This window comes from Vibrio sp. 10N.247.311.51, from assembly GCF_041467855.1.
GTDB classification, from domain to species: Bacteria; Pseudomonadota; Gammaproteobacteria; order Enterobacterales; family Vibrionaceae; genus Vibrio; species Vibrio coralliirubri.
In genome coordinates, this window is the sequence record NZ_JBFSVK010000017.1 from 57,672 (window position 1) to 115,342 (window position 57,671).

Sequence of the window (57,671 nt, forward strand, 5' to 3'; positions counted from 1 at the left end):
ATACGCAGATCAGTTAACAGTTTGAATGTCGCATTGTGGCTAACAACACGTTCACCCCAACGACCCGCTGTTCGGCTCATTGCCAAACCACGTACACCACCACCTGGTAGCATGTAGTTGAAGGTTTCACGCGCAATCGTAAGGCCAGCAACCGCAGAAGCTGAAATGAACCAACCTGATAGCGTTAACAAGCCGATAGAAGCCGACAGAGTAGCAAAAGCCAATAGCATGCCTAGCGATAGGCCAAACCAATGCTTTTTATAGAGTTTCAGGTAAGGCAGTAAATCACGCATCTAAATTACCCTTATTATCTTGTTGAGCTAAGTTCGCGTTAAGCATCTCTTCGAATAAACCACCCGCAGTCGAAAGCTGAGAGTAATGACCTTGTTCAACAAGACCACCATCGCGCATAACCAGAATGTTATCGACCGATTGAAGCGGGGCAAGTTGGTGCGTCACAAGTAGGGCAGTGCGGCTTTCGATGTTGCTATTAATGCCTTTCATTACCAACTGTTCGCTACGAGTATCTAGGCTGGCTGTGGGTTCATCTAATAACCAGAACTGACCGTCTTGAATCATTGCGCGAGCCAGAGCCAAACGCTGAGATTGACCCACAGACAGACCGCCAGAGCGATCAGAGATCATGTAATCCAAGCCGTGCTCAGTTACGAATTCGTTAGCAAAAGACTGCTCAAGTGCATTCTCGACAACTTGGTCAGTGATATCGTGCTTACCTAGGGTGACGTTGTCACGAATTGTGCCATGCAGTAGCAACGGGTTTTGACCAACCCAACTAATCGTTTTACGCCAAGAGGCTAAGTCTAGGTCACGCAGTTCAATTCCATTGATTTTCAAGCTTCCTTTATAAGGCATGAAACCAAGAATGGCATTAATCAAACTTGTCTTACCCGCACCACTTGGGCCAACTAACGCAGTCGATTGACGAGTGTTCAAGGCGAACGAAATAGGGCCAACCAATTGAACACCTTCAGGGCTCAATACTTTCAGATCTTGAGCTTCAATATTGATGCCTTGAGCCGGATCGAGCTGAGTGTCGCCTGATTTAACCTTAGTGATGTCGGTTTCTAGGAACTCGACAATACTTTCGGCTGCGCCAACCGCTTGTTGTTTCGCATGGTAGAAAGTACCTAAATCACGCAGAGGTTGGTAAAACTCTGGCGCCAAGATAAGGATAAACAAACCTGCGAATAGCGTAATGCCAGCGCCGTAGTGGCCGAAGTTAAGCTCACCAATGTAGGTGAAACCAAAGTAAACCGCTGTCATTGCGATAGAGATCGACGTGAAGAACTCAAGGACAGCAGAAGACAAGAAAGCGATTTTCAACACATCCATGGTACGCGTTCTGAACACTTCAGATGCACCTTTAAGTACCTCTGTTTCAGCGTTAGTGCGATCAAATAGACGGATGGTTGTCATTGACTGCAAACGGTCGTAAAAGTGACCAGAAAGACGTTGCAGTGCTTTGAAGTTTTTACGGTTTGCGTCGGCTGCTTTCATACCCACAAGTGCCATGAACATCGGCACCAGTGGAGCAGTAATCAAGAAGATCAGTCCCGCTGCCCAGTTAACTGGGAACACCACAACCAAAATAATGAATGGAATCATTACCGATAAAGACATCTGAGGTAAGTAACGAGAGAAGAAGTCTTGCATGTCTTCTACTTGTTCTAGTAATAGGGTTGCCCATGTACCCGCAGGTTTGCCTTTGATATAAGCAGGGCCTAACTCACGTAACTTATCAAGGATGAGTTGCCTGATGTAGACACGGATCTGTTCACCACAGCGATAACCTGCGATCTCACGTCCCCATGTACAGCCAGCACGGCCAACGACCGATAATGCCAAGCCTGCGAAATGACCAACCAGTTCAGATTTATCGACATTCTCGATGATCAGCTGGTGAAGAATAGAGGCGAGAAGAGCTGCTTGAGCAATTAAAAACACGCTTGAAAGTACGCCAAGGCTAATCGCAATCATAAGCCAGCGTTTCGCTAACTTACTCTGTTGCTTAAGCCACTTGTTCAAGCTGCGTTGTTTTTTCTTATCCATTATGAAGGCTTAATGATAATTATTATTTGTTGAGGGCGGGTAGTATACAAAAGAAAGCCCAGTGGATATACCGCTGGGCTCTAGGGATTTACAACAAATTGTGATGATGCCCTGCATCTACTGAGGCGAGAGCTCCGATAATCAAATCTGCAATCTCAGATTTACTTATCGTTAAGGCCATCTAGGAAGCGTTCAGCATCCAATGCAGCCATGCAACCTGTGCCTGCAGAAGTAATTGCTTGGCGGTAGTTGTGGTCCATTACATCACCTGCAGCGAATACGCCTGGGATGCTGGTTTGTGTTGCGTTACCTTCAAGACCAGACTGAACGATGATGTAGTCATCTTTCATGTCCACTTGGCCTTTGAAGATTTCAGTGTTTGGTTGGTGACCGATAGCAATGAATGCTCCCATTACTTCGATGTCTTCTGTCTTGTCAGACTGAGTATCTTTAATACGAACGCCAGTTACGCCCATATCGTCGCCCAGAACTTCGTCTAGCGTGCGGTCAGTGTGAAGAACAATGTTGCCGTTCTCTACTTTGTCCATTAAACGCTTCACTAGGATCTTTTCAGCGCGGAACGTGTCACGGCGGTGAACTAGGTGAACTTCAGACGCGATGTTAGACAGGTAAAGTGCTTCTTCAACAGCCGTGTTACCACCACCAACTACCGCCACTTTCTGGTTGCGGTAGAAGAAACCATCACACGTTGCACAAGCAGAAACGCCACGGCCTTTAAATGCTTCTTCAGAATCCAAACCTAAGTACTTAGCCGATGCACCCGTAGAGATGATCAATGCATCACACGTGTACTCGCCTGAATCGCCTTTAAGACGGAAAGGGCGGTTAGATAGGTCGACTTCGTTGATGTGGTCGAACAGGATCTCTGTTTCAAAGCGCTCTGCGTGCTCTTTCATGCGATCCATCAGTGCTGGACCCGTTAAACCTTCAGCATCACCCGGCCAGTTTTCTACTTCTGTTGTGGTTGTAAGCTGACCACCTTGCTGCATACCGGTAACCAGTACTGGGTTTAGGTTTGCACGAGCAGCGTAAACTGCAGCTGTATAGCCAGCAGGGCCAGAACCAAGAATCAATAAATTACAGTGCTTTACGTCGCTCATGAGGACTCCGAAATTGAAATTGTTTTTATTTATAATCGCTTAGGATTGTATGGAAAATATGGAGGCAATAAAAGTGTAAACAAGGGCTGAAGTGTAATTAATCGTTATACGTTAGAACTTAATGGAGACAAACGTTTTCGTGGCTGGAAGATCGCCTAAACCACCGTCTTCTTCAAGAATTGTTGCTGCCGCCTTTTCGATTTCGAACCGCCATATCAAAATACGCTCAAATAACTGTATATAAAAACAGTATTTAACTATAAGATTATAGGCAAAGTTAGAAATATGAGGAACGAGCAATGAACTTACTCCCAACAGGCACACAGCTAGGTAAATTGGAACTACTGGAAGTGTATCAAGACGTCTTAGGGCCGAAGTGTTTCTCGGTTAAGAATGAAAACACCCAAAGGTTCATGGTGTATTGGAGTGGGGATTACGACAACGGCCAATGCATTAAGTGGGCTTACATTCCGGTCACCAAGCCATTGCTAGCCAGCTTGCTAAACAAAGAAATGAGCTTTCACGATGCGTTCCACCGATCTGACAAGCTTTACTTAGCGACTATCTACACAAACGAAGTAGGGAAGCCCGCGAAAGTCGAACTGCTAAACACAACGAACAAGCATTTAGTAAACCTACCGCCCGTTGATTTTGAAATCGACCTTGAAGAAGCTTGTGTGAGTTAAGTTTTCCATTTTTCTCACCTGATGTCACTAAATTGAGTTGGCGTTAGTGGAATTGCAATGTTTATAGGTAAGGCTTATAAACATAGAATGGTTGTTTAATGGGCTGTTAATCTTCCTTTATTAGCTTTCTACGATTTTATCGGTAGAATGCGCCAGTCAGATTATTGTTAGGTTTTGTGGTTTATGAGTGCAATTGATTTATTCGCAGGGGCAGGTGGTTTTAGCTTAGCAGCTCATCAAGCTGGTCTTGATGTGTTAGCGGCTATAGAGCTAGATGCGTCTGCGGCTCATACATACCAAAAAAACATAATTGAAAGACTAGAGCAGAAAACCAAGCTGCTCAATGGTGACATCTTAAAGATAGATCCCTCTGAACTTAGGAAAGAACTTGGCCTTAAAAAGGGCGAGTTACAGCTGATTCTTGGTGGTCCTCCTTGCCAAGGCTTCTCAAGCCACAGAATAAAAGATGCAGGGGTAGATGACCCTCGTAACAAACTCTTATTACGCTACTACGACTTTGTTGAAGAATTTCAGCCTAAGGCGTTTCTTGTTGAAAACGTTGCTGGCTTATTCTGGAAAAAGCATGCCTCTTACCTAGAGAAGTTCAAGCAGCTTGCTGAAGACAATGGCTACGTCATACATTTCTGCGATACGTTAAACGCAAAAGACTACGGGACTCCCCAAAACCGTAAACGTGCGTTTATTCTCGGTGTTCGAGAAAACGTGAAACGTGACGAGTTAACTTTTCCACCGGCACCAGAGTTCTTTAATCCCAATTCTAAAGAAGTGAAAGAGCAAAATCAGAAGCCTTGGAAAACAGCATCTACCGTATTTGAACCACTCACTGCAGAGCTGATAGAACAATATATAGAGAAGCATTTTCGCCCACATACTAAGTTATCGGATGATGAAGCCAGAACATTACTTCGAGGCTTAGAGTCGGATAACCCTGTAGATGAAGATGACCCTTGTAATGTTCATATGAAGCCGACGGAAAAGATGCAAAGGCGTTTTAGATCGACTCGTTTAAATGGTAGCCGAATGGATGCAGATCCAGAGTTTGAACTTAAGTGCCATGCGAATGGCTACGGTGGGCATAAAGATGTATACGGTAGAGTGATAATTCACACACCATCAAACACCATGACGACTGGTTGTAATAATCCATCAAAAGGTCGTTTTGTACACCCTTGGAAGCACCATGGGTTCACATTGCGCCATGCTGCTCGATTTCAAACATTCCCCGATGATTACATTTTTACGGGCAGTACAACTGATCAAGCCAAGCAAATTGGCAACGCAGTTCCCACAATACTCGGTTATAAGCTCATATATGCGATTATAAATGGATTGAAATAGAAAAAGTGCCTACAATGTTAGGCACTTTTTTTTATTCGTAACCATTTGATATGAACCAGAATTCGACCAGAAAATCGGTTTCGTTTAAAGCTCAAGCTCGAACGATTGACCACCTCGGTAAAGGGCAAATTGCTGATGCACCTACAGCCATCAGCGAGCTTTGGAAAAACTCTTACGATGCCTACGCCCGAGACGTAGCTCTTCACCTATTCGATGGTGATGTTAAATGCGGTGCCATTATTGACAATGGTTGCGGCATGACTTTTGACCAACTTAGTAATAGTTGGATAACCATCGGCACAGCTTCAAAAACAAAGAAAGACCTTCTACCTCCGGAAGACCGTTTTGGATTAAAGCCTCGCTATACTCAAGGCGAAAAGGGGATTGGAAGGCTTTCTACAGCTTTTCTCGCTCCCGTTACGTTAATTGTAACTAAAAAGGCTAACTCTCGTTTTTCTGCGGCATTAATCGATTGGCGTTTATTTGAAAATACTTATCTTGGTTTGCATGATATCAAAGTGCCAATGCAAGAGTTTGACGACTTAGAATTGCTTCCCGAGGTTTGTAAAGGCTTCCAAGACGACATGCTGAATAATTTAGCGTTCGAACCACATACTGAAGATGAGAAGATTCTACGTCATATGTGGCAGCGCTTCACTGAAGATGAAAAAGATGCATTTGAATTACGTCACAACCCAAAAGACACCGATGTTTTTGTTTCGACACAAGAAAAGGTACGTTCATTATGCGAGACTTTTGAATTAGACCCGAATAGTGTTAATTCATGGAAAAAGCTGCTGGAAAAAACCGAAAGTAATGGTGAGGGTCAGCATGGAACCGCGCTATTTCTTTTTGACTTAAACCGGGACCTTTCATTACTAACTAATCGCGGGGATATGAGTGGAAAAGCTCAAGAATATATAGCGATTAAAGAGGATGTAGTCGATACGCTAAGAGCCTTTGTCGATCCCTTTCAGGAAAAAGCTTGGGATGAGAATATTGCTAAATATGAATCGAGCTCTCTGGCTACATGTTGGCTTTATGAAGATTTTAATTATTCAATTGTTCCATTCGAACAGGATGGTACGGCTTCAAGTTCCGTTGAAAGCATCATTAGTGGTGATGACGTTTTTGGTCTTGCTGAATTTGAATCTCTAGAGCATCAAGTCGTCGGAAAAGTAGACGAAAAGGGTTGGTTCCGAGGCAATGTCATTGCTTTCGGGAAGGAATATACAGATGTCACGTTTCCTTGCCGTACTCCGGGTATGGACGAATTTACCAAGGCTGGAGGATTCGATATAAGGTTAGGGACGTTTGAACTCGAGCTTGCTAAGACTACACACTCAAAAGAAGAATATGACTTATTGAAGAAGCAAGCAGCTAAGTTCTCTGGCTTTATGGTCTTTCGAGATGGTTTGCGTGTACTGCCTTATGGGCGACCTGATAATGATTTTTTTGAAATTGAAGAAAATCGAAGTAAAAGTGCAGGTCGTTATTATTGGGCATCTCGACGTCTGTTTGGTCATGTTTCACTAGATCAAAAAGCAAATCAGCGTTTAAAAGACAAAGCTGGTCGGGAGGGTTTTGTTAGAAACCAAGCCGCTCGTGAACTCAAAGTAATAGTAAAATCACTGTTGCTTCAGCTTGCTGATAAATTTTTTGGTGGTAAATCTGAAGAACGTAAAATTTTGCTTGAACAACTTTCTAAAGATAAGAAAAAGCAAGTTAAGGCTCGAAACACCTCCGCTCGTATATCAAAAACAACGTTTACAGAGTCGATCGACGCAAATCTACCGAAGCTTAATCAACGTGTTGCATCCGCTCGGAATGTTTATCAGGAACTAAACGACGAAATAAAGTTTTCTCTTCATCATTTTGATGAGTTGGTAACCAAAGTTAATGCTCTAGAGGAGGTTCTTCCAGACCTTAAAACACCAAATAAACCCGCAAAGATGGACGAGTTATTGGAAGAACAGTACCGAGCCTATCGAGATTTATTTGGCGAATTCGGGGAGCTCTTGCAAACATGTAGAGAACGTTTGAACAAGCTAGAAGCGGTTGCTCAACAACGCAGCCCTATAGAAAGCGCGCAGAATAAATATGACGCTAGTGAGGCTTCAATAGCTAGGCAGGTAAACAAATACACCAATGCAATAGAAAAAACGCTTGATCGTGTACAAAATACTTGGCGAAAAGAAGCTAGGAATGACAAAGAGCAGTATGAGGCTCAAGCACTTGTATTATTGGATTCAGTAACCAACTCAAGTGATATCGAATTTGAGTTGAATGCACTAGATAAAATATATCGTGAGCTTTCCGACGATATATCAACTAAATATGAAGGTTTTTTACGAGCTCTTAGCAAGCTAGAACAAGGTGTAGATATTGAATCTGCATTCACTCTAGCGGAAGAAGAACGGGTAAAAGCTGAGCAAGAAATTAACCAAATACGTAGTTTGGCACAATCAGGAATTAGCTTTGAAATACTTGCACATGAGCTAGCATCGCAAGATAAGACCGTAACGCGTTCGCTCAATTCTATGAGTAGCAATGCAAGAGAAGAACTTGGATTTAAAAATGCGATGAAAGCGCATAAACAGTTTACGAACTACCTACGCTTTTTGTCACCACTCAAACTTTCTGGCTATCAACAAAGAGACGATATCTCGGGGATAGAAATAATTAAGAACATAGAGAAGTTTTTTAATCAGCAGTTTGAGAAGCAAAATGTACATTTAGAATTTGGTGACGCATTCAAACGTATGTATGTCACTGATGTACAGTCACGTATTATCCCTGTGTTTATTAACTTATTGAATAATGCCCTTTACTGGGTTGGTTTAGCTGAGAATAAACGTATCGTAAAAGTAGATATCGTTGATAACTTTGTTGTTATTGCTAATAATGGACCAGTTATAGATCCCGATGATATAGGAAACTTATTCCAGTTGTTTTATAGCCGAAGACCAAGTGGTAATGGGGTAGGGTTATATCTTTCAAAGCAGAACTTAGCAGTTGCACGCCATCAAATTTGGTACGCAGAAAAGCCAGAAGAAAAACTGATTCAAGATGGCGCTAACTTTGTAATTAAATTTCGCGGGATGGAAGTAAGATAATGCCAGAGCTATATAAAAATAAAATCGTACAAGCATTTCGTGATAATGCCATTAAATCAGTTTTGTTAATTGATGATGAATACTTGCCATATGAAAAGCTAGCTGAATTTTATGTTGGCGCTTTACATGCTCTCGATGAAAAGTTGCTGGGTGTCTTACACGATGTTCCAAATGAAGTCGATCTTCTGAGAGGGCAGTTGACTGACATTCGCGAAGTTATAGCTGCTGCAGATCAAGATCTTATGTTTTCGGAAGTCGCTAAGAACTTCGTCGAATTTTTTCATGGACGCCAGCTTATTTGCGATGTTGAAAATCAGACGCTAAACCTCGATAGCGACAAAGTCCGTAAAAGTGACTTGATCATACTGGATTATCACCTGAGTAAAATTGGAGATAATCGTGCGGAGAAATCTCTGAGTCTAGTTAGCGAATTGAGCACCAGTAAACATATGAATACTGTGGTCATATATACAGCAGAACCGCTAAAGAAAGTCTGGGATGAGGTCGCGTCAACGCTTCGTGGTAGTGTAAAAGTCGCGCCAGTCGATTTCTTTAATGACCAAGCACTTAAAGTTCAGTGGGATAACAATAGTGAACAATGGTTGTCAGAATGGGCAGGTATAACGAACAGAACAATCCAGGCTAAATTTATTAAAGGTGATTGTAACATTGAATTGTTGACTCAAGAACTGTCAATTATTTGTGAAGGCGAAGGATACAACCTACCTAATAAAAAGCACGTTGAGTGGATGCTTGAGCTTAGTGTACGTGAGCGCAATAGAAATGATTGTGATCTATCGGGTCTTAAGGTTCATGGCAATGATGAGATGTGGTTACAGGCTGGTGAAGTGTTTGTCGTTTTGTGTGAAAAAAAGCGGTTAGATGAACAAAGCGGTGAATACAGAGATGTAACCCCTACGGAAGTTTGGGAGCAGGTTCGAATAGCTCTCGAAAATTGGTACCCTAATTTTTATCGTGTGGTTCTTTCAGAAGTACAGAACCAAATAGAAGATTCTAATTTCTCGATGGCGAAAGTCCTAGGCAAGTCTCAACATGAACAGGTTGCGCTCTTATGGTCTATTTTGAAAGAAAATCCAACCTCTCAATTGAAGATATCGGAAGACTTGTTACGAAGAGTGCTCGAAGATGTTTCTGAAACTTTAATTTGTAGGGAAAATAGAGCTGTTCCTAATTTTATCAAAGAGTTAGCTAATAGCACATTACACGAATCATTAGATTTTGTTGAGCTCACTAACCGTACTCGAAATGAGCATAAAGCATTTATAACGAGTGCGGTTGAAAGAGCTAAACTAAACAACCTAGCTTGCGAAGCGGAGTTCAATAGTGAGTATTGTCAAAATGTTGTCCATGCTCTAAATGAACGTACGACAACGAAAACAGATTTACCTACTTATATAACTACTGGCACAGTTCTAAAATCAAAGAAGCGTGGGAAAGTTCGTTGGTTTATGTGCGTAACTCCAAGTTGCGACACAGTACCGGAGCAAAAAAATGCTGATAATGCAGCTCAATTAGATCCTCATCGTTTACTGACTTTCGCTAAGCTAGAAGAAGTTGATGTTGTAGAGGCATTGAGTAATGCTCATCAATCCTCATATGTGTTTATTTCGGACAATGATGTTCGGATTGCATTAACAGTCATCGACCCTGTGTCGAAACAGCCCGATTTAGTTAAGTTGGTGATTGTTAATCATAATCACCGAGGTTTAAGCTGCGAAGGTATAAAGGCGCTTAAATTAAAAAATCAAAACGAAGGTGTGCAGACTGAAGAGCTGACAATGATCCCAATTTCTCAGCTTGAAAGTAGTTACGCTGCCCGTTATCAAGCTGTGCAAAGTCATCATGAAGGGCGTATCGGTGTTGATTTTGTTACTGCGGATTTTAGAACGGATTAAGATAATGTCTCGTCCTAAAATACGTTGACGATTTTAGTAAGCCAGTAACGCAAGTTGCTGGCTTTTTTCATGCATCTTATTTGGCGTATTCATACCTAGGCTGAGATGTGGCCTCACGCTTTTCTCTCTTATAGACACACTGACGAGATATATAGAGCAATGAACAAGCTTTACTTAAGCTTACTTTCTTCTCTTTTTGAAGGCCTCTTGCTCCTTCGCTATATACTTTTTTCTTAGCGACATCCCGTGCTCAGCATCAAGAATATCAACAACCCTATTGAGAAGAAGACATCTGAGACGTTCATCTTCAAGCTCTTGTTCAAGTCGTTTTATTTTTTGGACCAGCGTTTCATTCGCTCTCGGTGATTTAGGCATCGTGCTCTTCCTTGGATTGTTTGTCCAATCCAATTTCCCATGCTTTCTTAACCAAGTAAGAACGGTCGAACGACCTTGTATGTCGTAAATTGATTGGGCTTGTTTATAGGTCATGTCGCCTGTCTACAACCTGTAATTTAAAGCCTAGTGTGTAATCACGCTGAGTGCGCTTAACGTAGTGTTTATTTGGAATGGTCATCATTAGTCCTCAATGTGTAAACACATTTCAGGACGGGACATAATCAAGATTAAAAGCTACGTAAATACGTGGCTTTTTCTTTTTCAGTAACCTAACCTCTTTGTACTGACTAAACGACTTCGCCGATGATTTTAAAGTCAACAGTGGTCATTTCATTTTTTGTTAGTTCCCATGGCTCGTAGGTTGTATTGTCGTTGACTACGCTTAATCCTGATTTCGTAAATTGCAGGCGCTTCACCATTAGCAGGCCGTCGAAGCGGAACACGTAAATTCCGTCACCTGCAAAATCTTCAATGCGGTTAACCATTATTAGTGCTTGGTTTTTTAGAGTAGGGGTCATGCTGTCGCCACGAACTGGCATTAGGAAGGTGTTGTTTGAGCTAACACCGATTTATTATTACGGAAAATCATTTGAGGGCGGCCGAGTTCCCCCCGAACTCGACCTGTTCCAGACGCGCAAGCAAAGGCGTTTGGTTTCTGGCGTACTCATAAATTAACCAATTTCAGTTTGTTGTGTAAATAATCAATAGCTTGCCAATTGATAGGTAGGTCGTATTTCGCTATGCAAAAGCATAGAAATGAATGATGGCGAGAGTGAGGGCTGAACTCAGGCAAGGAGGCTGGCGTATGAAAGGGAAAGGGCTGACACAATATGAAATTTGGCTTTCTAGTTGATAATATCGTTAAATTTAAATTTTTAGGGATTTATAACTAGCTAGTGGAGTGTGCTAGTTTTAAGAGTTGGTCATCTTTTATTCTGGTGTTATACACTGCTTTTTATTTCTCTATTGGATTTAGTGTCTGAATTATTAAATCTGACGGGATAAATGATTGTTTAATGTTGATTTGGCAAGATCTTCAAGTATCCTTTATGTAAATAAAACGTTAAATATCGAAAGTTAATTAACAATCATTAAGGAGTCGATGATGTTACATGCTCACGAAAATACCCTACATATTACCCACCTCAGTAACCATGCGGTTGAGGAGTTGTCACCATCATTCTCTAAGCTACCAAGCACAGAGCATGCGGATGGCCAGTTCCGATTGAGAAGGTACTCAGTGGTTGAATTCAGTAATGGACAAGTCGTTGAGCTAGACAAACATAACTTTGTTCAGTCTGAAGACATTAATCACTTTCAAGGTGACGTTGTTCGTCAGTTTGAGCCGATTGAAGCACAAATCCTAAGCAGTGAAGGCATGCAAGAGATGTGTGAACTGTTTATTGAAACCAACGGGCTTGAAGACGGACAAGAAATCGAAATCCATCAAATCCGCATTGCCGCTATTTTTGAAGAAACTCAGGTTGCCCCAGAAGGTGTTCACCAAGATGGTTTTGACCACATCGCGATCATTGGTGTTACTCGTCACAACATCGTTGGTGGTGAAGTGATGCTGTATCAAGATAGCCACGAAGCACCATTCTTTAGAAAAGTGTTAGGCGATGGCGAAGTGGCAATGCTTGCTGACAGTAAGCTTTGGCACAATGCACAACCGATTCGTACCATAGACCACGGCGAGATGGGCTACATGGATGTGTTTGTATTAACGGCTAAGGATGCGCGCAATGTCCTTCACTCTTAATGATGTGCGCCAACAGTTTAGCGCGTTAGGCCAATATCATAATGGCAAGCCAGTCACTTTCTTTGATGGTCCGGGTGGATCTCAGGTGCCTGAGAATGTTTTAGCATCAATGACCGAATACCTAGGGCATTTCAATTCAAACCTAGGTGGGCACTATTTTTCTAGCCAAAAGACCACAAGTTTAATGCAGCAAGCGCGAGAAGCGGCGCAAGCACTGCTTAATGCTGAGTCTTCTGGCAACGTTGTGTTCGGTGCGAACATGACTTCGCTGACCTTCCAACTGAGCCGAGCGATCAGCCGCGATTGGAAAGAGGGCGATGAAGTTATTGTCACTGCGTTAGACCATTACTCGAATGTATCAAGCTGGCAGCAAGCCGCAGACGACAAAGGCGCGATTGTTCGTCAAGTTCGTGTAGATGAGTCGGATTGCAGCCTAGACATGGCACACTTTGAGTCTCTGTTAAATGAGAAGACCAAGCTTGTTGCGGTGACGTTTGCTTCGAACACCACAGGTTCGATTGTCGATATGGCGAAAGTTATCGAGCTTGCACATCAGCACGGTGCGCAGGTTTATGTGGATGCTGTGCATTATGCTCCTCATCACTTGATCGATGTTCAACAACTGAATTGCGATTTCTTAGCGTGCTCGGCTTATAAGTTCTTCGGCCCGCATGTGGGCATTGCTTACATTGCGCCTCAATGGCTGCATACGTTAAAGCCATACAAAGTAGAACCTGCCACTAACATTGGCCCAGGCCGTTTTGAGACAGGAACACAAAGCTTCGAAGGCCTAGCGGGTGTGATTGCAGCGGTTGATTACTTGGCACAGTTTGGTGAGCCAACAGATTCACTGCGTTCTCGTTTAGAGCAAAGCTACGCGCTTTATAACAAGCATGAAAGCCAGCTGAGTGAGTACTTCCTAAAACGGTTGGGTGATCTGGAAGGTGCAAAACTCTACGGTAAGACGGAGTTTGACTCGAATTTAAGAACGCCAACGTTTGCGATTACCTTTGAAAACCATTCTCCAGAGTTCATCGCCAAGAAGTTGGGTGAACATAATATCTGTGTGTGGAATGGTCACTTCTACGCATTAGGGCTGGTGAAGCAGTTGGGTATTGAAGAGCAGGGCGTGGTGCGTATTGGTTGTATGCATTACAACTCGATTGAAGAGATCGACTTGTTGTTCAATGTGCTTGAAGGGATCTTGCGAAGTAATTAGCAAGAAGTCACTAGCACTTAATAGCGACAGAATTAGAAAAGAGCATACTTCTCTCATGAATATTGAGGTGTAAGTATGCTCTTTTTGTTTGATTGAGCTTGTTTGTTCAACGGCAGTTATTCTATTAAGCTATTGATTTAAATAAGCGATTCATTTAACTAAGAAAGTTGTTTAACCAGAGATGCACCTACAGCGTGTGCGCTAGTCGGGTTCTGGCCTGTAATCACTCGCTCATCAACAATCACAAGCTCTTGCCAAGGTTGAACCTTGTTGAAACGCGCAGCGCTGCGAGCAAGAGACTCTTCCAGTAGGAACGGAATGTCGTTGATGGTGCCAAAGTCGATTTCTTCTTCGCGAGTAAAGCCAGTCACCGATTTAGAGCTTAGTAGCTTCTCGCCGTTGCTTAAAACAATCGGAAGCAGCGCCGCAGGGCCGTGACATACTGATGCAATCACACCGCCATCTTCATAATGCTTAGCCGCAATAGCAGCGAATTGCTCGTTGGTTGCTAGGTCTGAAAGCAAACCGAAACCACCTGGGTAGAAGATAGCATCGTAGCTTTCTGCATTAATTTGGTTTACAGGAATCGTATTGTTGATGCGGTTCTGGAAATCATCATCAGCCAAGATCTCAGCGTTTACTGAATCCCCTTCAATATCGGTCCCATACAACGGGCCTTTGCCACCCTTGATAGACGCGATGTCGTACTCAAAACCCGCAGCCAAGATCTCTTTCAAAGCATGAGTCAGTTCAGGCGCGTAAGTACCGTTCGCTTGATCTGTGTCGCCTAGTGTTGCGTGGTTAGTTACAGGTATTAGTATTTTTTTCATGATTCGTCCCTTAGAGCACGTTTGTTTGGTTTCAGCGTCGTTGTTTAGTCATCCGCGTTTTTAAGACAGACATCAGTGTTTCTAATAGAGATGCCGCTGTTTCGTTACCTGCAATACTAGTAGTAAACCATTTGAGTGATAATATACGAATAGGCAAAACATTATTGCTATATAGCAATAGTAAGATGTGAATTAGTCGAATGTGAATTCGTTAGACGTTAACAGGTGAAGTATGGATAGCTTTGAAGGGATTAATGAGTTTGTTGCGGTAGCCGAATGTCACGGATTTTCTGCAGCAGCAAAACAACTGGGTTGCAGTACCAGTCATGTAAGCCGCCAAGTTTCAAGGTTAGAAGAGAGAGTGGGTGTGGCACTGCTTGCTCGCTCTACACGAATCGTGAGCCTGACCGAATCGGGTCATACCTATTATCAGCAGTGTAGAGATTTGGTCATTGGGCTTCAGCAAGCGAACGAGCAAGTGACTTCTCAGCAGACTCAGCTTAGCGGTACTTTGCGTGTGAGTGCGGCAGGAGCCTTTGCAGAAAATCATGTCGCAGCGGCGCTGATGGAGTTTGCTAAAGATCATCCTGAGCTCACCATAGAAATGAATTTCAATACCAAGATGGTTAACTTCATCGAAGATGGCATCGATTTCGCGATTCGTTATGGTCGATTGGACGATTCAGGATTGGTGGCAAGAAAGCTCGTCGATCGCCCGATGGCGGCAGCAGCCAGTAAAGACTACATAGAGCAATTTGGTACGCCGACTCATCCAGAGCAGTTAAAAATGCACAGCTGTATTATCGCCAACAGTGATCAGTGGCTATTTGAGAAAGAGGGCAAGCCGTTAAATGCAGTTCGAGTACATGGGCGCTGGCGCAGCAACAATTCGAGTGCAGTACTGAAAGCATGTGAAGAGGGGCTTGGTGTTGTCTACCTACCCAAAAGCAGCTTCAATGGCGGTCTTAGTAATGGAAAACTGGTCCCGGTGCTTGAAGAGTATTGGGGAGCGGGAACCAGCAGTTGGGTCGTCTATCAAAACCGTCGTTTTTTACCCCAGAGAGCAAGATTGGCGATCGACTTCTTAGTCGCTTATTTTTCGGATTGGAATGAGTAACCGACGAGGTCTTAAGCGAACAGCCAACATGCTAGAAGTGAATAATGAACGGAATTGAAAAGAGTCGTGATTAGCGCTAGCTACCTACTTTAAGGTCGAAAACAGAAAAGCTAATTCTTACATAGATATACGTTATCTTTTTTTGTTTTTTGACGCGCGTAATAGGAATGAGAGACTTGTCTACTTTTGATAACTGGTGTTAGCGATTGAATTGTAGAGAAGCCCGCAACAGTACGATATACTAGATACCATATTAATGTCCCTAACGCGTGATAGATTCTGTGGAAGCGTTGGCAGGATGTGTTGTTATGCTCCAGTTTATGAAGTGTAGCTAGAGTGCGGAGTTGGCAATGTCTTCAATAAATTTCGAATCCACGTACAGTGTAATAACTATTCAAGATATGAATGTAGTGAGTGTTGACGCTAACTATGCTCGCATCTATGGATACCCATCGCCCGAAGAACTACTTTCTAATATCGATAGCTTTCTAGATCTAATCTCAGAAGATTATCATGTTCTCGCCTATCAAAATTACCTTGAAACGGTCAGTGGTCAACGCGACCCTCAGGTTCACACCTATACCAATGTTGATCGTAATGGCAGAGAGTTCACCGTGTTTTCTATCGACCATGTGACGGAGTGGCAGGGAAGACCTGCACTGCAAGTCACGGTGATCGATCTTTCCCCTGCGATTCAGCTGCAAAATGCGGTGCGTGAGCAAGATAAGATGTATCACGACATGATCATGCAATCTGGGCAGGGCATCTTGGTTCACCGAGATTTCAAGCCGCTGATGGTTAATCAATCTTGGGTCAACATGCAAGGCGCTGCTTCTATCGAGCAAGTATTAGAGTTGGACTCTATCCTTGAACTGGTACCAAAACAGAATGCCGATGGCATCAGCAAGCACTATCACGCGATCGTGTCGGGTGAGTTGTCAGGCACGAGTACCGTGGTTGAAAACATTGGCTTTGACGGCGTTCATCGGTTCTTCAATATTTACGACAATGCGATTACTTGGAAAGGTCAGCCAGCCGTTCAGGTTGTACTCGAAGATGTGACGCAAAAGGTGATGTTGGAAAAGCAGTTGGTTCACCAAGCGAACTACGATGAAATGACCGACTTACTTAACCGCAGAGCGATTTATGAGTGGTTGAGAGAGCACATGTCATCTAACAACTACCTTGTGTGTATGCTGCTAGATATCGATGATTTTAAGTCGATTAATGACACTTACGGTCATATGGTTGGTGATGAGGTCATTTGTGCTTTGGCTAATATTACCAAGCGCAATGCCGAGAAAGTCGGTGGGGTCGCAGGCCGTTGGGGTGGTGAAGAGTTCATTATATTTATCCCAAATGCGTCTCTTGAAACAGCACACGAGGTGTCAGAAGGGGTTCGCCAACAGTTCCATCAAGTCGAGTTCAAAATCGATGAACAGATTCGATTTAATTCGAGTGTCAGTATCGGAATCAGTGATAGTCGAGCCTGTGAAGACGGTGTCACAATTGATGCACTCGTGAATTTAACCGATCAGTCTCTCTATCGCGCGAAAGCCAAAGGTAAGAATTGTGTAGACGGAGATGTGGTTGCGCTTTAACGCTTATAACCATTATCCAATGGCGAATAGAATCGATAGCGAAAAATGCCCTCAAGTCATCACTTGAGGGCATTTTAGTTTTTGGCTATTCACTAAACGCTTCTCACTATAAGAAACGCCTCTAACTATAAGAAACGTTTAAGTTCTACAAGTTATGCAGACACTTCCACTTCGTAAGAACCAAATTTACGGATGTTAATCACACCAGTATCTAGGATTAGGTATTGGCCTTTAATGCCTTGAAGTACGCCTGTCACTTCAGGGTTCTTATCAAAGTTGTGCGATACAATCTTCACTGGATGTTGATCAACTGGGTAGCTCAGTGAAGTGATGTTTTCGCTCAGAATCTCGATTGCATCGTCACCAAACTTCGCTCTGATCTCTTGGATTTTATCCTCAACCAATGGCAACAGTTCTTTGGCTTTTTCTACCAACTCCATGTCGTCGCCGTCGCCTTTTAGCAGCGTGCGCCAGTTGGTTTTGTCAGCAATGTGCTTTGCTAATTCAACTTCGATCAGGCCAGAAATCTGACGTGTTTTTACCTTCAATATAGGCAAACCTTGAGTCGCGCCTTGGTCAATCCAACGGGTAGGGATTTGAGTATGACGAGTGATACCTACTTTTAGGCTTGATGTGTTCGATAGGTAAACGAAGTGATCAACCATGCAGTTCTCTTCGCCCCATTGAGGCTCACGACAAGTGCCTTCATCGTAATGGCACATCTCTGGTTTCATGATGCACATGTCGCAGCTTGCTAGCTTTTTCATGCACACAAAGCAGTGGCCTTGAGAGTAGCTTTTCTTAGTTTTCTTACCACACGAACAACAAAAAATATTGCCGGTATGGGTGAGGTTGATGGTTTTACCAATCAGAGGGTTTAGCTCTACAAACTCTTCACCTACAGGTAAACGGTAAGTAACCGCACCATCAAGGGAAGCACTCATTTTCTTGAGTGTTCCTTTTGCTAATAAAGACATGACATTACTCGTTGTATTTTGATTATTATTTCGTCCACTCGCTCGCCTTGTGAACAGGCGATACTGTTAACGATGATTTGCGATGAGTATAACAAATAGAGTCTGCATTTATACGCAATATTGCTCGATTATTGCGATGGATAATTGATGAGCAAACACTCGCTCAAAATTATGGTATGACATTTTGTTCAGGCGTGATATAACGTTTTTTAGTAAATTATTGGCATTAAGATCACTAATTTACCTAACTTATTTTCTATCGTGAAATCCCAACTATAGGGACCTTAAGCCGGAAGCTTAGACGTGAAGTGGATCCATAAAATAGTCATCTTTTTAGTTATCACGACGCTGGCGATTGTCCAGTATTACCGTGTGAGCGGAAATCGTGTGATAACGGCAATTACCCCTGATAAATATGAATTTATCGCGACCAGCGATCAAGTTGATAGGGGAGTCAGTACCTCCCAATTATCCTACGAAAATGGGCAGTATATTCTCGAGTGTGAACTTAAAGAGTCGGAATATCCTTGGCCTTATTGCGGCCTATCGATTCGTATCAACCGAGACATTACCGAAGGTCTTGATCTTTCCCAGTACCACACCTTTAGAGTGAACGTTGATTATCATGCGGAAGCTGACTCTAGCGGCCGTTTGAGAACCTATCTACGTAACTACAATCCTGCTTATTCGGTGCCTGATAACGAGTACACACATAAGTACAACGGGATGGAGTTTTCTCCAGGAATCGATGGTGGTGTGATTGAGATTCCGATCAAAAACCTGCAAGTGATGACATGGTGGCTGGCTGATAACGATATTGCGTTAGAGCATTCGGCCCCTGAGTTTTCGAATGTGAATATGGTTGAGTTTGCTACTGCGTCTGGGGCGAAACTCGGTCACCACAGAATCGTCATTCGCAGTATTGAGTTCGAAGGTTCGTATATCACCGCAGAAAGCTTGTTCATGATCCTACTGTTTGTGTGGGTGGGCACGGGCACCGTATTCTTGCTGTCAGAGTTAAACCGCTCAAGAAAACGTATGGTGATCGCAGAGAAAAGACATCACCACTTAAAGAACGTCAATCGCGCACTGAGAGAACAGAATTTTGAATTTTCAGAGATGGCCCATCGTGATGAGTTAACCGGAATACTAAACCGACACGCGATTCGTGATTGGTTGAAAATGCAGTCACAACACGTGAAGCAAGGACATGGCAAGCTGGGTATGTTGTATCTCGATATCGACTACTTCAAGAGCGTGAATGACAAGTACGGGCACCAAATGGGTGACCATATTCTACGTGAGTTCAGCATGGTGGTGGGCAGCTCGATCAGCGCTACCGACAAGTTGGTGAGATGGGGTGGTGAAGAGTTCATTGTTTTTTGCCCTGAGACTGATCTTGGCGAAGCACAAAGAAAGGCCGAGAAAATTCGACTTTTAGTCAGCCAGCACCTTTGGGTTCATGGCGATCCACTCACATGCAGTATTGGTGTTGCCGAGATGAAGCAAGAGCGAGTGACAGAGACTATTGCTCGCGCTGATGAAGCTTTATATCAAGCAAAGCATTCAGGTCGAAATCAGGTGATCTTGAGTCACTAATCTGAAAATTGTCTTGATTAGTTTATAAGCCACACGTGCATATGTGACGTGTGGCGTTTTTATGGCAGCTCGATGAGTTTACCCTCTAGAGCCTTTGTTGGTTTGCTTGGATAACGTATAAAAAATGATCTCACTGTTCTTTAAATGTCTGCTGGGTGCCGCGGCGGTTTTGTTGATTGCACTATTGTCGAAGAGTAAGAGTTTTTACATCTCTGGTTTAGTGCCGCTGTTTCCGACCTTTGCTCTGATTGCTCACTACATTGTTGGTACGGAACAAACCATGGTCGAGTTGCGCACCATAGCGTTGTTTGGACTGTTTTCGCTTGTGCCGTACGCCGCTTATCTTGGCGCAGTGTACGTGTTCAGTTATCGCTATAACTTGGTATCGACGCTCTCGTTAGCGACCTTAGTGTGGGTGTTGTGTGCTTCGATGTTGCTGCTAGGTTGGACGCGTTTAGTACCAAGCGCAATTTAATGCTGTTGTTCTGAAGTGCGATGAGTTGTTTATTTTAGCCAATAGCCAATAGCCAATAGCCAATAGCCAATAGCCAATAGCCAAAAACAAAAACAAAAACAAAAAAGGTGGCGCGGGGCCACCAAAAGGGAAAAGCGTTTGTTATTTTTATGTGCCCGTTCAGTGCTTGCTTACGCTGAACGGGCATTTTTGTATTGGTTGAACCGGGGGAAGTTCAACCAGTTTAGGGGGAGCATTCCTGTAAGCATGCGCTTATAGGACGTTAGTGTTTACCAGAAGATCCAAGCGAACAGAGTCAGAACTAGGATACAAACTAGGTTCAACACCATACCGATTCGCATCATCTCTTTCTGCTTGATGTGACCCGAGCCAAATACAATTGCGTTAGGTGGTGTCGCTACTGGCAGCATGAAGGCACAAGATGCAGCAACCGCAATCAGTGCAGACAAGATTACCGGAGACATACCCAGCGCTTCAGCAATAGTTGCAAATACAGGGACAAGCAATGCCGCACTCGCTGTGTTACTCGCAAATTCCGTTAGGAATACCACGAACGCTACCACGGCTAGAATCGTAAGCAGTACGCCAGCTGTTTCTAAAAATCCGCTTAGTGAGTGTGCTAGGAATACGCTGGTTCCTGTCGCTTTCAGAATGTTACTTAAACAGATACCACCACCGAACAGGATAAGAACACCCCAGTCCGTTGTCTTCTCAACGTCTTTCCATTCCACCGCTCTAGAAGCGCCAAGCAGTACAATTGCGCCAATCGCTACCAAGCTATCAAATTTAGAGAATCCGCCAATCATTGCGTTGATTGGTTTGCCGAATATCCAAAGCGTTACTGTTAAAAGGAAGATAGACAGTGTGATTTTCTTGCTGTTTGTCCACTCAACAGGTGCATGGTCTAGCTCGAACTTGTGGTCAAGCTTTGGTTTAGTCATCACGTAAAGAATAATCATCGCGATTGGCAGTAAGATCATTGAGATAGGTAGGCCAAGTGCCATCCACTCTGTGAAACTCAAGCCAACTTCTGCTGCTGCAATTGCGTTTGGTGGGCTACCAACCAAGGTTGCGATACCACCGATTGAAGCACAGTAAGCGATACCCAGTAGCACGAACACGTAGGTGTTGCGGTCTTCACTTTGGTCAACCTTGTTCATGATGCCAAGAACAAGAGGAAGCATCATTGCTGTGGTGGCTGTGTTTGAGATCCACATCGATAGACCTGCACTCACACCGAACAACATGCACACAGCGACCGACATTCTGCCTTTTGCTATCAGCAGTACTTTGTCAGCAATTGCTTTGTCTAGCTCTTGCTTGTTCAGTGCGGCTGCCAATGCAAAACCACCCATGAATAAGAAGATGATCGGGTTTGAAAAGTTAGCCAGCGCTGCGGGCGTGTTGAATACACCAAACAAGACAGCCAATAGGGGAACGAGCAAAGCGGTGATGCTGACGTGAATAGCTTCTGTTAACCATAGAATGGCAACGAACACGAGAATACTTAAACCTGTATTCACTTGCGCTTCGAATGGCAGGGTATTGAGCAAAACTGCAAATAGCGTGAAATTACCAATTAATATCATGCTGTTGCGGGTAAACAACCAGTGTTTCAGTGTAGTAACAAGTGCCGTCATAAGACGCTCCTTTTGTTTATCCTCGTTGTATTGGTGCACGACTTCATTGAGTTGTGCTTATTATTTTCGAGGTATATAGCTTGATGTAGGGTCAGACTTTGTTGGAAGAATGTTACTCAAGTTAATAAAGGAGTGTTGGTGTGTTTTTGCTTAACAATGGGGAAGTGTGAGGCAACAAATTCAAAATGTGTAGTTTTCTACACATCGGTCTCTGCTGGATCTGCAATCGGGCTTGTTGCAGGGTCTACAACAGGGTTTACAGTGGGGTCAGTGATAGGGTTTGGAATCGGAAATGATTCCGGTTTTGGACTCGGTTGAATCGGCTCTTTAGGTCCAAGGAACTTTGGCGTTGTCCCCATAATATACAGATCAAGGAATGCTTTGGTGCGCGCAAACACTTCACGCAAACGTATTGAGCTTCCCGAGTGATGAGTTGGTCCTGAAACGGCCAAACACTGCGCGTGAATATCGTAAGAATTGGCGATGAATAGCGCTCTTTCACAGTGGAACTTCTGGGTGATGATCAGAAAGTTATCGGTATCGAATATCTTTTTGGCGCGAACAATCGAGTCTAAGGTTCTGAAACCTGCGTAATCTAGATTGATGCGTTCTTCGGGGACGCCCGCTTTTAACAAGTCGCGTTTCATCGTCCACGGCTCATTGTAAGAGCGGTGAGCGTTATCGCCGCTCAGTAGAAATTGGTCCACTTTTTCACGATCGAACAGCTCAATCGCGGCTTCGATTCGGTGCTTATAATAGTCGTTGAGTGTTCGACCCAAATATTTGCTCGTGCCAAGCACAACGGCGACCTCAAGCTCGGGTACTTCATCTATATCGTAGATGATGCGATCTTCCGCTTGCCATGAAACCCAATAATCGATCGCAATAACCGCAGCGCTGCCTACTAAGAACACGAGGAAAGCGCCAAACAGAAAACCTTGCAGTTTTTTGTAAGCTTTTTTTATGTAGCTACGGATAATGTGAGAATCAAATTTCACTCTCGGTATGGTCCTTTCACTGAGCATTAATTTTTGAGTGCTCGATAATACCAAATAAAAATGAGAAAAATCAGTTAAAAAGACAAGACAGTGTAAAGAAAAAAGCCCCTGCAATTGCAGAGGCTCTTAGAAGAGGAGTTAACGCTCTTTATTTAGAATGCCGTGCGCTTGTAGCGACGGTAAACTGGCTGCCAGAAGTGCTGGTCAATTGCTTGTTGCAGTGCATCTTCAGTGATCTCTAGAGCAACGCCCTGTTCAATCGCCTTTTTACCTACAGCAAGAGCAATCTTCTTAGATACCGTGTGGATCTCTTCCAATGGTGGAAGTAGAGCGCCTGTGCCATTGATTGCTAGTGGAGAACACGTTGCAAGTGCACGGCTTGATTCCATTAGCATTTCGTCAGTGATGCGTGAAGCATTCACAGCCAATACACCAAGGCCAATACCTGGGAAGATGTAGCTGTTGTTACACTGAGCGATTGGGTAAGTTGTTCCGTTGTGAACGACTGGCTCAAATGGACTACCTGTCGCAACAAGTGCTTGGCCATCAGTCCAACGAATAATGTCGTTTGGCGTTGCTTCAACACGGCTTGTTGGGTTCGACAGTGGGAACACGATAGGGCGTTCACAGTGTAGGTTCATCTCTTTGATGACTTCTTTGCTGAATAGACCTGGAGCACCAGATACACCAACCAATACGGTTGGTTTCGCGTGGCGAACAACGTCTAGTAGAGAGAAACCAGTGCCGTCGCTTTCCCAGTCTTTGGTGTTTTCGTTGGTTTGAACCAGACGCTGTTGGAAATCAAGCAGGTTTTGCATGCCTTCTTGTAGCAGACCCCAACGGTCAACCATGTAAACTTGAGAGCGAGCTTGTGCATCGCTGATACCTTCAGACACCATTTGAGCAATGATCGCTTCAGCAATACCACAACCTGCAGAACCCGCACCTAAGAAGGTAATACGCTGATCTGACAGTTTGCTGTTTGCTGCTTTACATGCTGCAAGTAGAGAACCAACCGTTACGGCTGCTGTGCCTTGGATGTCATCGTTGAAACAACAGATGCGATCTTTGTAGCGCTCAAGCAGTGGCATTGCGTTCTTTTGTGCGAAATCTTCGAACTGAACTAATGCATCAGGCCAACGGCGTTGAACTGCTTGGATGAACTCTTCAACGAATGCATCGTAGTCAGCACCCGTAATACGAGGGTGACGCCAGCCCATGTACATTGGGTCAGCAAGACGTTGAGGGTTGTTAGTACCCACATCGAGCACGATTGGTAGCATGTAAGCTGGGCTGATACCGCCACAAGCTGTGTAAAGTGCTAGCTTACCAATTGGAATACCCATACCACCGATGCCTTGGTCTCCCAAACCAAGAATACGCTCACCATCCGTAACCACGATAACTTTAACGTTGTGGTTTGTCGCATTATTCAGTAGGTCATCGATACGATCGCGGTTTGGGTATGAGATAAACAGACCACGGCCACGACGGTAAATATTTGAGAAGTTCTCACATGCTGCGCCAACTGTTGGCGTGTAAATGATAGGCATCATTTCAGAGATGTGGTTTTGAACTAAACGATAAAAAAGCGTTTCATTAGTGTCTTGGATGTTACGAAGGTAGATATGCTTATCCATATCACTTTCGAAGTTACAATATTGTTTGTATGCACGTCCTACTTGCTCTTGGATTGTTTCGGTTGTTTCCGGTAACAAACCTTCAAGGTTGAAAGAACTGCGCTCTTCAGCAGAGAATGCGCTGCCTTTGTTTAGAAGAGGTGTACTTAGTAGAGCAGGACCAGCATAAGGGATATATAGAGGGCGTTTATCGTTGTTCATTGGATGCCTAATATGGGAGAAAGGGTAACTGAAAAATGATAACGGTTTAGTTATTCAATTGTAAATAGTTTCTCCGCGATCTGAGCAAACAAAATGATATTCTTACCTCTGTCCCACACTTATCGAATTTCAACACGATAATTCGTTATACTTTGCTCACACTTTTTCGCGACTCGCCATTTTATGCCATTACTTCCCATCGATGCTTATCAAAACGTATTCCACGAACAAATCGTTAATTCTCACCTTGTCGTAGAGGCGGAAACCGGATCGGGTAAATCAACGCGCCTGCCACTTTGGGCCTCTCAACATGGGCGAGTTTTAGTGGTGGAGCCAAGACGCATCGCGTGTACATCACTGGCTAAATATCTCGCGCAGCAATCAGGCGAGAAGTTGGGTAGCAAAGTGGGCTATGCGATTAAGCTTGAGTCGGAATACAACGAGCAAACTAACGTTGTTTTTGTGACGCCCGGTATCGCGCTGCGTTGGTTATCAGAAGATGGACTCGCTAGTTTTGATGTGATCGTGGTGGATGAATTTCACGAGAGGCGCTGGGACATTGATCTGCTGGTGGCGATTCTGAAACAAAAAGCGAGTCATCGTTTGGTGATCACTTCAGCAACCATTGAGGGTGAGCGCCTTGCTCAGTATTTGGATGCCAATCGAATAAGCTGTGAAGGGCGAACTTATCAAGTTGAGATTGCAAACCGAGCGAACGAATCCAGAACACTGCCTGATAGTCGACATCTAGAGCAGCGCATTGCGGAGGAAGTGAATCGTCAGTTGATCGCTTCTTCTGGCGATATGTTGGTTTTTCTGCCGGGTAAAAAAGAGATCGTGCAATGCGAACAAGCCTTAGCGAAAAATCCAGATATCCAAGTCGTTAAATTGCATGCGTCAGTCGGTGATAAAGAGCGAGATCTAGCGTTATCGGGTCGGAATATCAATACTGAAAGTAATGGCCAGAGAAAGGTCATCCTTGCGACCAACGTTGCAGAAACCTCATTAACCATTCCTGACATTGGCGTGGTGATAGATTCCGGATTAGAGAGACGCACCGTTCAGCGTAATGGCAGAACCACACTGATGCTTAAATCCATATCAAGAGCGAGTGCCAAACAGCGAGCTGGCCGCGCGGGTAGGGTAATGGACGGCGTTTGCGTGCGTCTATATGGTGAGCATGCGGCGTTAGAGTTAGTCACACCGCCTGAATTGCAGCGTGAAGAACTGACCGAGCCTATGTTGGCCGCGGCATGTTGTGGTGCTTCGCTTGAGAGCTTGCCCTTCCTCGATCCTATTCCAGAGAAATCACTAAACAGTGCAACTCAAACCTTGCTGACGATGGAAGCGATTAACTCCGACCACAAAATTACCGAGCATGGCAAAAAGCTGTATCCGTTGCCGATTGATGCTTTGTATGCCGATATTGTTACTCGAATCAAAACCAAAGCATTAAAAGAGGCGATGGTCGATCTCACTGCGGCGTTGTCCGTTCCTGCTCGCTTGTATCAGTTACCAAACAATGCAGAACATCTTGAAGCGCTCGCGCAACAAGAGAAGGAAGGGTGTGATTTAAGCCTGTTGATTCAGATTGTGCGTGGTCGCGAATATCCGCATTTAGACATCGACCAACAGGCACTGAATGAAGCACAAGGACTGGCTAAGCAAATGCGGGAGGTATTTGAACTTCCTCAACTAGAAGTCGCGTCACGTTTCCAACGCATTGAACTGCTCAAGACTATTGTGAATCTGCATCCTGAACTGGTGTTTGTGCGCCGACTTAAAAGGAAAGAAGCCTTCGCTAATGGAGTGTTAGAGGTGGTACTTGGTCGTCAGAACCGTTTCCCAGACAATGCACAAGCGATGTTGGTGCTGGATACTCACAGCTTGCCGGGAAGAGGTGTTAAGCAGACACTAACCTTAGCGACAGTCACGGCACCCATTCCTCTTGAGCTTATCATTGATGCTGAACTAGGAGAGTGGGAGCAAGGCGAAACAGTAGTAAATGACGATGGCGTTTTTACCGAGATGGCGTTGGTGTACGCAGCCCGTACGATTACGACCAAGCTCGTCGCGGCTGAAGGGCAACTATCCTTAAAGCCTATCGTCGACCTCGTGTTAAATGGAGACCAACTTCCCGGTTTTGCAAAGGCTCGCACTCAAGAAATCAAACACTGGCAGCTGTATGTGAAACTTGGTCTCGATGAACAAACTCAATACACACCAGAAATTGAGAACATTAACTTTGAGCTATGGTTTACAGAGCAGCTTGAAGTGTTGGGTGTTACTGATGTCAGCGAGTTGGAAATGTTCGACCATGCAGACATACCGTTCGATGGCATTCCAACTTGGCTCTATTCAGAGTTTTCGGAAAAATACCCGTTTGCATTGAGCCTTGCCGACTTGCAACTCGATGTCGAATACTTGCCCGCAAAAAAGCTGATTTACGTCCATTATCAGTCGGGTAGCCGAAAGTTATCGCCAAAACGTTGGGAGCTACCGACATGGTCTGGTTGGCGTATTCAGTACAAAAAAGCGAGCCGAATAATTGATATCAAATAGATGGATAAGTTTTATCTCTAAAATATTAATCAAATAGGTGCATATATGATTTTTCAGTGCTTATTTTGTTACAAGTTTGATTTTTATATGCCTTTTTAACCAATCAAAAGGTCATAAAAGACTATTCTTCTATATCCTATTGCTATAAAGAAAGAGTTGATAGATATTGAGTATATTGTGTTGCCAAAGTGTCGGGGGACATCATGGATAAACAGGAAGAGACGCGTGTAGAGTTCGATTACACAACATTTCTTGGCGCCTCATGCAGTAAAAAATGGACTTTTCTGGAAGCACTCACCACAATTGCGCCAGTGTTCAGTACCGTCTGGCGAGATAGCATTAAAGAGCTAGCAAGCCCTGAAGATCGTTTATGGCAGATGGCATTGAAATCAATGTCGACGCGTAAAAGTGATGAGTCGAATATTGTGACCTTACTCAAGCTCGCGAAGCTGGAAGGGATCAATGAGCTCAAAGTGGTGATGCCATATTCTCTTGAAGAAGAGCAGATCGAGTATATTGAATCGCGCAGTCATTTAGTGATTGCGGGTAATTCTGGAGAAGAGTTCACGATTAGGCTGTAACTTCAGTTCGCCTATAATCTCTCTCAGGAATAGTAAAACGCACACGTAAAAAGGGCCTCAAATATTGAGGCCCTTTTAGTATCTGAAACTTGTGTCTACGAGCTTATTAGCTTTCTAGCTTTCTAGCTTTTTACTTTGAGATAAAGAAGCAATTAAGCGACTAGTCGATTAGACCATAGTCAGCGCGCAGTACATCGATGATCTCTTGCTTAGGATTTTCGCTCAGTACGATCTCCGCACCTGTGATTTTCGCTGCGATATCAAGGTAAGTACGAGACAAAGACATTAGCGAATCCAGTGGAAGTTCATTGTCACGAGCTAGTGCTTCACGCTCTGGCATACGTTCTTTGTTCAAAAGAATGTCGGCATCAGGGAAGTAGTTAAGCAAGAACTGACGGAAGCCTTCTTTTGAATTCTCAACGATGTTGCCGCTGTTGTATTCCTGAGTATCCCAAATGCGAGATGAATCTGGAGTACCGACTTCGTCCATGTAGATAAGCTTTTCTTTGCCTTGAGCATCGTTGACGTAGCCAAACTCAAATTTGGTATCAACAAAGGTTTGGTCTACTTTTGCTAGCGCTTGGCTGATTACGTTGAAGCCTTCTTTAAGAAGTTTTTCGTAATGCGCGATGTCGCTTGCTTGAGTAAAGTTGAATGCTGCAAAGTTATCTTCGATGTTGTTACGAGTGATGTTTACATCGTCAGCTTCTGGAACGCCAGGAATACCTTTCAGAATTCCTTTTGTTGAAGGCGTGATCAGTAGCTCAGGCAACTTCTTGTCTTTCTCAAGGCCTTCAGGCATCTCGATACCACAGAACTCACGTTCGCCGTTTGCGTATGCACGCCACATTGAACCTGTGATGTATTGACGACAAATCGCTTCGATCATGACTGGGCGAGCTTTTTGTACAATCCATACGAACGGGTGAGGGATATCAAGAATATGACTGTCAGCAAGTCCGTTGTCTTTAAACAATTTGAACCAGTGGTTAGAGATAGCATTCAGAGCCGCTCCCTTACCTGGAACACCTTTAAGATTTCCTTCACCACGCCAGATACAATCAAATGCAGAGATACGGTCACTGATCACCATGATTGCTAAAGGCGCATCTGGTGCTACATCGTAGCCTTTCTCTTTAATTAGTCGTTGGCTATCTTCTTCAGTTAACCAGTAGACCGAACGAACCTTGCCACTATGGACAGGTTTATCAGTACGGATTGGTAGGTCATCATTTACGGCAAGAACTTGATCAGCAAGGCTCATTTAGACATTCCTATCTTTTATCAAACGTCATACAGAGAAGTGCGGTGTGCACATGATTAGACGGGCATTATACCCAATCTACTATTTGCTTCCAGAGAAAAAGCAAACGATTGCTAAATCTATTGTTTAAATAAAAACCCCCGCCTAACAATCCGCTAAAAAATTGGCGAATTGTAGGGCAGGGGAAGGCAGTATGTTTGGACTGTGTTTTGGCGAATTGTTTGTTAAGTTAACTTTGTTAGCTAAAAGATTAAGCTATGTTTGTGGACCATGTTTTTGAGCCAAAATGTTATTAAGCCAACATGTTATTAAGCAAGGTGGCTTAGTGAATACGCTCTGAATTCGCATCCATAAAGAAGACTTCACATTGAAAGCGTAACCCTAATGTTCTTAGGTACTGTTGACTGAACTGATCAATCGATGCACTTGCAACAATCGCACTCGCATTCTTAGAACGGATGGCTTTCTCGACAGTCTCTACTTCGGTCATTTGATGAGAGGCTTTCATGTGAATAACACGGTCGCAGCAAACATTATGTTGCTTAAGCTGTTTAGCCGATGGTCTTGGTGTTTGAGCCGTAAACAGTAACCACTGATGTTGATTGGACAGCAACGCCATTCTTGCAAACAACGCTTCCTCGTTTGAATTTTTGCTTTTACGAGAAACTGATGTAAATGCGCAGTGAACTAGCGGGCTAGAGTGTTGTGCTTTAACGTGTGCTTGAATCATTTTGCTGTCCTTATATACATGCTGTATGTGTATACAGTAGTTTTAGTTGCTTATAAGATCAAGCGTTTTTTGCGGGATTATTGGACGATTTCGTTTGGAATTATGGATGAAAAACAATTAAACCATTGAAATCGTTCGATAAATTAAATTTGAATGAATTTGCTGTTTTGTCTCATAAGTTGAAAAAATGTGAGCTTTATACAGGTGTATACAGTGGTTTTGACAGAAAAGTACTGTATACACCTGTATAGAAGAGAGAAGAGAGAAGAGAGAAGAGAGAAGAGAGAAGAGAGAAGAGAGAAGATCTAAAATCGCAGGCACAAAAAAAGCGCCTTAGGCGCTTTCTTATATTTCACGGTGTTGCTTATCTCAATGTCGCTTGGGAGAGTTTTGCTCTCATTTCCATTTCACCAATATTGAACTGGCGAACATCAATGGTTGCAATATCATTGCACTCTTTACATGCATGATGACACTTACCATCTAGGTAGTCGTGCTTTTTAACTAGGCTTGGCTTTTTGCACCAATCACAAACGCCTTCTATTGTGAACATATTCTCTCCTCACCTGTTTAAGTCAGGTGTATTTTCGGCGCAAATTATGACACAAGTAAGACCTATTAGTTAATAGTTTGTTACCCGTTTTTGAGAGGGGGATCGATTGCAACACCAATAAAATCGATATCTTTGAGATCTTGAAAAATGAAGATGTGTGTTTGTTTACGATTTTGTAACATTTTGTAAAATGGTTTTTAGCGCATTGTTCAAACGTTTCATTTCTTCGTCACATCCGTGACCATCTGGATGGTAGATCTTTGATAGCTGTTTGTATCGGATCTTGATGCTTTTTTGGTCAGGGATTGAGCTAGGTGTGTAGCCAAATAGCGCGCAAGCCACTTGCAAATTACTTAGACCTTTGCTGTTTTTCTGCTTCTTCAACTCGTGAAACATAGTGTGCAGCTGACGTTTTTGCTGCTTAATCGTCAGGTCCTTCGAGCTAAGCTGCGCTTCCAGTGATTGTTGTTGCTGTCGTGAATCACCCGACTCTAGAGCTTGTCTTTTTCTTGAGATAACGAGAGTCGCAATAATGCTGATAATTGAAATCAACACCGCCAAGGCTGTGCCAATCAGATAGTCAGAGCTAGTTAGGTTAGAACTGGAGAGGTTAGAGCGTGATGCTTGGTTAGATTGTACGTGCTGAGATAACCCCTGACTGGTGTCTATTTCAGAGTCGATGCTGTCATCGAGCTGTTCAATTGAAGAGATCTGTTTTGCACGTTGCTGGTTGAATTGCGCTTCTAGAACACGGTTGTAGCCATCTTCTGCATTCGGGTTGTTTTTTAAGGCTGCTTCATACCATAGCTGCGCTTTATCTAATGGTTGAAGGAGCTCCTTATCAAGTGAGGTTTCGTAGAGCTTTGCGACCTGGATAGGCGCGCGCTGGTTACCTTGCAACGCTGCTTTAATAAACCACTCCAAAGCAAGCTTGTTACTTTGTTCAACACCTTTTCCTGCCAAGTGCCATTCACCCAGTCTAAATTGCGCGTTTGGGTTGCCGTTTTCTGCCGACTGCGTGTACCAATACAATGCATCACTGGTGCTAACAGGAACGTCGATACCCGATTCATAAGCTTGAGCTAACTGGTATTGAGAAACTGGATCTTGAGGTTGTGATTCTAGTGAAAATTCATCACTGCTTGCTGCGTGCACGAAACGTGTGGTGGACAGCTGTATCGTGGAAAAGATGAGGGCTAGAAATAGAGCTCTAAGAAGTGATGATGACAGAATGTTGGATAGGATCAGCAAAAGATAAGTCTCGTAAAAAGCCCAGAATCGATATGTCAGTATGAATACGCTTTATGGTTGTTGGTTATTATTATCACGTTAAATGAGTAACATAACTGATAAACAACTATATAGAGGTTAATTCAATAGATAAAGATGGACTGGGCTTTAATCGTGCTACTTAAGCGGCAAGATTTGAATTTCTACGCGACGGTTACAAGCACGACCTTGAGAGGTGTTGTTGTCACATAGAGGGTAACGCTCACCGTTACCACGAGCAATGGCACGACCTGCAGCAACGTCTTGAGAGATCAAGAATGCACGAACAGATTCAGCACGACGCTCAGAAAGGATTTGGTTTGTCGATTCGCTGCCAGTGCTGTCAGTGTGACCTTCAATCACTAGGCTAGTGTCTGGGTATTCAACGAGGATACGAGCAACGCCGCGAAGTGTGTTGTGAATGCTTGATTCTAAAGCGTAAGAGCCAGAATCAAAACCGATGCCGTTTTCTAGGCGAAGTAGAAGTTGGTTTTCGCCGACACGTTCAACTTGAACGCCTGAATTCATTAGCTCTTCACGAAGGGCAGCTTCTTGTCGATCAAAGTAGTAACCAATACCACCACCAACAGCCGCACCACCTGCTGCACCGATAAGTGCACGTTTACCACGGTCTTTAGAGTCACCAGTTGCAGCACCAGCAACGGCACCAGCGAGTGCACCAATTAGAGCGCCTTGAGTTGCAGAGTTAGTCTCAGATTCGCCAGTTGTCGCGTTTTGGCGTTGAGTTGCCTGACAACCCGTTAAAGCGATAGTAAGCGCTAGGGCTAGTGTGATTTTTTTCAACGTATTTTCTCCATCATGTACTTCTGTCAAACGAATGAATCCGAGTGACAAACATAGTCCTGTAAATCTTATTGATGGTTTTTATCAATACGTCGAAGTAATGTAAAGTGGCTCTATGATTTAGTTATCTTTTTAGCTGCCTGGGTACCGCCAACTGGTCGATTAACAGACAATTTACGACCTTTCTTCAAACCAACTTCATAATCGGCGGTGAGGTTTTTCATCGCTTCTCTCAGTTGCTGCTTGAACGTTTCACGGTCGATATTTTTGAATTCTTTATCAATGTAGTTATTGATCTTGTTGTTTGATTCGTCGTCTGGGGTAATGGTTGGTAGCTTTTCAAGCGCACCTTCAACCCAGCCTGAAACAAACGAGTTCACGCGGCGTGTCACTTCTAATGACCCTGTGCCAGAGCCAGCAAAGCTATTTCTGAATTGGCCGGTGTGTTCATTCAGTTCACGATAAATGATATCGAAAGCGAAGGCTGCGAAGATCGCGCGGTCGGCTTCACCAATGAACTCAACACGCTTGAGGCCTTTGTGATTCAGCAAGACTGCTTCTACGCCAAATTTGGTGTTGATACCGCGAATAACACGCAGCAGTGTAGAACTGATATTTGCAGGTAACAGGTGACTGGACTGAGTTTTCCCCATCTTGATAAATTCAATATCGTCTTTTTCGAGACCATATTTCAGCATCAAGTTATGCGCCATTTTTATCGCATTGGCAGCTTCATTGACGTTCGCAGAATTTCCAAGCTCAAGACACTTGGCAATTTTCTTTAGGGCTTTTTTCTTATCCATCGACAATTTAATCAGTACCGCAAATTTTTAAAAGTCCAACATTTTACATGTTTTCGCGGGTAACAGAAAGGCAAAACTGGTTTGATGAACAAGTGAGGTGGTGAACATTGAACTGCATGAGCCCAGTTGGCGACAAAAACAAAAACGCCATCAAGCGTATTGATGGCGTTAGTGACACGATTTTCCTGATTAACTAGAGTATTAGTAATCTAGATACCCAGTTCATCGAGTAGATCTGCTGCAGAATCATTGCCTGAGCTTTGAACTGGCTTGTTCGCTTCTTGCATTTTTTTCTGAGTCGCCTCAAGAATGCTATCTGGACATTCGTCTTCTGCGATTTCAAATTCTTCCAATTGAATGAATTCGGTCTTATCCATCGCAAGCTCAAGGTAGAAAATGTTGTTATTAGCGGTAGAGAAGGTCACACGACGAGCTTGTGGACGATCGAGATTAGTATCAACAGAAAGGTTAACTTGCTTGTTCAGAGCCAGCATTTTCGGTTGGTTTTGTGTGATGTTGGTTTGCAGCTCTTTGCGGATTTTATTAGTGAAATCGCCAACCAATTGGTTCATCAGCTCACCTAATACATCGCCCACTTCGTCTGAAGTATGAAGCACAGCGAGCTCGTTTTCAGGCATGCCCATATTGCGCATGTAATTGGTGTAGATCTCTAGCGCTGCTTTGGACGTAAAATTGATAACAACAAGACCAGAAAAGCCGCCGTCAAACAGAACGAAGCAACCAAAATCTGGCTTTAGGCTTGTCTTGTTGATCTTTTGAACCATGGCTGAATAGGACACCTGAGAAGCCGTCGCTGAAGTCAGTACGCTTGAGACTGATTGGCATAGTTTAAGAAGGATATCTTCAGTTGTGACTGTTTTGTTTTTTTTCATTGTGATGTGCTCGTGGAGATGTCTTAAACAAAATGTTATTCAGTATATTGCTACTGAATTAAGACGAAAGTGACTATTTCTCCATTCTTGCACTGAGATTCTGATTTGATCACCTTTTTATATGATCTTAATAGTAGTAAAGTGACGAAATTCAAAGAAAATTATTAAAAATCTCAGATAACCCAATGCTGATAGGATCAGCGAAGTAGGGGCAGGAAGCAAATGTTACCAAGACTTCAACTCAATGCTGATGTCGATCCAGTTGTCGTACGCTTTTTAGATGAACTAAAAACAGCGGGCTTTACTGGCGACATTGAATCTCAATATTCTAGCCGTTTGGCTGTGGCGACTGATAACAGTGTCTATCAGCAATTGCCGCAGGCGGTCATCCTTCCTAAAACAACGCAAGATGTTGTGCTTATCGGTAAAGTGGTTTCTAAATCCGCTTACGAACGCGTGACTTTTTCCCCTCGTGGCGGCGGTACCGGAACCAACGGACAATCTTTAACAAAAGGTGTCGTGGTTGACCTGTCGCGATACATGAATAAGGTTCTTGAGATTAACGAGAAAGAAGGCTGGGTAAGAGTTCAGTCTGGTGTCGTTAAAGATCAATTGAACGACGCTGTTCGCCCTTATGGTTACTTTTTCTCTCCAGACCTTTCTACCAGTAACCGAGCAACCTTGGGTGGTATGATAAATACCGATGCTTCGGGTCAAGGGTCATTGAAGTACGGTAAAACCTCAGACCATGTATTGTCGCTGCAAGCGGTGTTCGCAGATGGTTCATGTCTAGAATCTGATTTATCACACGGCTTACCTGTTGAGGGTGAATTGGCTCACCATGCACTTGCGGTGACTGAGGCGGTTTGTCGAGACAAGCGCGCTCAAATCTTAGATAAATTCCCTCCGCTGAATCGCTTCTTAACAGGCTACGACCTAAAGAATGCGATAAGCGAACAAGACGATAGCTTTGACCTGACTCGCGTTCTATGTGGCGCTGAAGGTTCGTTAGCATTCATCACGGAAGCAAAGTTAAACCTAACCAAGATTCCAAAAGCGCGCACACTGGTTAACGTGAAATACAACACGTTTGATTCTGCGTTGCGTAATGCGCCGTTCATGGTGGAAGCGAAAGCACTGTCTGTTGAAACGGTGGATTCAAGAGTACTGAACCTAGCGAAGCAAGACATTGTTTGGCACACCGTGAGTGACCTGCTGACTGATGTTCCGAACAAAGAGATGCTTGGCATCAACATGGTTGAGTTTGCAGGCCAAGATGAAGCAGAAGTTGAACAGCAAGTTCAAGCGCTGACTGCACGCCTTGAAACCATGGTTGAAAGCGAAGAAGCCGGGGTGATTGGTTTCCAAGTGTGTAGCGACTTGGCGAGCATTGGCCGAATCTACAATATGCGTAAGAAAGCGGTGGGTCTGTTAGGTGCGGCGAAAGGCCGAGCTAAGCCCGTCGCTTTTGCTGAAGATACTTGTGTACCACCAGAAAACCTCGCGGATTTCATCTCTGAATTTAGAGTGTTGCTCGATTCAAAAGAGTTGAACTACGGCATGTTTGGTCACGTGGATGCGGGCGTATTACACGTTCGTCCGGCATTGGATCTGTGTGACCCGATGCAAGAAGCATTGATGCATGAAGTCTCTGATGAAGTGGTTAAGCTGGTGGCGAAATACGGCGGCTTGATGTGGGGTGAACACGGTAAAGGCTTCCGTTCTGAGTATGGTCCTGACTTCTTTGGTGAAGAGCTGTTTACCGAATTAAGACGTGTTAAAGCAGCATTCGACCCGCACAACAAGATGAACCCAGGCAAAATCTGTACGCCTTTAGAAAGCGATGCTGAGTTGGTGAAAGTCACCGATACTAAGCGTGGTTTCTATGACCGTCAGATCGACGTACAAGTTCGTGATAGCTTCAAGCAAGCGATGGAATGTAATGGTAACGGCTTGTGTTTCAACTACGATACTAGCTCGCCAATGTGTCCTTCAATGAAAGTTACGGCTGACAGACGTCATTCACCAAAAGGCCGCGCAGGCTTGGTAAGAGAGTGGTTGCGTCAACTGACTGAACAAGGCGTTGATATTCTTGACCTTGAGCAAGAAGCGTTGAAAGACAATACACCCGTTAAGACTATGATTGAGCGTGTTCGTAACACGATGAACAAACGCCACGAATACGATTTCTCACATGAAGTTCATGAAGCGATGAACGGTTGTTTGGCGTGTAAAGCGTGTGCGAGTCAATGCCCGATCAAAGTCGATGTACCAAGTTTCCGCTCACGATTCTTAAACATCTATTACTCGCGTTACCAACGCCCAGCAAAAGACTATTTAGTCGCCAACATTGAAACCATGCTGCCGCTGATGGCGAAAGCGCCAAAAGTAGTGAACGCTGTATTAGGTCAAAAGTGGATCCAAACGGCGACAGCTAAAACGGTCGGTTATGTTGATGCACCGCTGATGTCGGTGCCTACGCTAAAAAATCGTCTAGCAAGTAAAGAGTTGCAATTCTTCGACTTACAGTATTTAGAAGGCTTGTCTTCTGAACAGAAGAAACAGCATGTGCTGATCGTTCAGGACCCGTTTACCAGCTTCTATGATGCAGAGGTGATTGAAGACTTCGTCACTCTGGCTCAAAAGCTGGGCAAAACACCGGTACTGCTGCCGTTCAAACCGAATGGTAAAGCGCTACACATCAAGGGTTTCTTAAATCGATTTGCACGTGAGGCGAAATCGACTTCGGATTTCTTGTCGATGGTGGCGGATATCGGTATTCCTTTGGTCGGTGTTGATCCTGCTCTTGTGCTTTGTTATCGCGATGAATACGTCGAGATCTTAGGTGACAAGCGCGGCGACTTTGATGTGCTTACCGTGCATGAATGGTTAATGCCATCACTAGGTGAGTTCGAAGCACGTTCAGCAAGTGAAGATATGTGGTACTTGTTTGCTCACTGTACTGAGAAAACCAAAATGCCGAACGCTGAAAAAGAGTGGGGCACTATCTTCAAACACTTTGGTGCGGCGTTAACCAGCGTTCCTGTCGGCTGTTGTGGTATGGCGGGTACTTTCGGCCACGAAGTCGATAAGCTGCAAATGTCGAAAGACATATACGGTTTAAGCTGGAAGCCTCAAATGCAGGACTTACCAAAAGATCGTTGTTTGGTGACGGGTTATTCTTGCCGCAGCCAAGTGAAGCGTTTTGAAGGTGAGAAGCTTGCTCACCCATTACAGGCGCTAGCAAAAATTCTCTAATACATTTAGCCCAGCAATTGCTGGGCTTTTTTCTAAACTAACAAAGGAATGTTAATAAGGAAAAGTATGAAATTTCTAGAATTAAAAGTACCACCAGTTGCACTGTTCATTATTGTATTCGTAGCATCATACTTCTGCGCTCAACAGTTGAGCCAAGGGACACTGGCATTGCCTTATGGAATGATTGTGTTAGGAATCGGAGTCACATTGAGTGGTGTGATCGGAATATCCGGCATATTGGAATTTCGAAAACAGAAAACCACCGTTAACCCGATCAAAGTAGAAACCGCTTCAGCCGTCGTGGACAGTGGAATTTTTGGCTACACGCGAAACCCAATGTACTTAGGGCTATTCATCCTACTGTTTTGCTTTGGCTACTTCTTCCAGAATATCTTCAGTGTACTACTTAGCTTTGGCTTCGTAATCTACATGAATTACTTCCAAATCAAACCCGAAGAGCGAGCACTAGAACAATTATTCGGTGCGGAATATGTTGATTACAAACAAAAGGTTAGGCGCTGGATTTAGTGATGATTTGAGAGCAGGCTTTAATGGCTTAATGGCTTAATGGCTTAATGGCTTAATGGCTTAATGGCTTAATGGCTTAGTAATCAAAATAAAAAAGCCCAGCTTGAGATTATCAAGCTGGGCTTTATTGATCTTGTTCTAGAGCTGATTAAGCAGCGGCTGCGAACTGAGCTAGAAACATCTCTTTGCGCTCGTTGAAGCGGTTTACTAGGTCGTCTACAGAAGCTTGGTCGTATGGCTTAAGGCCACTTGCTACCATGCGCTTCACGCCTTTACCTACTACTTCACCATCTTCTTTGAAATCGAAGTTCAGAGTCACGATGCCGCGCTTACCTTCAACATCAAAAGTCGCGCCAGAGAATTCAACTTCTGGGTGAGACAGGTCTAGGCGAGTAAATTCAACTTCCATGCTCTCGTAAATCACAAGAGGACGTTGGCAGTTGATCATCATCTGTTGTTCTTCCATAAGAGGAACCATGATGTGAGGGAAGTTCATGCCAGAGAACTTAACGTAGTTTGTTACTACGTGCTCGATGAACGCTTGGTCGTGGCTCTTTTCACCTTCACAAGACATGTGCAGGTACTCTTTGCCTTTCTCGTCAACCAGTGAGCTTTCTTTCTCACATTTGTTGTCAACGCTTAGCGCAATACCGTTACCCACCATACCTGAAAAATCAAAACGCATTTTTTGGCTGATGCCTTCTTTCTGCAGAAGAACTGCAAACAAAAGGTCGCCAGGCACGCAGAAGCGCTTGTTGTCTTCATCGTGAATTGGGTTGAAGTCAGCGGCTACTTTTTTAGCAAAGTGGCTAGCTTGTTCACGAGTGAATTGAAATTGATTGTCTTCAGTAGAAAAGTAAGGTGTCAGAAACATAGTATCGCTATTAGTCATCAAATCTGGGGTGGATTATAGCTAACTAACTTCGCTCTAATGGTCTATCCAGTTAACTTTGCTTATATATCAATCGATTAGATAAATATGTTGGATGGTATGTGACGATTTCAAGGGGAATATGGTCTTTGGCTCAATGCAACAAGGGCTAATCAATAGCCCTTGTTTATATAACACTCTAATGGGTGTTGTTCAGGTTGTTTCTGTCTTAAAAGCTACACAGAATACCTTCTGGTATTAGGTGATTGTGCACTGATAATTTGAGCAATAGGTTCGCTTGCTCGATATCTGGTGAGAAGTAACGGTCTTTGTCGTAGAAGCTCACTTTTTCACGCAGAATCTGTTTCGCTTCTTCTACTCGAGGTGAAGATAGGTTTGGCGCTCGGAAGTCCAAGCCTTGTGCTGCTGCTAAGTATTCAACGGCCAAGATGCCACGAGTGTTTTCTGCCATGTCACGCAGTCGACGACCCGCAAAGGTTGCCATAGATACATGATCTTCTTGGTTTGCCGATGTTGGAAGGCTGTCGACTGATGCTGGGTGTGCCAGTGTTTTGTTTTCGCTTGCTAAAGCAGCAGACGTTACTTGAGCAATCATAAAGCCTGAGTTCACGCCGCCATTATCGACTAAGAAAGGTGGCAGTTTGCTTAGCGCGCTATCAATCAGCAGTGCCATTCTTCGTTCAGAAAGGCTACCAATTTCTGCAATCGCAAGTGCTAGATTATCCGCTGCCATTGCCACAGGTTCTGCGTGGAAGTTACCACCTGAAATAATGTCGCCGTCTTCAGCAAATACCAGTGGGTTATCCGATACCGAGTTCGCTTCAACGTTTAACGTTTCTGCTGAATTACGAATTTGCTGTAAACAGGCACCCATCACTTGAGGCTGACAACGCAGCGAGTAAGGGTCTTGAACCTTTTCACAGCAAGTGTGTGATTCACCAATCTCACTCTTTTGATCAAGCATGTGACGGTAAGCAAGCGCGGCATCCATTTGGCCACGATGACCACGAACGCGGTGTATACGAGGGTCAAACGGACGACGACTACCCAGCGCTGCCTCAACAGACATCGCGCCACATACGGTTGCGGACGCAAACAAGTCTTCTGCTGCGAACAGACCTTCTAACGCGAATGCAGTCGATGCTTGTGTGCCGTTTAATAGTGCTAAGCCTTCTTTCGGCGCTAACGTGATTGGCTCCAAGCCTGCGATCTGCATTGCTTCTAAACCCGTGATGATCTTGCCGTTATGTCTTGCTTGGCCTTCACCTAGCAGAACGGTACTCATGTGGGCGAGGGGAGCAAGATCTCCAGATGCGCCTACTGATCCTTTTTGTGGGACACATGGGTAAACCTGTGCGTTCACAAGATCGATAAGAGCGTTAATCACTTTGAGGCGGATACCCGAGTAACCGCGAGACAAGCTGTTAATCTTCAATACCATCATCAAGCGCACGGTTTCATCAGACATAAATTTGCCAATGCCCGCTGCGTGAGAAAGTACGATACTTTTCTGTAGAACTTCGAGATCTTCAGGCGCAATCTTGGTATTTGCTAACAAGCCAAAACCCGTATTGATGCCATACACAGTACGATCTTCAGCAATCACCTGCTCGACAACCTGCATGCTCGCTTCAATATCAGGGATTGCAGCTGGATCCAGTGACAGGTTTACAGGGCTACGGCTGATTTTGCGCAGTTCAGATAGGCCTAGTAGTCCTGGCTTAAGTAATAAATTCAACATGTTCTCTCCAGACATTAAAGGCGACGAAGTTCTTCGTTTAGCATAGGTAAATCAAGTTTCTGCTCTTTAGCACACTGCTTAGCAATATCGTAACCCGCATCTGCATGACGCATAACGCCGGTTGCTGGGTCATTATGAAGTACGCGAGCAATACGCTGTGATGCATCTTCACTACCGTCACAACAAATCACCATGCCTGAGTGTTGCGAGAAGCCCATACCAACGCCACCACCGTGGTGCAGAGAAACCCAAGTTGCGCCGCCAGCTGTGTTCAGAAGGGCATTCAATAGAGGCCAATCTGATACTGCATCTGATCCATCCATCATGCCTTCTGTTTCGCGGTTCGGGCTTGCTACTGAGCCTGAATCTAGGTGGTCACGACCGATAACAACCGGTGCTTTCAGTTCGCCATTTTTGACCATTTCATTGAATGCTTGGCCTAAACGTTCACGATCTTTCAATCCAACCCAACAGATACGCGCTGGCAGGCCTTGGAACTGAATACGTTCACGCGCCATATCTAGCCAGTTGTGTAGATGTGGGTTGTCTGGAATCAGTTCTTTTACTTTTTGGTCTGTTTTGTAGATGTCTTCTGGGTCACCAGATAGGGCAGCCCAGCGGAACGGTCCGACGCCCTCGCAGAATAAAGGTCGAATATAAGCCGGAACGAAACCTGGGAAATCAAACGCGTTTTCTACGCCTTCTTCTAGTGCCATTTGGCGAATGTTATTACCGTAATCCACGGTCGCTGCGCCGCGGTATTGCAGGTCTAGCATCGCTTGTACTTGAATCGCCATAGATTGCTTAGCGGCTTTCACCACTTTTGCTTCATCAATGGTGCGCTCTTGTGCGGCTTTCTCCATCGTCCAACCTTGCGGCAAGTAGCCGTTTAGTGGATCGTGGGCAGATGTTTGGTCAGTCACCACATCTGGTGTGATATTGCGTTCAACTAACTCTGGGAATACGTCTGCGGCATTACCTAATAAACCAACTGATATAGGTGTATCTGACTCTTTAATCATTGCCATCGCTTCATCTAAGCTGGTGGCTTTTTTGTCTACATAGCCAGTACGCAAGCGGTAGTCGATTCGTGATTCATCACACTCCACAGCGATCATTGAGAAGCCAGCCATCGTTGCAGCAAGAGGTTGAGCGCCGCCCATGCCACCAAGACCGCCAGTTAGAACCCACTTGCCGTTCGCTTCACCTTGGAAGTGCTTCTTGGCAATCGCGACAAAGGTTTCGTAAGTACCTTGAACGATGCCTTGAGAGCCAATGTAGATCCAGCTGCCCGCGGTCATTTGGCCGTACATCATCAAGCCTTCTTTATCGAGCTCGTTGAAGTGTTCCCAGTTCGCCCAGTGTGGAACAAGGTTCGAGTTAGCGATCAGTACGCGAGGTGCGTTTTTATGAGTCGGGAACACGCCTACAGGTTTACCTGATTGAACAAGTAACGTTTGGTCGTCCTCTAAACGCTCCAATACTTCCACAATCTTGTCATAACATTTCCAATCACGCGCAGCGCGACCAATACCGCCATACACAACCAGTGCATGTGGGTGTTCTGCCACATCAGGGTCTAGGTTGTTCATCAGCATACGCAGTGGTGCTTCTGTTAACCAAGATTTAGCGCGCAAAGTAGTGCCATGAGGTGCGCGAATTTCGCGAGTCGTGTCGAGACGAGGGTCACTGTTGTGGTGTTCCGTCATTTTGGAATTCCTTCTGTTTCACGTTATATCGTTGTAGTTGTAGTTGTAGTTGTAGTTGTAGTTGTAGTTATCGGTATAGCTGGATTAGTCGCCTGCCATTGCACTGGCAATATCCCAACACAAACGAGCCGCCAATCGAGCCGTTTGGCCATCGATGTCGTAGTCTGGGTTGTATTCCGCAATGTCCGCGATAATGAGTTTTTCACGGTGTTTGAAAATCTGTTCTAGAAAAGGAGCGAGTGCTTCATAGCTCACGCCTCTTGCCGCTGGTGCACTGACGCCCGGCGCAGTAGCTGCGGGGAAAACATCGAGGTCGATAGTGAGATAGAGGTAATCACACTCAGCGATGAATTTTTGCAACTTAACCAGTTGAGCGACTTGGTTTATTTGGGTCATGTCGCGGTCGTGTTCATACCACACGCCCAGTTGGTCAGCTTTATTAAACAGCGCTTTGGTATTACTAGCCGCGCTAACGCCAAGACAAGCGTAATGAAACGGCCATTGATGTGTGTGGCAGTAATCACTTATCTGGTTAAAAGGCGTGCCTGAGCTCGGTTTAACATCGGCGATGTCGCTTTCAAATTCACGAAGATCAAAGTGAGCATCAAAGTTAACGATGCCGATCTTAGGATTGTGTTCTGATTGAATGTTATTTAGGTGCTCAGCGAGACCTTGAAAAGATGCCCAAGCCACTTCGTGACCACCGCCAAGGGTAATCACTTTGTTAGTTGATAGAGCATTGGCAATCACAGATGCACACTGTTTTTGGCTGACTTCTAATTGATCGTCATTGCATTCGATATCACCGAGATCGGCGATGCGTGCGTCACTGTGCCAAGCCATATTCGCCAGAGCTTGGCGTATCAAGTTAGGTGCTTGTTTCGCGCCTACGCGTCCTTTATTTCTTGCAACACCGGCATCGTTGGCAAAGCCAACCAAGGCGATAGCGCTGTCAGTCAGCTCGTCACTTAAGTCACTACTTTGTACTTGCTTGGTAATGTGATGAACGCGAGTACCGAGTGCGCCATCTTCAAGATCATTACGTCCGGTCCAAACAAAGTTATTTACGGTTTCTACGTTTTCTTGGATACCGTTGGATTTAGATTGAGTCATGACACACCTCGCCATTAACAATGCGTTTATGCAGATGAGGAACACCGACTTGATAGCTTAGATCGGCAGGGTGGTCGATATTCCAGATAGCTAGATCTGCGGCATAACCGATTTCGACTTTGCCTTTGGTTTGTAACTCACCAATGGCAGCTGCAGCGTTACAAGTTACACCACGCAATGCTTCTTCAGGTGTCGTGCCAAACAGGGTGCAGCTCATGTTCATCATCAGCGTTAAATCCGCAAAGGGTGAAGTGCCGGGGTTTAAGTCGGTCGCGATCGCCATTGGGATTTTGTGTTCACGAAGTAAAGCAACAGGTGGCTGTTGAGTCTCTTTCAAGAAGTAGAAAGCACCGGGTAATAAGGTGGCAACTGTGCCTGATTCTGCCAGTGCTTTTACTCCGGTTTCATCAAGGTATTCAACATGGTCGACAGAGAGTGCACCGTATTTAGCTGCGAGCGCACTGCCGCCCATATTTGAAAGTTGTTCAGTGTGGCCTTTAATCGCTAGCCCATGTGCTTTGGCTGCTGCAAATACACGTTCGGTTTGTTCTAGGTTGAAGCCGATAGATTCACAGAACACGTCAACGGCATCGGCGAGCCCTTGCTCCGCAGCTTTAGGAATGATCTCTTGGCAAACCAGATCTATGTAACGATTTGGTTGTTCTTTATATTCAGGTGGCACAGCATGCGCTGCAAGGAGAGTAGTGGTGATTTTAATGCGGCGATGATTCTCTAACGCTTTGGCTGCACGCAGCATCTTGAGCTCATCTTCAAGTGTTAAACCATAGCCAGATTTTACTTCGATGCTGGTTACGCCACTTCTTAGTAGGCCATCAAGTCTAGGTAGTGCCATTTCAACCAGCTCAGACTCTTTCGCTGCGCGGGTCGCGGTTACTGTCGCTAAAATACCACCGCCTTGCTTGGCGATGTCGGTGTAAGAGACACCATTCAAACGCTGCTCAAACTCGTTGGCGCGATTACCTGCAAATACGAGATGTGTGTGGCAATCAATCAGCCCCGGGGTAACAAGTTTGTTCTTGCAATCATAGGTAATGTAATCCGCAGAGCTATCAGTGCTCGGTAGTTCTACCTCAGAAGTATGTACTTCGTGGTTTGAACAAGAGATAGACACGATCTTACCGTCTTCGATAACGATATCTTGAGGGGAAGAGGGCTGATAACCGTCGGCTCCCAAGCTCATGGAGACCACTCGTGCGTTTTTGAGGATCAAATTCATAATCACCTAGATCTTTGCTAAACATTAAATGTATATACAAATAAATAGGCTAAACGCTGACCCGAATCAAGTTGATGTTGCAAAAATGTGATCGGCGATCAGGATGATGTTCTTTAATCTAGAAGTATCTTGGAGCTTAATTTGTACTTAGAGCCAGGATGGTAGAGCAATGCAAAGCTGATGAGACGTTCTTTGCTCCATGTTCTTCTATTCAAAAGTAGGCAAGGTTCTGATTCAGAAAGTTTTAGTGACGTTCTGATTTGAGAGTCAGGAATAATGGCTTCAACCGTATGCTCGATAGCACTTAACGGGCAGCTTTTTGAAAGGTATTCGTTAGGTGTAGAGGTTGAAAAGTCTTGCTCTAAGTATTTTGGCGCGGCTTGAGAATTCACCCAGCGCGCTTCCAATTGTATCGGCGTGTTGTCGGCAAAGTGTATGATTTCACTATAGAAGACCTCTGCGTTAATCATCACACCTAACCGTGTAGCCGTGCTTTCATCAGCCTTGATACTATCGTGCTTGATAACTTGGCTAGTATACGTTTGGCCGCGGTCTTTGATCTCTTGCGCGATGTTGTTGATATCAAGCAGCGGAGATTGCGCTTTTTCGTCGGGTTCACAAACAAAAGTGCCAAGCCTTGGCTTCCTGATGAGCTTGCCTTCAGACACAAGATCGCGAATGGCTTTATTGACCGTCATTCTACTCACATTGAACTGCTCTGTGAGTTCGAGTTCGGTGGTGATTTGATAACCCACCGGCCAGTGACCATTGGTAATTTTGTCGTCTATGAACTGTTTTATCTGAAGGTAGAGCGGCGCTTTCGACATAATGAAACCTTATTTGACTATACAAATAGAGTAACGGATTTTTTAACGATTTCAACATTTCCTCGGGCAATGTGACCTTATTCAACATAGATGGGGCAAATTGCTTGATTCTGTGAGGCAAGTGTCGCAAATTGTCACGCAATAACTAGTAGGGCATGTTGATCTTTCGAGCTGGTTTTTGCAGCGAGTTGCTGGGTATTTATACAAGTCAGAGGCTTTGATGTGTAGCTAGCCTACATGAGAAGCCGATAACGCAGTAGAAATGACCAGCAAACGCTGCCCGAAGGGTTCGGCTAAAAGCGTTTTACTCTTTGTTGAGGGAGATTTGCTTAGAATGACTAGGCTACTTCTCCCTCGCCGCGATTAAAACGCTTTTATCTCGAACAAAACTCAACCACGAAAGGTCAACACGCCCTAGCTAATCAGATAATTAGAAAGGGAAATAATATGTTTAAGAAATTAAAGGCCTCTTTGGGCATTGGTGCAGCAAAGGTTGATACCGTCTTAGATAATATTGAAGTTTTCCAAGGTGGAGAGTTGTCTGGCAATGTTCACATTGTTGGTGGTGACGTTGAGCAACAAATCGACCTGATTAATTTGGTTCTCAACACAGAAGTAAAAGTCGAAACGGAAGACAGCACCAGCTACGAAACTTTTTCACTGGGTCGTATTCAAGCCGTAGAGCCTTTCGTGATCCAACCGGGTGAAACCAAATTGGTGCCATTCCGTCTTAAGTTAAATGATGAAACGCCAGTTACCGCGTTGAACGCACAAATGAACCAATCCCATGTGTGGGTTGAAACTAACCTAGATATCGGCTTCGCGATTGATCCTAAAGACCGTGACTTTATCTCCGTTCATCCACTGCCAACAGTCGCTAAAATTATCCAAGGTGTGGAAGCATCGGGTATGGCAATGGTGAAAGCGGACGTAGAGAAGGGGTTCTTAAAAGGCAACAGCTTTGCTTCTCGCTCCGGTTGTTATCAAGAGATTGAATTTCGCAGCGGAGGTTTTATGAATAATAAAGAGATCGAGCTGTCATTCATCGTCGATGGCTCTATGGTTCACTGCCTAGCAGAAATCGACCGCTCAATGAGCTTCCGTGGCGACCAATACATCTCATTCAGCTTGCCAGCTAACGCGGCCGACTCAGACATTCGCAACGCTGTATCAAGAATCATGAGTGCGTAGTTATCTATCTGTTAGCAGTCGCTCTGTCTATTAATAAAGACAGTACGATTTCTAAAGCCGAACTTAACCGTTCGGCTTTTTTGATTCTACTATCTATCCCGTTCTGAAATGGGTTTACCACTGGTGCCGATAGGCCAATTGAAAGGCAACATCGGTAGAGTTATCCATATTGAAGATGTTCTCGATTATGGATATCTCAACTGCCGAGCGTTGCATGAGATAACGATAGCCAAACATCATTTCATTCGCGGCTTCTGAAAACTCAGTGTCACCATCTTCTGCGCCTTCATACCAACGGTATTCAAGGTGCAATTCATGGTTTTCAAATAGCGTGAGTTGATAGCCGCCCATCCATGACCATGTTGTCTTCTTATGCGAAAAGCTATTCTCCACTTCTCTACTGGACTGATTCGCTAACCCTAAGCTTGTATAGAAGGTATTGATGTCGAGTTGGTATGCATAGTTGAGTTGAGCGCTTTGTTCGGTGCTGTTTCCCTTAAATGCACCGTGGCTGACGTTGTTATGATAGAGGGAGACGCCAAAAGATAAGCCGTGGTTTTCTATATCTATGATTTGATATTGGGTGTAGAGCGTGAAAGCGCTAGTCAATGTGTCGCCGGAGAAGTCTCGATTATTGACGCCATGGTCTGGTGCATAGATGTCGAATTGGTGTCTGTCTTTCTGAACTCGACCTGCTTGGTCGATGCTAAATAGGTCGTGAAAGTTAATGGTGATTTTGTCGAGATGATTATTGGCGGCGTATAACCAGCGGTAATTGAGCTCTACTTGCCATGCTGTGGTCAATTGCCATCGTAGGCCTGTTTGAAGTTGGTTTTGATAATAGTCTAAGTGATAGTCGTGAGAGTGGGCCCAGATACTCGCGGCAGTTAAGGCTGTAAATACTTCAACCTTATTCTCTTCAAGAGGGAAGCCTGAACGGAGCGACGGGGTGAGGCGAACCGACTGCAGTGGTGCTTGGGTATAACTGATGAAGGGGCCGTAATCTTTGTTGGCCCATGCGTTTGGCGCAGAAAACATGGCGGCTATTATTAGCGGTAAAGGTCGTATGAGCGATATACACGTAGCCCGTCTTTCCATATGCACCTCATCTGCACTCCGTTGCTTCTATATAGCTTAGTTCTAAATAACTCGTTTGTAAGAGGTAAGTTGGATGAGTTAACTCGGAACAGGTAGGGTGCAGTTGTTTAGTCGGTGTAGCTTGGTAATCAAGAGGATTAGAAGAGTAGGTAAGTCACCACAGCATGGTTAACCTTACCAAACGAAGCCGTTGGAGAGCTTGCGGGTTCGCTCTGTCATTGTCATTTCATATAATTTCGTTACAATGTTCGGCTACTCACAAGTGGGGCATCTGTATTTGCTTCTATGTGGGTATATTTATTATGCATATATCCCCAATCAGCGTACCCGTTGATTGAAAGACATATATTAAACATTTTCATGTGTTGCTTGGTGTGCAACACCACTGTAAAGGACAAATAATGCCAATTATTACTCTTCCTGACGGTAGTCAGCGTCAATTTGACAACCCTGTATCAACTCTAGATGTTGCCCTATCAATCGGTCCTGGTCTTGCGAAAGCAACCATTGCTGGTCGTGTAGACGGCGAGCGTGTTGATGCTTGTGATCTTATCGAAAACGATGCAAGCCTAGAAATCATCACCGCTAAAGATGAAGTTGATGGCCTTGAGATCGTTCGTCACTCTTGTGCTCACCTTTTAGGCCACGCGGTTAAGCAGCTTTTTCCAGAAGCGAAAATGGCGATCGGTCCTACTATCGATAACGGTTTCTACTACGATATCGACCTTGAGCATTCTCTAACGCAAGAAGATCTAGAAAAGATCGAAAAGCGCATGAAAGAGCTAGCGAAGACCAAGTACCAGGTTGTTAAGAAGAAAGTTAGCTGGCAGGAAGCGCGCGACGCATTCGAAGCTCGCGGCGAGACTTACAAGATTGAAATCTTGGACGAGAACGTTTCTAAAGACGATCGTCCAGGCCTGTACCATCACGAAGAATACATCGATATGTGTCGTGGTCCACACGTGCCTAACATGAGCTTCTGTCAGCACTTCACTCTACTTAACGTAGCGGGTGCTTACTGGCGTGGTAACAGTGACAACAAGATGCTTCAACGTATCTACGGTACTGCATTCCACGATAAGAAGGCGCTTAAAGCTCACCTTGTGCGTCTAGAAGAAGCGGCTAAACGTGACCACCGTAAAATCGGTAAAGCGCTTGACCTATTCCACATGCAGCAAGAAGCACCAGGCATGGTGTTCTGGCACCACAACGGTTGGACTATCTTCCGTGAGCTAGAAGTATTTATTCGTCAAAAACTGACTGAGTACGATTACCAAGAAGTTAAAGGCCCATTAATGATGGACCGTGTTCTTTGGGAGCGCTCTGGTCACTGGGATAAGTACGCTGAAGCGATGTTCACTACTTCTTCAGAGAACCGTGAATACGCTATCAAGCCAATGAACTGTCCTGGTCACGTTCAAATCTTTAACCAAGGTTTGAAATCTTACCGTGATCTACCGCTACGTATGGCTGAGTTCGGATCATGTCACCGTAACGAGCCGTCTGGCGCACTTCACGGCATTATGCGTGTTCGTGGCTTCACTCAAGATGATGCTCACGTATTCTGTACTGAAGACCAAGTTCAACAAGAAGTTAAAGCTTGTATTGAAATGGTTTACGATACTTACACAACTTTCGGCTTCGAAAGCATCGTTGTTAAGCTATCTACTCGTCCAGAACAGCGTGTAGGTTCAGACGAAATGTGGGACCGTGCAGAGGCTGACCTTAAGCAAGCGCTAGAGGCAATGGACATTGCATACGAGATTCAAGAAGGCGAGGGTGCGTTCTACGGACCTAAGATTGAATTTACTTTGCATGATTGTTTGGACCGCGCTTGGCAATGTGGTACAGTGCAGCTCGATTTTGCATTACCAGAACGTTTAGGTGCTACTTACGTAGGTGAAGATAACGAGCGTCACACGCCAGTTATGATCCACCGCGCGATTTTAGGTTCACTAGAACGCTTCATCGGTATTCTTATTGAAGAATACGCTGGCTTCTTCCCAACGTGGTTGGCGCCAGAACAAGCAGTTGTCATGGGCATTACAGACAAACAGTCTGAATATGTACAAGAAATTACGAAAAAACTGCAAAAAAGTGGATTTAGAGTCAAAGCAGACTTGAGAAATGAGAAGATTGGCTTTAAAATCCGCGAACATACTTTGAAACGTGTACCGTTCATGCTTGTGTGTGGTGACCAAGAAATGGAAGCCGGCGAAATTGCAGTACGTACACGTAAAGGTAAGGACCTTGGCAAATTTAAAGTGGATGACTTTATTTCATACATCCAAGCCGAGGTTTCAAGCCGTAAGCTCAATCTGGAGGAATAGCTATTAAAGGCGGAAGACGTGGCCAACAACCGGCCAAACAAAACCAGCACCGTTTAAACGGTGACATTCGTGGCGTTCGTGAAGTGCGTCTAACTGGCGCAGACGGCGAAGCTGTTGGTGTAGTATCAATCGCTGAAGCGATGGAAGCTGCAAATGAAGCTGGTATGGATCTTGTAGAGATCAGCCCTAACGCCGAGCCGCCAGTTTGTCGTGTGATGGACTACGGTAAGTTCCTCTTCGAGAAGAGCAAAGCTGCGAAAGAGCAGAAGAAGAAGCAAAAGCAGGTTCAGATCAAGGAAATTAAATTCCGACCTGGAACTGATATTGGAGACTATCAGGTAAAACTACGCAACCTGACTGGTTTCCTAGAAGACGGCAACAAAGTGAAGGTAACAATTCGCTTCCGTGGCCGCGAAATGGCTCACCAAGAAATCGGTGTTGACGTTCTTAATCGTTTGAAAGCGGATACTGAAGAATTTGCAGTAGTCGAATCTTTCCCAACGAGAATTGAAGGTCGCCAGATGATCATGGTGTTGGCCCCTAAAAAGAAGTAATTAACGGCTTTGCAAGTAATTGAACCCTGCAGCCTCAGGTTGCGGGGTTTTATTCGCCCTAATTACTATGTTATTAACAACTCAACAATGCGGAGTTATTCATCATGCCTAAGATGAAAACCAACAAAGGTGCTGCTAAGCGTTTCCAGAAAACTGCTGGTGGTATTAAGTTTAAGCACGCTGGTAAACGTCACATCCTGACTAAGCGTACTACTAAGAACAAGCGTCAGCTACGTCCGAACTCGATCCTTCCTAAATGTGAAGTTGCTCAAGTTCTACGTATGATGCCATACGCTTAATTCTTTTTAGTTTATAAATTCGTTTAGTTTAGGAGAAGCATAATGCCTCGCGTAAAACGTGGTGTACAAGCTCGTGCACGTCATAAGAAAGTTCTAAAACAAGCTAAAGGTTACTACGGAGCACGTTCACGTGTTTACCGCGTAGCTTTCCAAGCAGTTACCAAAGCTGGTCAATACGCTTACCGTGACCGTCGCAACAAGAAACGTCAATTCCGTCAACTTTGGATTGCACGTATCAACGCGGCATCTCGTCAAAATGGTCTATCTTACAGCCGTTTCATCAATGGCCTTAAGAAAGCATCTATCGAGATCGACCGTAAGATTCTTGCTGACATCGCAGTATTCGACAAAGCAGCATTTGCTGTTCTAGTTGAAAAAGCGAAAGCATCTCTATAATTTAGAGTTAGCTTAAAGGTTTAAGAAAAGGAGAACTTCGGTTCTCCTTTTTTATTGCCTGTAATTTAGCTTTGCCATATTCTCTCGCATCTCGCATCTCGCATCTCGCATCTCGCATCTAATTTTTATTCGCTTGAACACGCATTCTGGTATATAAACATCTACCTAACCTTTAAATGTTAAGCGACCGAGATAAATGACCGCACCGACCACTATGACGTTCTTCGAACGTTTTGAAACTGACATCCTTTCTGGCAAGAAGACGATTACTATTCGCGATGAATCTGAGCGTGACTACCAGCCAGGTAGTGTTGTGGAAGTATCGACGCTAGAGCAAGGCCGTGTGTTCTGTAATCTTAAGATCATCAGCGTTGAACCAATCCTATTTGATGACTTAGGTGAGTTCCATGCTCAGCAAGAGAACATGACGCTGCAAGTACTGAAAGACGTGATTCAAGATATCTATCCAGGTATCTCTCAGCTGTATGTGGTTTCTTACGAGCTTGTGTAGCCCGCTTTAAATAGAATTGGTTGATCAATACCGCGTCTTACGCAGAGCAATGAGAAAGGGAAGTCACAATGAGTGAATTACAGAGTGGTGCAGCTCAGCAAATTTTGCTCCAACTTTATTGTCGTGAGCAGACTGAGCAGCCGTTAATCTGTAGAACTGATCTCGACATTGCTCTTTATGATAGCGAAGGCTTTCTAGCGTGGCGTGATACAAAGCGTGACTTTATTGTCAGTGATATCGAGAATCGAGTTTGGGTGAAGAGCTGTCCCGGCGGTTACATCACTGAAGTGCACTTCAATACTGACGGTTCTTTGATTGAATATCGTTTGTTCGACCGATTTGAAACGACAGGGCAGTGGCAACTAAAAGATGGGTTGTTACACGTCGAGATTTTGAAGGGCGAGAATCGCTACCAGTTTGCTGTTGTGGCTCGTGCTGATCTTAATATTCACTCTGCAGTGGAATATAAAAATGGTGAGCTGCACTCGTATCTGAAATTGGTGCAGGCTGAGCGTTAATCCCTTTTAGCCAACCTTGCTTGTCCATTAAAATCAGTGATATTCCAAGAACAACAAAGCCAACAGTGATGTTGGTTTTGTTGTTTTCAATTCGACTGAGTACTTCTAATCAACGCGCTATTAAGCTATTAAGCTATTAAGTTAAGCTATTAAGCTATTAAGCTATTAAGCTATTAAGCTATTAAGCTATTAAGCTATTAAGTTAAGCCATTAAGCTTCGAAGTTCGTTAGTTGAGTATAAAGCTCGCTGTCTTGATCTTGCTTTGCACAAATCGTCAGCAGGTCTTCAATAAAGTACTTCAATGCACGCGCTTCAATTCGACGAATGCCTTGTTGTTGTTCTTTAGTTAGGTAGCCGTAGATAGTCGCAGCGCCAAAGTCACCAAAGATCATCTGACCTTGTTCGTTCACTAAAGTGTTGTGAGCGTATAGATCACCATGACAGACTTTATTGGCATGAAGGTGTTCAAACACATCAATCATCTGCTCTGTAATGCTATTGATCTGAGTAATTGAAAGCTCGAAGCCTTCATTGAACGTATCGCGAGTACAGCTTTCAAGAGTAGGGGGTAAGCCTAGGTTGTAATAGTTGCTTGGGATAAGCTCCATCACTAATGCGAGATAGTCTGGTTCATCGACTTGAGCTATCGACTTCACTAGGTTGCTATGATAACCAGCCTGCAAACAAGCTTCGAGCTCATCGTGTGGGTAACCGTCGCTTGTTACTTCACCTTTAAATACTTTTACAGCGACTTCCTGTGGGAAATCAAAATCACCGTTCACCCAGTTAGCATGTGAAATTACGCCAGACGCACCTTGACCAAGTACTTGATTCAGTGAGTAGCATTGCGAGCTTACTGCGGGCACGCTATCTAAGCTGCTCGGGTGTTTGCAGAATGGGTTACCCGCAAACGCTAACCAAGCCAGCTTTGGTAGCTTAATAAGGAACTCAGGGAATTCAATCAGTTGGTTTGCAGACAGACGAACTAGCTCAAGGTTGGATAGGTTTTCCATGCTTTTTGGTAACACGCGAATCTTGTTACCCGCCAATGCCAGTTTTTGTAGCCGCGGTCTTTCACCTAGTGAGCTAGGCAGAACCTCAATCTCATTGTCGGTCAGGATCAACCAACGTAGTTGAGTCGGCAGAGACTGCTCGCTAACGGTTTTGATTTGGTTGGTTTTGAAGCCAACCATTTCGAGCTTAGGAAGAGTACCTAGAACATCAGGCAGGTGCGTAAACAGGTTATTCGACGCGAAGATAATACGCAGGTTAGTTAGCTTTGATAACTCGGCTGGTAGGTCTGACAGCTGATTACCTGAAAGGTCTAGGATCTCAAGAGAATCTGCAAGCTCTATGATTTCTAGAGGAAACTCGGTGAGACCTTCTGATAGTTTTAAGCGCTTAATACCTTTAAGTTGCCCTGATTTTAATTGTTCTAGAGTATGCAAACCTTAGCCTTATGAATAGATGTTCGAGGCGCGTAGTTTACTTGTCTCAACCGAGAAAGGCGAGCATCAGTAATGAAGCTCGCCTAACAGGCTTAAGACTCAAGGTTTAGGGGCATGGACTAAAGCTTTATATGGTTTTGGCTAACGCCGACTTCCTCAACAAAATCGCTATCATGACTGACCAAGATGAATGCCCCCTGGTATTCACGCAGAGCCGAAGCCAATATTTGCTTTGAGTCTATGTCCAAGTGATTGTCTGGTTCATCAAGTAGAAGAAGCGGGGCATCCTGTTTATGGCTGACGATCAACATCGCCAGCTTCATTTTCTCGCCACCACTGAGGTGAGCGACTTTGCGATATACAGACTCTCGCCTGAATCCAATTCCTGCTAGCAGGGTTCGCGCGTCGCTCTCTGTTAATCCAAAGCTGTGCGTCATTAAGCTATCGAACATCGTCTCGTTGGTGTCTAACAGGCCAAAGTGTTGGTCCAAATAGACGGTCGCCCCCAAGCGCTTAATCGAGCCTTTATAATTGGTGTGTTGACCGTGAATCGCTTTTAACAGTGTCGACTTTCCACACCCATTAGCACCGGTTAGATAACACCGTTCCCCTTGTGATAAAGAGAAACTGATGGGCGCACCAGAGCCGTAAATAAGGCGGCAGTTTTCAACGGTTAACAAAGAGCTCTTTTTACTGCTATTACTTTGCTGTAGATACAAAGCTTGTGGTTTCAGCCGTTCCTTCTGTTCTTTAAGCGACTGAAGTTTATGTTGGTTTTGGTCAATGACATTCCTTTGGCTTGTCGCAGACGCGGCTTGGCTTTGTCCTGCTTTATCTTTCATCGCATCCAATAAGATCTTGGGTTGGCTACCTGACTTTCTGAGTCGGTTTCCCTGAGATTCTCGCTGTTGCGCCTTTTCCTTGTTGGCTTGAGCTTGACGCTCGAGTCGTTTCTTTTCGGACTGATGATGCGCGACCTGTTTGTTGAGCGCTTCGCTTTGGCTAGATACTTGTTTGAAGTAATCATCATAATTTCCTTTATAGAAACGTACGCCTAAGCTGTTGAGGTGGTAGATCCCCTCCATTCGTCTCAATAAGCTTCGATCATGGCTGACGACAAGTATTTTGCCTTCAAACATCAGGCATTGTTCTAGTAGCCAATTGCGTCCATCGTTATCCAAATGGTTCGAAGGCTCATCGAGGATCAGTATGTCGTTATTTGATACGAACAGCTGATGAAGCTGTAGCAAGGCGAGTTGTCCACCACTCAAAGAGCAACAGGGCGTGTTCAAATCACGAGTGATCTTTAATGTACCTAGCAACTGCTGGGTACGTGCCTCTAGATCCCAATCATCACCAACGATATTGAAGTGCTGCAATTCACAGCTACCTAGTTCTATGGCGCTTAATGCTTCTAACTTTTCGGTGAGCCCTAAGAAGTCAGCGATGGTGATGTTGGTATCCAGTAGCTTTGATGGTAACTGAGAGTAAAAGCCGATCGAACCTTGGTGCGAAACACTGCCTGTTGTGGGCTGTTTTTGTCCCATGATCAATGAAAGTAACAATGACTTTCCAGCCCCATTTCTTCCGACTAGGCCGGTGAGGCGAGTGCTCAAATTGAAGGTGATGTTTTTGAATAACCACTCACCAGTATCGAGTTGGAATGAGAGATTGTTGGCTAATATAGTAGGCATAGAAATACCTCCCTTTACGTGTAAACGAGTAAAAGGGGTGAGGCGCTTTTTCTATACAGAACCCTACACAGAATTCTATATATAGATCGCCAAAGACGTTACTTACTTAGCATGCCAATCAAAGATAGGAAATAGGGTGTTGATGTAATTTCTGTCTTTGAGGTATTGATCTTAAAGATGTTTGTTTGTCAAAAAACGGATCTTTAAGAGCTTGATTTGTCGCGAAAATAGATGACGAAGTAACGCCCACTAACCCCGAGTGTCCAAATGATTTTTATAAAAATAAATCGGATGTCAGGATGTTAGTACTTCATTATGGCGTTATTCTCTTTTGAAATGATGGTGGGATGGTACTGAAAGAACGTACTCTGAGTCAATATGCTGAGGTGATTAAATTGTGTTCAAATAATTAAAGCGCCTGTGTGGCGCTTTAGTGATCATTATTGGAAATAAGTTGAGTCTAGAACTTATATCTTTGGGTTTAGAGCTTAGAGCTTAGAGCTTAGAGCTTAGAGCCTTGGGCTTAAAGCTAAAGCTACTTGGTTTGCCCACCAACGGCGCGCCAACACATATCAAAGCTATCGTTGATGTACTTCGATGTTTGCTCTGGTGGAGACTCGCTTTGTTCAATCAGCCAGTTTGCACAAATCAGAAAGTGGCTATGGATGAAGTGCCTAACAAGGTTAATGTCCAACACCATCAATTCACCATCTTCTTGCCCTTTCAAAATGATCTCGTCTAGCGATGCGAACATCTGTGAAACAATCACTTCTCGAGTTTGAGTCGTTGGGTCGAAATGAACATTGGTGAAGAACTTCATCGCAACCGGATTCTCTAATGCCCATTCAATTCCTGTGATCCACATGAACTTAAAGGCTTGGTAGCGCTCTTCTACTGCCACATCAGTGTGCGGTTGAAGGGTCGAGAATAGCTCTAGCTTCAGCTCGCGAAACAGCTCATCAATCAATAGAGATTTGTTCTCGAAGTGGTGAAACAACGTCGCTTTTGCCACGCCGGCTGTTTTCGCTATTTGTCCTGTAGATGTGCCCTCTAGCCCTTGTTGAGAGAAAAGCAGGAGTGCAGCATCTAGGATTTTTTGTCTTTTGGTGATCATCTATTGAGTACTTTGAACATCATTTTTTTGATTGGGTTGTTGTAAGGAGGATGCATTAACTTGGTGAAGTTGATTTTTCCTCTGCTTAGAACGGTTTTGGCATGGCTAAAGGTCTTGAAGCCCTCAATGCCGTGATAGTGTCCCATGCCTGAAGGGCCGATGCCACCGAATGGCGCGTCTTCTGCAGCCACATGCACCAAAGAATCATTAATACACACGCCGCCAGAGTGCGTGTCTGATAAAAACTTGTCTTGGGTTTCTTTATTGTGACTCATTAGGTACAGAGCCAGTGGGCGTTCTCTCTCTGTGATGTAGCTGATTGCTTCTTCGATGGAATCATAAGGCACGATAGGCAGAACAGGACCAAACAGCTCTTCTTGCATCGCGAGCATCTCATCGTTCACTTCGGTGAGAAGGTGCGGCGTCATTCTGTGGTTTACATCGTCCTGTGCTTGTTCGGTGACGGTGTGAATAACCGCGCCTTTGGCTTGTGCGTCTTCAATGACACCTTTCAAGCGATTGTATTGGCGCATGTTGATCACTGAGGTTAAGTCTTTGCTCTCAATACCGGCTTTATAAAGCTTCTTGAAATAACGCTTATAAGCTGTGATGAACTCGTCCGTTTTTTCTCGCGGCAATAAGATGTAATCAGGCGCTACACATATTTGGCCAGCGTTTAAGCTCTTGGCAAACAGGATACGTTCAACAGCGTCCGCCACATCAAAGTCAGGGGCAATGATGGTTGGAGATTTGCCGCCTAATTCCAGGGTAACTGGTGTTAAGTTGTTAGCCGCTGCCCTCATAACGTGTTTACCCACAGCGGTTGAACCTGTGAAAAGGATATGGTCAAACGGCAGTTGGCTAAATTTAGCGGAAACGTCAGCTTCGCCTTCGATAATAGCGACCTGATTTTCACTAAAGCCTTCGGCCAACATCGCTTTTAAAACTCGGTTGGTCGCTGGAGTAAACTCCGACATCTTAAGCATCGCCGTGTTGCCCGCTGCTAACGCTGTGATCAGAGGCCCTAAAG

47 protein-coding genes and 2 pseudogenes (2 of these 49 cut by a window edge) are annotated in these 57,671 nt (G+C 44.4%); 21 read left to right on the forward strand and 28 right to left on the reverse strand.

All coding sequences use genetic code 11. The features are described 5' to 3' along the window. The 3 genes from cydC to trxB form a co-directional block, all read right to left on the reverse strand. On the reverse strand, positions 1 to 293 hold the 5' end (the start) of the coding sequence (cydC, locus tag AB6E85_RS15800) for a heme ABC transporter ATP-binding protein/permease CydC (RefSeq protein WP_050652177.1). It extends 1,429 nt beyond the left edge of the window; 293 of the gene's 1,722 nt are visible here — the first part of the coding sequence; the start codon lies at positions 291 to 293; its stop codon lies beyond the left edge, outside the window. Beyond that, entirely contained in the window at positions 286 to 2,070 is a 1,785-nt protein-coding gene (gene cydD, locus AB6E85_RS15805) for a heme ABC transporter permease/ATP-binding protein CydD (RefSeq protein ID WP_372143184.1), read from the reverse strand. Before cydD ends, cydC begins: the two co-directional genes overlap by 8 nt. A gap of 161 nt (positions 2,071 to 2,231) precedes the next feature. Further along, complete coding sequence (gene trxB / locus AB6E85_RS15810; RefSeq protein ID WP_004733400.1) at positions 2,232 to 3,191, reverse strand: thioredoxin-disulfide reductase; 960 nt, start codon at positions 3,189 to 3,191, stop codon at positions 2,232 to 2,234. A gap of 299 nt (positions 3,192 to 3,490) precedes the next feature. On the opposite strand from trxB, the gene AB6E85_RS15815 reads away from it, so the two are divergent. From AB6E85_RS15815 to AB6E85_RS15830, 4 genes are all read left to right on the forward strand, one after another. Beyond that, entirely contained in the window at positions 3,491 to 3,877 is a 387-nt protein-coding gene (locus AB6E85_RS15815) for a DUF6575 domain-containing protein (protein WP_372143185.1), read from the forward strand. Positions 3,878 to 4,060: 183 nt separating this feature from the next. Next, entirely contained in the window at positions 4,061 to 5,236 is a 1,176-nt protein-coding gene (locus tag AB6E85_RS15820; RefSeq protein WP_372143186.1) for a DNA cytosine methyltransferase, read from the forward strand. Between the two features lie 50 nt (positions 5,237 to 5,286). Next, positions 5,287 to 8,352, forward strand: coding sequence for an ATP-binding protein (locus tag AB6E85_RS15825; RefSeq protein WP_372143187.1), 3,066 nt, complete (start codon positions 5,287 to 5,289; stop codon positions 8,350 to 8,352). After that, positions 8,352 to 10,268: a response regulator receiver domain gene (locus AB6E85_RS15830; protein WP_372143188.1), complete on the forward strand. Its 1,917-nt coding sequence runs from the start codon at positions 8,352 to 8,354 to the stop codon at positions 10,266 to 10,268. The genes AB6E85_RS15825 and AB6E85_RS15830 overlap by 1 nt, the downstream gene beginning before the upstream one ends. 115 nt (positions 10,269 to 10,383) lie before the next feature. Here AB6E85_RS15830 and AB6E85_RS15835 read toward each other — a convergent pair. Both AB6E85_RS15835 and AB6E85_RS15840 read right to left on the reverse strand, forming a co-directional pair. Next, positions 10,384 to 10,842: pseudogene (locus AB6E85_RS15835) on the reverse strand (IS3 family transposase); the annotation flags it as partial. Between the two features lie 109 nt (positions 10,843 to 10,951). Beyond that, positions 10,952 to 11,233: pseudogene (locus AB6E85_RS15840) on the reverse strand (helix-turn-helix transcriptional regulator); the annotation flags it as partial. Between the two features lie 536 nt (positions 11,234 to 11,769). Between AB6E85_RS15840 and AB6E85_RS15845 the strand changes: the two are divergent. Then, the gene (locus tag AB6E85_RS15845) at positions 11,770 to 12,426 is read left to right on the forward strand and encodes a 2OG-Fe dioxygenase family protein (RefSeq protein WP_372143212.1); all 657 of its coding nucleotides are present in this window, start codon (positions 11,770 to 11,772) and stop codon (positions 12,424 to 12,426) included. Continuing rightward, positions 12,410 to 13,645 (forward strand): cysteine desulfurase-like protein, encoded by a 1,236-nt coding sequence (locus AB6E85_RS15850; RefSeq protein WP_372143189.1) that lies wholly within the window; start codon positions 12,410 to 12,412, stop codon positions 13,643 to 13,645. The genes AB6E85_RS15845 and AB6E85_RS15850 overlap by 17 nt, the downstream gene beginning before the upstream one ends. Before the next feature lie 158 nt (positions 13,646 to 13,803). Here the strand turns inward: AB6E85_RS15850 and AB6E85_RS15855 are convergent, their stop codons facing one another. Continuing rightward, positions 13,804 to 14,475 (reverse strand): type 1 glutamine amidotransferase domain-containing protein, encoded by a 672-nt coding sequence (locus AB6E85_RS15855; RefSeq protein WP_372143190.1) that lies wholly within the window; start codon positions 14,473 to 14,475, stop codon positions 13,804 to 13,806. 232 nt (positions 14,476 to 14,707) lie between these two features. Here AB6E85_RS15855 and AB6E85_RS15860 point away from each other — a divergent pair, with 232 nt between their 5' ends. Together AB6E85_RS15860 and AB6E85_RS15865 are read left to right on the forward strand one after the other, a co-directional pair. Further along, the gene (locus AB6E85_RS15860) at positions 14,708 to 15,592 is read left to right on the forward strand and encodes a LysR family transcriptional regulator (protein WP_372143191.1); all 885 of its coding nucleotides are present in this window, start codon (positions 14,708 to 14,710) and stop codon (positions 15,590 to 15,592) included. A gap of 350 nt (positions 15,593 to 15,942) precedes the next feature. After that, complete coding sequence (locus tag AB6E85_RS15865; protein ID WP_372143192.1) at positions 15,943 to 17,193, forward strand: diguanylate cyclase; 1,251 nt, start codon at positions 15,943 to 15,945, stop codon at positions 17,191 to 17,193. Positions 17,194 to 17,345: 152 nt separating this feature from the next. Here AB6E85_RS15865 and AB6E85_RS15870 read toward each other — a convergent pair whose 3' ends face one another. Further along, positions 17,346 to 18,170 carry a DUF2797 domain-containing protein gene (locus AB6E85_RS15870; protein ID WP_372143193.1) on the reverse strand — a complete coding sequence of 275 codons (825 nt, stop codon included), beginning with the start codon at positions 18,168 to 18,170 and terminating at the stop codon, positions 17,346 to 17,348. A gap of 303 nt (positions 18,171 to 18,473) precedes the next feature. Here AB6E85_RS15870 and AB6E85_RS15875 point away from each other — a divergent pair, with 303 nt between their 5' ends. Continuing rightward, positions 18,474 to 19,769, forward strand: a complete 1,296-nt coding sequence (locus tag AB6E85_RS15875) for a GGDEF domain-containing protein (protein WP_372143194.1) — start codon at positions 18,474 to 18,476, stop codon at positions 19,767 to 19,769. A gap of 124 nt (positions 19,770 to 19,893) precedes the next feature. Continuing rightward, on the forward strand, positions 19,894 to 20,244 hold the full coding sequence (locus tag AB6E85_RS15880) for a GlpM family protein (protein WP_372143195.1): 351 nt from the start codon (positions 19,894 to 19,896) through the stop codon (positions 20,242 to 20,244). 269 nt (positions 20,245 to 20,513) lie between these two features. Here the strand turns inward: AB6E85_RS15880 and AB6E85_RS15885 are convergent, their stop codons facing one another. The 3 genes from AB6E85_RS15885 to AB6E85_RS15895 all read right to left on the reverse strand — a co-directional run bounded on the left by AB6E85_RS15885 (position 20,514) and on the right by AB6E85_RS15895 (position 24,723). Next, positions 20,514 to 21,884 (reverse strand): DASS family sodium-coupled anion symporter, encoded by a 1,371-nt coding sequence (locus AB6E85_RS15885; RefSeq protein WP_372143196.1) that lies wholly within the window; start codon positions 21,882 to 21,884, stop codon positions 20,514 to 20,516. Between the two features lie 197 nt (positions 21,885 to 22,081). Next, entirely contained in the window at positions 22,082 to 22,882 is an 801-nt protein-coding gene (locus AB6E85_RS15890) for an ElyC/SanA/YdcF family protein (RefSeq protein WP_333012174.1), read from the reverse strand. Between the two features lie 152 nt (positions 22,883 to 23,034). Beyond that, a complete protein-coding gene (locus AB6E85_RS15895) occupies positions 23,035 to 24,723 on the reverse strand; it encodes an NAD-dependent malic enzyme (RefSeq protein ID WP_048613210.1) in 1,689 nt (562 codons plus the stop codon). A gap of 183 nt (positions 24,724 to 24,906) precedes the next feature. Between AB6E85_RS15895 and AB6E85_RS15900 the strand changes: the two genes are divergently transcribed. Continuing rightward, positions 24,907 to 27,285, forward strand: coding sequence for a helicase-related protein (locus AB6E85_RS15900; RefSeq protein ID WP_372143197.1), 2,379 nt, complete (start codon positions 24,907 to 24,909; stop codon positions 27,283 to 27,285). Between the two features lie 203 nt (positions 27,286 to 27,488). Continuing rightward, a complete protein-coding gene (locus tag AB6E85_RS15905; protein ID WP_019821854.1) occupies positions 27,489 to 27,866 on the forward strand; it encodes a hypothetical protein in 378 nt (125 codons plus the stop codon). Between the two features lie 160 nt (positions 27,867 to 28,026). Here the strand turns inward: AB6E85_RS15905 and AB6E85_RS15910 are convergent, their stop codons facing one another. From AB6E85_RS15910 to AB6E85_RS15940, 7 genes are all read right to left on the reverse strand, one after another. Further along, a complete protein-coding gene (locus AB6E85_RS15910; protein WP_333008566.1) occupies positions 28,027 to 29,130 on the reverse strand; it encodes a phosphoribosylaminoimidazolesuccinocarboxamide synthase in 1,104 nt (367 codons plus the stop codon). Positions 29,131 to 29,452: 322 nt separating this feature from the next. Further along, positions 29,453 to 29,860 carry a SulA-like leucine-rich domain-containing protein gene (locus tag AB6E85_RS15915; protein WP_017055178.1) on the reverse strand — a complete coding sequence of 136 codons (408 nt, stop codon included), beginning with the start codon at positions 29,858 to 29,860 and terminating at the stop codon, positions 29,453 to 29,455. A 364-nt stretch (positions 29,861 to 30,224) separates the two neighbouring features. Then, complete coding sequence (locus AB6E85_RS15920) at positions 30,225 to 30,413, reverse strand: hypothetical protein (RefSeq protein ID WP_004733419.1); 189 nt, start codon at positions 30,411 to 30,413, stop codon at positions 30,225 to 30,227. Positions 30,414 to 30,578: 165 nt separating this feature from the next. Next, entirely contained in the window at positions 30,579 to 31,664 is a 1,086-nt protein-coding gene (locus tag AB6E85_RS15925; protein ID WP_372143198.1) for a hypothetical protein, read from the reverse strand. A 156-nt stretch (positions 31,665 to 31,820) separates the two neighbouring features. Further along, the gene (locus tag AB6E85_RS15930) at positions 31,821 to 32,486 is read right to left on the reverse strand and encodes an OmpA family protein (RefSeq protein ID WP_048607125.1); all 666 of its coding nucleotides are present in this window, start codon (positions 32,484 to 32,486) and stop codon (positions 31,821 to 31,823) included. A 113-nt stretch (positions 32,487 to 32,599) separates the two neighbouring features. Further along, the gene (locus AB6E85_RS15935; protein WP_017059769.1) at positions 32,600 to 33,289 is read right to left on the reverse strand and encodes a DUF2786 domain-containing protein; all 690 of its coding nucleotides are present in this window, start codon (positions 33,287 to 33,289) and stop codon (positions 32,600 to 32,602) included. Between the two features lie 209 nt (positions 33,290 to 33,498). After that, the gene (locus tag AB6E85_RS15940; protein ID WP_050635104.1) at positions 33,499 to 34,182 is read right to left on the reverse strand and encodes a DUF3334 family protein; all 684 of its coding nucleotides are present in this window, start codon (positions 34,180 to 34,182) and stop codon (positions 33,499 to 33,501) included. Between the two features lie 222 nt (positions 34,183 to 34,404). Here AB6E85_RS15940 and AB6E85_RS15945 point away from each other — a divergent pair, with 222 nt between their 5' ends. Continuing rightward, positions 34,405 to 37,440 (forward strand): FAD-binding and (Fe-S)-binding domain-containing protein, encoded by a 3,036-nt coding sequence (locus AB6E85_RS15945; protein WP_372143199.1) that lies wholly within the window; start codon positions 34,405 to 34,407, stop codon positions 37,438 to 37,440. A gap of 66 nt (positions 37,441 to 37,506) precedes the next feature. After that, entirely contained in the window at positions 37,507 to 37,968 is a 462-nt protein-coding gene (locus AB6E85_RS15950; RefSeq protein ID WP_017066183.1) for an isoprenylcysteine carboxylmethyltransferase family protein, read from the forward strand. Positions 37,969 to 38,116: 148 nt separating this feature from the next. Here the strand turns inward: AB6E85_RS15950 and AB6E85_RS15955 are convergent, their stop codons facing one another. From AB6E85_RS15955 to hutC, 6 genes are all read right to left on the reverse strand, one after another. Continuing rightward, positions 38,117 to 38,842: a DUF3581 domain-containing protein gene (locus AB6E85_RS15955; protein WP_010438254.1), complete on the reverse strand. Its 726-nt coding sequence runs from the start codon at positions 38,840 to 38,842 to the stop codon at positions 38,117 to 38,119. Between the two features lie 226 nt (positions 38,843 to 39,068). Then, complete coding sequence (gene hutH / locus AB6E85_RS15960) at positions 39,069 to 40,601, reverse strand: histidine ammonia-lyase (RefSeq protein ID WP_372143200.1); 1,533 nt, start codon at positions 40,599 to 40,601, stop codon at positions 39,069 to 39,071. Between the two features lie 14 nt (positions 40,602 to 40,615). Next, entirely contained in the window at positions 40,616 to 42,310 is a 1,695-nt protein-coding gene (gene hutU, locus AB6E85_RS15965; protein WP_210454678.1) for a urocanate hydratase, read from the reverse strand. 84 nt (positions 42,311 to 42,394) lie between these two features. Continuing rightward, positions 42,395 to 43,423, reverse strand: coding sequence for a formimidoylglutamase (hutG, locus tag AB6E85_RS15970; RefSeq protein ID WP_372143201.1), 1,029 nt, complete (start codon positions 43,421 to 43,423; stop codon positions 42,395 to 42,397). Further along, positions 43,410 to 44,660 (reverse strand): imidazolonepropionase, encoded by a 1,251-nt coding sequence (gene hutI, locus AB6E85_RS15975; protein ID WP_372143202.1) that lies wholly within the window; start codon positions 44,658 to 44,660, stop codon positions 43,410 to 43,412. The genes hutG and hutI overlap by 14 nt, the downstream gene beginning before the upstream one ends. A gap of 113 nt (positions 44,661 to 44,773) precedes the next feature. Beyond that, positions 44,774 to 45,487, reverse strand: coding sequence for a histidine utilization repressor (hutC, locus tag AB6E85_RS15980; RefSeq protein ID WP_017070233.1), 714 nt, complete (start codon positions 45,485 to 45,487; stop codon positions 44,774 to 44,776). A gap of 447 nt (positions 45,488 to 45,934) precedes the next feature. Here hutC and AB6E85_RS15985 point away from each other — a divergent pair, with 447 nt between their 5' ends. Next, a complete protein-coding gene (locus AB6E85_RS15985) occupies positions 45,935 to 46,678 on the forward strand; it encodes a sporulation protein (RefSeq protein ID WP_372143203.1) in 744 nt (247 codons plus the stop codon). A 114-nt stretch (positions 46,679 to 46,792) separates the two neighbouring features. On the opposite strand, the gene AB6E85_RS15990 is transcribed toward AB6E85_RS15985, so the two are convergent. Next, positions 46,793 to 47,776 carry a DUF3187 family protein gene (locus AB6E85_RS15990; protein ID WP_372143204.1) on the reverse strand — a complete coding sequence of 328 codons (984 nt, stop codon included), beginning with the start codon at positions 47,774 to 47,776 and terminating at the stop codon, positions 46,793 to 46,795. A gap of 401 nt (positions 47,777 to 48,177) precedes the next feature. On the opposite strand from AB6E85_RS15990, the gene thrS reads away from it, so the two are divergent. The 6 genes from thrS (at position 48,178) to AB6E85_RS16020 (ending at position 52,384) form a co-directional block, all read left to right on the forward strand. After that, positions 48,178 to 50,106 carry a threonine--tRNA ligase gene (thrS, locus tag AB6E85_RS15995; RefSeq protein WP_016768282.1) on the forward strand — a complete coding sequence of 643 codons (1,929 nt, stop codon included), beginning with the start codon at positions 48,178 to 48,180 and terminating at the stop codon, positions 50,104 to 50,106. 2 nt (positions 50,107 to 50,108) lie between these two features. Then, positions 50,109 to 50,660, forward strand: coding sequence for a translation initiation factor IF-3 (gene infC / locus AB6E85_RS16000; RefSeq protein ID WP_076654893.1), 552 nt, complete (start codon positions 50,109 to 50,111; stop codon positions 50,658 to 50,660). A gap of 104 nt (positions 50,661 to 50,764) precedes the next feature. Beyond that, the gene (gene rpmI / locus AB6E85_RS16005) at positions 50,765 to 50,959 is read left to right on the forward strand and encodes a 50S ribosomal protein L35 (protein WP_004738430.1); all 195 of its coding nucleotides are present in this window, start codon (positions 50,765 to 50,767) and stop codon (positions 50,957 to 50,959) included. Between the two features lie 42 nt (positions 50,960 to 51,001). Then, positions 51,002 to 51,355 carry a 50S ribosomal protein L20 gene (gene rplT / locus AB6E85_RS16010; RefSeq protein ID WP_004733517.1) on the forward strand — a complete coding sequence of 118 codons (354 nt, stop codon included), beginning with the start codon at positions 51,002 to 51,004 and terminating at the stop codon, positions 51,353 to 51,355. A 196-nt stretch (positions 51,356 to 51,551) separates the two neighbouring features. Next, entirely contained in the window at positions 51,552 to 51,866 is a 315-nt protein-coding gene (gene yqfB, locus AB6E85_RS16015; protein WP_004733516.1) for a N(4)-acetylcytidine aminohydrolase, read from the forward strand. 68 nt (positions 51,867 to 51,934) lie between these two features. Continuing rightward, the gene (locus AB6E85_RS16020) at positions 51,935 to 52,384 is read left to right on the forward strand and encodes a hypothetical protein (protein WP_372143205.1); all 450 of its coding nucleotides are present in this window, start codon (positions 51,935 to 51,937) and stop codon (positions 52,382 to 52,384) included. A gap of 210 nt (positions 52,385 to 52,594) precedes the next feature. Here AB6E85_RS16020 and AB6E85_RS16025 read toward each other — a convergent pair whose 3' ends face one another. The 4 genes from AB6E85_RS16025 to AB6E85_RS16040 form a co-directional block, all read right to left on the reverse strand. After that, the gene (locus AB6E85_RS16025; RefSeq protein WP_372143206.1) at positions 52,595 to 53,833 is read right to left on the reverse strand and encodes a leucine-rich repeat-containing protein kinase family protein; all 1,239 of its coding nucleotides are present in this window, start codon (positions 53,831 to 53,833) and stop codon (positions 52,595 to 52,597) included. A gap of 119 nt (positions 53,834 to 53,952) precedes the next feature. Continuing rightward, complete coding sequence (locus tag AB6E85_RS16030; RefSeq protein WP_372143207.1) at positions 53,953 to 55,527, reverse strand: ABC-F family ATP-binding cassette domain-containing protein; 1,575 nt, start codon at positions 55,525 to 55,527, stop codon at positions 53,953 to 53,955. 535 nt (positions 55,528 to 56,062) lie between these two features. Next, positions 56,063 to 56,641, reverse strand: a complete 579-nt coding sequence (locus tag AB6E85_RS16035; protein ID WP_372143208.1) for a TetR/AcrR family transcriptional regulator — start codon at positions 56,639 to 56,641, stop codon at positions 56,063 to 56,065. Further along, positions 56,638 to 57,671, reverse strand: the 3' portion of a protein-coding gene (locus AB6E85_RS16040; RefSeq protein ID WP_372143209.1) for a coniferyl aldehyde dehydrogenase. The gene runs 403 nt beyond the window's last position; only the last 1,034 of its 1,437 coding nucleotides appear in the window; its start codon lies off the right edge, out of view; the stop codon is at positions 56,638 to 56,640. The genes AB6E85_RS16035 and AB6E85_RS16040 overlap by 4 nt, the downstream gene beginning before the upstream one ends.

Bases quoted from the DNA above. Each gene is read 5' to 3' on its own strand.
- AB6E85_RS15920 (WP_004733419.1), bottom strand. From the start codon at position 30,413: ATGTTCACAATAGAAGGCGTTTGTGATTGGTGCAAAAAGCCAAGCCTA.
- AB6E85_RS16030 (WP_372143207.1), bottom strand. From the start codon at position 55,527: ATGCCTACTATATTAGCCAACAATCTCTCATTCCAACTCGATACTGGT.
- AB6E85_RS15820 (WP_372143186.1), top strand. From the start codon at position 4,061: ATGAGTGCAATTGATTTATTCGCAGGGGCAGGTGGTTTTAGCTTAGCA.
- AB6E85_RS16020 (WP_372143205.1), top strand. From the start codon at position 51,935: ATGAGTGAATTACAGAGTGGTGCAGCTCAGCAAATTTTGCTCCAACTT.
- AB6E85_RS15860 (WP_372143191.1), top strand. From the start codon at position 14,708: ATGGATAGCTTTGAAGGGATTAATGAGTTTGTTGCGGTAGCCGAATGT.
- AB6E85_RS15990 (WP_372143204.1), bottom strand. From the start codon at position 47,776: ATGGAAAGACGGGCTACGTGTATATCGCTCATACGACCTTTACCGCTA.
- AB6E85_RS15955 (WP_010438254.1), bottom strand. From the start codon at position 38,842: ATGTTTCTGACACCTTACTTTTCTACTGAAGACAATCAATTTCAATTC.
- yqfB (WP_004733516.1), top strand. From the start codon at position 51,552: ATGACCGCACCGACCACTATGACGTTCTTCGAACGTTTTGAAACTGAC.
- AB6E85_RS15855 (WP_372143190.1), bottom strand. From the start codon at position 14,475: ATGAAAAAAATACTAATACCTGTAACTAACCACGCAACACTAGGCGAC.
- AB6E85_RS15895 (WP_048613210.1), bottom strand. From the start codon at position 24,723: ATGAACAACGATAAACGCCCTCTATATATCCCTTATGCTGGTCCTGCT.
- AB6E85_RS15830 (WP_372143188.1), top strand. From the start codon at position 8,352: ATGCCAGAGCTATATAAAAATAAAATCGTACAAGCATTTCGTGATAAT.
- rpmI (WP_004738430.1), top strand. From the start codon at position 50,765: ATGCCTAAGATGAAAACCAACAAAGGTGCTGCTAAGCGTTTCCAGAAA.
- rplT (WP_004733517.1), top strand. From the start codon at position 51,002: ATGCCTCGCGTAAAACGTGGTGTACAAGCTCGTGCACGTCATAAGAAA.
- AB6E85_RS15900 (WP_372143197.1), top strand. From the start codon at position 24,907: ATGCCATTACTTCCCATCGATGCTTATCAAAACGTATTCCACGAACAA.
- AB6E85_RS15935 (WP_017059769.1), bottom strand. From the start codon at position 33,289: ATGGATAAGAAAAAAGCCCTAAAGAAAATTGCCAAGTGTCTTGAGCTT.
- AB6E85_RS15825 (WP_372143187.1), top strand. From the start codon at position 5,287: ATGAACCAGAATTCGACCAGAAAATCGGTTTCGTTTAAAGCTCAAGCT.
- AB6E85_RS15815 (WP_372143185.1), top strand. From the start codon at position 3,491: ATGAACTTACTCCCAACAGGCACACAGCTAGGTAAATTGGAACTACTG.
- AB6E85_RS15915 (WP_017055178.1), bottom strand. From the start codon at position 29,860: ATGATTCAAGCACACGTTAAAGCACAACACTCTAGCCCGCTAGTTCAC.
- AB6E85_RS15985 (WP_372143203.1), top strand. From the start codon at position 45,935: ATGTTTAAGAAATTAAAGGCCTCTTTGGGCATTGGTGCAGCAAAGGTT.
- hutH (WP_372143200.1), bottom strand. From the start codon at position 40,601: ATGTTGAATTTATTACTTAAGCCAGGACTACTAGGCCTATCTGAACTG.
- cydD (WP_372143184.1), bottom strand. From the start codon at position 2,070: ATGGATAAGAAAAAACAACGCAGCTTGAACAAGTGGCTTAAGCAACAG.
- trxB (WP_004733400.1), bottom strand. From the start codon at position 3,191: ATGAGCGACGTAAAGCACTGTAATTTATTGATTCTTGGTTCTGGCCCT.
- hutG (WP_372143201.1), bottom strand. From the start codon at position 43,423: ATGACTCAATCTAAATCCAACGGTATCCAAGAAAACGTAGAAACCGTA.
- AB6E85_RS15945 (WP_372143199.1), top strand. From the start codon at position 34,405: ATGTTACCAAGACTTCAACTCAATGCTGATGTCGATCCAGTTGTCGTA.
- AB6E85_RS15865 (WP_372143192.1), top strand. From the start codon at position 15,943: ATGTCTTCAATAAATTTCGAATCCACGTACAGTGTAATAACTATTCAA.
- AB6E85_RS15950 (WP_017066183.1), top strand. From the start codon at position 37,507: ATGAAATTTCTAGAATTAAAAGTACCACCAGTTGCACTGTTCATTATT.
- AB6E85_RS15910 (WP_333008566.1), bottom strand. From the start codon at position 29,130: ATGAGCCTTGCTGATCAAGTTCTTGCCGTAAATGATGACCTACCAATC.
- AB6E85_RS15850 (WP_372143189.1), top strand. From the start codon at position 12,410: ATGTCCTTCACTCTTAATGATGTGCGCCAACAGTTTAGCGCGTTAGGC.
- AB6E85_RS16035 (WP_372143208.1), bottom strand. From the start codon at position 56,641: ATGATCACCAAAAGACAAAAAATCCTAGATGCTGCACTCCTGCTTTTC.
- AB6E85_RS15880 (WP_372143195.1), top strand. From the start codon at position 19,894: ATGATCTCACTGTTCTTTAAATGTCTGCTGGGTGCCGCGGCGGTTTTG.
- hutI (WP_372143202.1), bottom strand. From the start codon at position 44,660: ATGAATTTGATCCTCAAAAACGCACGAGTGGTCTCCATGAGCTTGGGA.
- thrS (WP_016768282.1), top strand. From the start codon at position 48,178: ATGCCAATTATTACTCTTCCTGACGGTAGTCAGCGTCAATTTGACAAC.
- AB6E85_RS15870 (WP_372143193.1), bottom strand. From the start codon at position 18,170: ATGTCTTTATTAGCAAAAGGAACACTCAAGAAAATGAGTGCTTCCCTT.
- AB6E85_RS15905 (WP_019821854.1), top strand. From the start codon at position 27,489: ATGGATAAACAGGAAGAGACGCGTGTAGAGTTCGATTACACAACATTT.
- hutC (WP_017070233.1), bottom strand. From the start codon at position 45,487: ATGTCGAAAGCGCCGCTCTACCTTCAGATAAAACAGTTCATAGACGAC.
- AB6E85_RS15885 (WP_372143196.1), bottom strand. From the start codon at position 21,884: ATGACGGCACTTGTTACTACACTGAAACACTGGTTGTTTACCCGCAAC.
- hutU (WP_210454678.1), bottom strand. From the start codon at position 42,310: ATGACGGAACACCACAACAGTGACCCTCGTCTCGACACGACTCGCGAA.
- AB6E85_RS15940 (WP_050635104.1), bottom strand. From the start codon at position 34,182: ATGAAAAAAAACAAAACAGTCACAACTGAAGATATCCTTCTTAAACTA.
- AB6E85_RS15845 (WP_372143212.1), top strand. From the start codon at position 11,770: ATGTTACATGCTCACGAAAATACCCTACATATTACCCACCTCAGTAAC.